At 71.6% G+C, this 57,193-nt stretch carries 52 protein-coding genes (1 of these 52 only partly in view); 27 read left to right on the top strand and 25 right to left on the bottom strand.

The features are described from left to right. Window positions 1-268: 268 nt before the first annotated feature. The 5 genes from KBX71_RS14525 to pdhA form a co-directional block, all read right to left on the bottom strand. On the bottom strand, window positions 269-3,103 hold the full coding sequence (locus tag KBX71_RS14525) for a hypothetical protein (protein ID WP_210818397.1): 2,835 nt from the start codon (window positions 3,101-3,103) through the stop codon (window positions 269-271). 344 nt (window positions 3,104-3,447) lie between these two features. Further along, window positions 3,448-3,585 (bottom strand): hypothetical protein, encoded by a 138-nt coding sequence (locus KBX71_RS14520; protein ID WP_167492909.1) that lies wholly within the window; start codon window positions 3,583-3,585, stop codon window positions 3,448-3,450. A 217-nt stretch (window positions 3,586-3,802) separates the two neighbouring features. Continuing rightward, a complete protein-coding gene (locus KBX71_RS14515; RefSeq protein ID WP_210818396.1) occupies window positions 3,803-5,242 on the bottom strand; it encodes a dihydrolipoamide acetyltransferase family protein in 1,440 nt (479 codons plus the stop codon). After that, window positions 5,239-6,228 (bottom strand): alpha-ketoacid dehydrogenase subunit beta, encoded by a 990-nt coding sequence (locus KBX71_RS14510; protein WP_210818395.1) that lies wholly within the window; start codon window positions 6,226-6,228, stop codon window positions 5,239-5,241. Before KBX71_RS14510 ends, KBX71_RS14515 begins: the two co-directional genes overlap by 4 nt. After that, complete coding sequence (gene pdhA, locus KBX71_RS14505; protein WP_210818394.1) at window positions 6,228-7,403, bottom strand: pyruvate dehydrogenase (acetyl-transferring) E1 component subunit alpha; 1,176 nt, start codon at window positions 7,401-7,403, stop codon at window positions 6,228-6,230. Before pdhA ends, KBX71_RS14510 begins: the two co-directional genes overlap by 1 nt. Window positions 7,404-7,925: 522 nt before the next feature. On the opposite strand from pdhA, the gene KBX71_RS14500 reads away from it, so the two are divergent. Then, window positions 7,926-8,816 carry a hypothetical protein gene (locus KBX71_RS14500; RefSeq protein WP_210818393.1) on the top strand — a complete coding sequence of 297 codons (891 nt, stop codon included), beginning with the start codon at window positions 7,926-7,928 and terminating at the stop codon, window positions 8,814-8,816. 65 nt (window positions 8,817-8,881) lie between these two features. Then, window positions 8,882-9,505 (top strand): phosphatase PAP2 family protein, encoded by a 624-nt coding sequence (locus KBX71_RS14495; protein WP_210818392.1) that lies wholly within the window; start codon window positions 8,882-8,884, stop codon window positions 9,503-9,505. Between the two features lie 89 nt (window positions 9,506-9,594). Here KBX71_RS14495 and KBX71_RS14490 read toward each other — a convergent pair whose 3' ends face one another. Genes KBX71_RS14490 through KBX71_RS14480 form a run of 3 tightly spaced genes read right to left on the bottom strand, consistent with a single transcriptional unit; the run spans window position 9,595 to window position 14,378 of the window. Further along, window positions 9,595-10,818 (bottom strand): hypothetical protein, encoded by a 1,224-nt coding sequence (locus KBX71_RS14490; protein WP_210818391.1) that lies wholly within the window; start codon window positions 10,816-10,818, stop codon window positions 9,595-9,597. 57 nt (window positions 10,819-10,875) lie between these two features. After that, on the bottom strand, window positions 10,876-12,561 hold the full coding sequence (locus KBX71_RS14485; RefSeq protein ID WP_210818390.1) for a GTPase: 1,686 nt from the start codon (window positions 12,559-12,561) through the stop codon (window positions 10,876-10,878). Continuing rightward, on the bottom strand, window positions 12,558-14,378 hold the full coding sequence (locus KBX71_RS14480; protein ID WP_210818389.1) for a GTPase domain-containing protein: 1,821 nt from the start codon (window positions 14,376-14,378) through the stop codon (window positions 12,558-12,560). The genes KBX71_RS14485 and KBX71_RS14480 overlap by 4 nt, the downstream gene beginning before the upstream one ends. Before the next feature lie 220 nt (window positions 14,379-14,598). Here KBX71_RS14480 and dnaK point away from each other — a divergent pair, with 220 nt between their 5' ends. The 5 genes from dnaK (at window position 14,599) to KBX71_RS14455 (ending at window position 19,362) form a co-directional block, all read left to right on the top strand. Further along, window positions 14,599-16,467, top strand: a complete 1,869-nt coding sequence (gene dnaK / locus KBX71_RS14475; RefSeq protein ID WP_210818388.1) for a molecular chaperone DnaK — start codon at window positions 14,599-14,601, stop codon at window positions 16,465-16,467. Between the two features lie 48 nt (window positions 16,468-16,515). Then, entirely contained in the window at window positions 16,516-17,271 is a 756-nt protein-coding gene (grpE, locus tag KBX71_RS14470; RefSeq protein ID WP_210818387.1) for a nucleotide exchange factor GrpE, read from the top strand. An 88-nt stretch (window positions 17,272-17,359) separates the two neighbouring features. Next, complete coding sequence (dnaJ, locus tag KBX71_RS14465; protein ID WP_210818386.1) at window positions 17,360-18,541, top strand: molecular chaperone DnaJ; 1,182 nt, start codon at window positions 17,360-17,362, stop codon at window positions 18,539-18,541. Window positions 18,542-18,571: 30 nt separating this feature from the next. Continuing rightward, complete coding sequence (locus KBX71_RS14460) at window positions 18,572-19,012, top strand: heat shock protein transcriptional repressor HspR (protein ID WP_124815960.1); 441 nt, start codon at window positions 18,572-18,574, stop codon at window positions 19,010-19,012. A 137-nt stretch (window positions 19,013-19,149) separates the two neighbouring features. Next, entirely contained in the window at window positions 19,150-19,362 is a 213-nt protein-coding gene (locus KBX71_RS14455) for a hypothetical protein (protein ID WP_210818385.1), read from the top strand. Window positions 19,363-19,721: 359 nt separating this feature from the next. Here the strand turns inward: KBX71_RS14455 and KBX71_RS14450 are convergent, their stop codons facing one another. From KBX71_RS14450 to KBX71_RS14440, 3 genes are all read right to left on the bottom strand, one after another. Further along, a complete protein-coding gene (locus KBX71_RS14450) occupies window positions 19,722-20,153 on the bottom strand; it encodes a hypothetical protein (RefSeq protein WP_030332093.1) in 432 nt (143 codons plus the stop codon). Window positions 20,154-20,545: 392 nt separating this feature from the next. Further along, on the bottom strand, window positions 20,546-21,760 hold the full coding sequence (locus tag KBX71_RS14445; protein WP_210818384.1) for a cation:proton antiporter: 1,215 nt from the start codon (window positions 21,758-21,760) through the stop codon (window positions 20,546-20,548). A 5-nt stretch (window positions 21,761-21,765) separates the two neighbouring features. Continuing rightward, window positions 21,766-22,266 carry a cation:proton antiporter regulatory subunit gene (locus tag KBX71_RS14440; protein ID WP_030332098.1) on the bottom strand — a complete coding sequence of 167 codons (501 nt, stop codon included), beginning with the start codon at window positions 22,264-22,266 and terminating at the stop codon, window positions 21,766-21,768. A gap of 30 nt (window positions 22,267-22,296) precedes the next feature. On the opposite strand from KBX71_RS14440, the gene KBX71_RS14435 reads away from it, so the two are divergent. Next, window positions 22,297-23,388: a hypothetical protein gene (locus KBX71_RS14435; protein ID WP_210818383.1), complete on the top strand. Its 1,092-nt coding sequence runs from the start codon at window positions 22,297-22,299 to the stop codon at window positions 23,386-23,388. A gap of 188 nt (window positions 23,389-23,576) precedes the next feature. Here the strand turns inward: KBX71_RS14435 and KBX71_RS14430 are convergent, their stop codons facing one another. Then, a complete protein-coding gene (locus KBX71_RS14430; protein WP_210818382.1) occupies window positions 23,577-24,713 on the bottom strand; it encodes an epoxide hydrolase family protein in 1,137 nt (378 codons plus the stop codon). An 85-nt stretch (window positions 24,714-24,798) separates the two neighbouring features. Between KBX71_RS14430 and KBX71_RS14425 the strand changes: the two genes are divergently transcribed. The 9 genes from KBX71_RS14425 (at window position 24,799) to KBX71_RS14385 (ending at window position 32,907) form a co-directional block, all read left to right on the top strand. Next, window positions 24,799-25,443: a TetR/AcrR family transcriptional regulator gene (locus tag KBX71_RS14425; protein WP_210818381.1), complete on the top strand. Its 645-nt coding sequence runs from the start codon at window positions 24,799-24,801 to the stop codon at window positions 25,441-25,443. 85 nt (window positions 25,444-25,528) lie between these two features. Then, window positions 25,529-28,120 (top strand): ATP-dependent chaperone ClpB, encoded by a 2,592-nt coding sequence (clpB, locus tag KBX71_RS14420; RefSeq protein ID WP_210818380.1) that lies wholly within the window; start codon window positions 25,529-25,531, stop codon window positions 28,118-28,120. Between the two features lie 110 nt (window positions 28,121-28,230). Next, window positions 28,231-28,611, top strand: coding sequence for a hypothetical protein (locus KBX71_RS14415; protein WP_210818379.1), 381 nt, complete (start codon window positions 28,231-28,233; stop codon window positions 28,609-28,611). Between the two features lie 121 nt (window positions 28,612-28,732). Next, window positions 28,733-29,353, top strand: coding sequence for a DUF4178 domain-containing protein (locus KBX71_RS14410; protein WP_374102600.1), 621 nt, complete (start codon window positions 28,733-28,735; stop codon window positions 29,351-29,353). Window positions 29,354-29,446: 93 nt separating this feature from the next. Continuing rightward, entirely contained in the window at window positions 29,447-30,214 is a 768-nt protein-coding gene (locus tag KBX71_RS14405; protein ID WP_210818378.1) for a hypothetical protein, read from the top strand. 72 nt (window positions 30,215-30,286) lie between these two features. Continuing rightward, window positions 30,287-30,943: a hypothetical protein gene (locus KBX71_RS14400; protein WP_210818377.1), complete on the top strand. Its 657-nt coding sequence runs from the start codon at window positions 30,287-30,289 to the stop codon at window positions 30,941-30,943. 10 nt (window positions 30,944-30,953) lie between these two features. Continuing rightward, entirely contained in the window at window positions 30,954-31,763 is an 810-nt protein-coding gene (locus tag KBX71_RS14395; RefSeq protein WP_210818376.1) for an SDR family oxidoreductase, read from the top strand. Between the two features lie 169 nt (window positions 31,764-31,932). After that, a complete protein-coding gene (gene pyrE / locus KBX71_RS14390; RefSeq protein ID WP_112586136.1) occupies window positions 31,933-32,472 on the top strand; it encodes an orotate phosphoribosyltransferase in 540 nt (179 codons plus the stop codon). A 57-nt stretch (window positions 32,473-32,529) separates the two neighbouring features. Beyond that, entirely contained in the window at window positions 32,530-32,907 is a 378-nt protein-coding gene (locus KBX71_RS14385) for a helix-turn-helix transcriptional regulator (protein ID WP_030332125.1), read from the top strand. Between the two features lie 164 nt (window positions 32,908-33,071). Here the strand turns inward: KBX71_RS14385 and KBX71_RS14380 are convergent, their stop codons facing one another. Together KBX71_RS14380 and KBX71_RS14375 are read right to left on the bottom strand one after the other, a co-directional pair. Continuing rightward, window positions 33,072-33,893 carry a DedA family protein gene (locus KBX71_RS14380; RefSeq protein WP_210818375.1) on the bottom strand — a complete coding sequence of 274 codons (822 nt, stop codon included), beginning with the start codon at window positions 33,891-33,893 and terminating at the stop codon, window positions 33,072-33,074. Window positions 33,894-34,021: 128 nt separating this feature from the next. Then, entirely contained in the window at window positions 34,022-35,584 is a 1,563-nt protein-coding gene (locus tag KBX71_RS14375; protein WP_210818374.1) for an LPXTG cell wall anchor domain-containing protein, read from the bottom strand. A gap of 181 nt (window positions 35,585-35,765) precedes the next feature. Between KBX71_RS14375 and KBX71_RS14370 the strand changes: the two genes are divergently transcribed. Next, window positions 35,766-36,002 carry a sigma factor gene (locus KBX71_RS14370; protein ID WP_307847071.1) on the top strand — a complete coding sequence of 79 codons (237 nt, stop codon included), beginning with the start codon at window positions 35,766-35,768 and terminating at the stop codon, window positions 36,000-36,002. Window positions 36,003-36,072: 70 nt separating this feature from the next. Here KBX71_RS14370 and KBX71_RS14365 read toward each other — a convergent pair whose 3' ends face one another. Then, on the bottom strand, window positions 36,073-37,647 hold the full coding sequence (locus tag KBX71_RS14365; protein ID WP_210818373.1) for an LPXTG cell wall anchor domain-containing protein: 1,575 nt from the start codon (window positions 37,645-37,647) through the stop codon (window positions 36,073-36,075). 52 nt (window positions 37,648-37,699) lie between these two features. Continuing rightward, complete coding sequence (locus tag KBX71_RS14360; RefSeq protein WP_124819040.1) at window positions 37,700-37,912, bottom strand: hypothetical protein; 213 nt, start codon at window positions 37,910-37,912, stop codon at window positions 37,700-37,702. A gap of 124 nt (window positions 37,913-38,036) precedes the next feature. Between KBX71_RS14360 and KBX71_RS14355 the strand changes: the two genes are divergently transcribed. Together KBX71_RS14355 and fbaA are read left to right on the top strand one after the other, a co-directional pair. Beyond that, window positions 38,037-38,420, top strand: coding sequence for a phage holin family protein (locus tag KBX71_RS14355; RefSeq protein WP_030491363.1), 384 nt, complete (start codon window positions 38,037-38,039; stop codon window positions 38,418-38,420). A gap of 135 nt (window positions 38,421-38,555) precedes the next feature. After that, window positions 38,556-39,581 carry a class II fructose-bisphosphate aldolase gene (gene fbaA, locus KBX71_RS14350; RefSeq protein ID WP_210818372.1) on the top strand — a complete coding sequence of 342 codons (1,026 nt, stop codon included), beginning with the start codon at window positions 38,556-38,558 and terminating at the stop codon, window positions 39,579-39,581. Between the two features lie 57 nt (window positions 39,582-39,638). Here the strand turns inward: fbaA and KBX71_RS14345 are convergent, their stop codons facing one another. Then, a complete protein-coding gene (locus KBX71_RS14345) occupies window positions 39,639-40,832 on the bottom strand; it encodes an LOG family protein (RefSeq protein WP_210818371.1) in 1,194 nt (397 codons plus the stop codon). 249 nt (window positions 40,833-41,081) lie between these two features. Between KBX71_RS14345 and KBX71_RS14340 the strand changes: the two genes are divergently transcribed. Next, window positions 41,082-41,510: a DUF3151 domain-containing protein gene (locus tag KBX71_RS14340; protein WP_124819034.1), complete on the top strand. Its 429-nt coding sequence runs from the start codon at window positions 41,082-41,084 to the stop codon at window positions 41,508-41,510. A 45-nt stretch (window positions 41,511-41,555) separates the two neighbouring features. Here KBX71_RS14340 and KBX71_RS14335 read toward each other — a convergent pair whose 3' ends face one another. Both KBX71_RS14335 and KBX71_RS14330 read right to left on the bottom strand, forming a co-directional pair. Then, entirely contained in the window at window positions 41,556-43,967 is a 2,412-nt protein-coding gene (locus KBX71_RS14335; RefSeq protein ID WP_210818370.1) for a chromosome partitioning protein, read from the bottom strand. Between the two features lie 91 nt (window positions 43,968-44,058). Further along, window positions 44,059-45,102: a diacylglycerol kinase family protein gene (locus KBX71_RS14330; RefSeq protein ID WP_210818369.1), complete on the bottom strand. Its 1,044-nt coding sequence runs from the start codon at window positions 45,100-45,102 to the stop codon at window positions 44,059-44,061. Window positions 45,103-45,226: 124 nt separating this feature from the next. Between KBX71_RS14330 and KBX71_RS14325 the strand changes: the two genes are divergently transcribed. The 3 genes from KBX71_RS14325 to purD all read left to right on the top strand — a co-directional run bounded on the left by KBX71_RS14325 (window position 45,227) and on the right by purD (window position 48,942). Beyond that, the gene (locus KBX71_RS14325) at window positions 45,227-46,516 is read left to right on the top strand and encodes an adenylosuccinate synthase (RefSeq protein ID WP_196928843.1); all 1,290 of its coding nucleotides are present in this window, start codon (window positions 45,227-45,229) and stop codon (window positions 46,514-46,516) included. Window positions 46,517-46,681: 165 nt separating this feature from the next. After that, the gene (locus KBX71_RS14320; protein WP_307847070.1) at window positions 46,682-47,608 is read left to right on the top strand and encodes a type IV toxin-antitoxin system AbiEi family antitoxin domain-containing protein; all 927 of its coding nucleotides are present in this window, start codon (window positions 46,682-46,684) and stop codon (window positions 47,606-47,608) included. 83 nt (window positions 47,609-47,691) lie between these two features. Next, window positions 47,692-48,942 carry a phosphoribosylamine--glycine ligase gene (gene purD / locus KBX71_RS14315; RefSeq protein ID WP_210818368.1) on the top strand — a complete coding sequence of 417 codons (1,251 nt, stop codon included), beginning with the start codon at window positions 47,692-47,694 and terminating at the stop codon, window positions 48,940-48,942. On the opposite strand, the gene KBX71_RS14310 is transcribed toward purD, so the two are convergent. The 4 genes from KBX71_RS14310 to KBX71_RS14295 all read right to left on the bottom strand — a co-directional run bounded on the left by KBX71_RS14310 (window position 48,939) and on the right by KBX71_RS14295 (window position 53,565). Next, complete coding sequence (locus KBX71_RS14310) at window positions 48,939-50,009, bottom strand: acyltransferase family protein (RefSeq protein WP_210818367.1); 1,071 nt, start codon at window positions 50,007-50,009, stop codon at window positions 48,939-48,941. The genes purD and KBX71_RS14310 overlap by 4 nt on opposite strands. A 130-nt stretch (window positions 50,010-50,139) precedes the next feature. After that, window positions 50,140-51,702, bottom strand: a complete 1,563-nt coding sequence (locus KBX71_RS14305; protein ID WP_210818366.1) for an AMP-binding protein — start codon at window positions 51,700-51,702, stop codon at window positions 50,140-50,142. A gap of 194 nt (window positions 51,703-51,896) precedes the next feature. Further along, window positions 51,897-53,111, bottom strand: a complete 1,215-nt coding sequence (locus KBX71_RS14300) for an acyl-CoA dehydrogenase family protein (RefSeq protein ID WP_210818365.1) — start codon at window positions 53,109-53,111, stop codon at window positions 51,897-51,899. 1 nt (window position 53,112) lies between these two features. After that, window positions 53,113-53,565, bottom strand: a complete 453-nt coding sequence (locus KBX71_RS14295; RefSeq protein WP_124815440.1) for an SCP2 sterol-binding domain-containing protein — start codon at window positions 53,563-53,565, stop codon at window positions 53,113-53,115. Window positions 53,566-53,633: 68 nt separating this feature from the next. Between KBX71_RS14295 and KBX71_RS14290 the strand changes: the two genes are divergently transcribed. Then, the gene (locus tag KBX71_RS14290; protein WP_124815438.1) at window positions 53,634-54,272 is read left to right on the top strand and encodes a TetR/AcrR family transcriptional regulator; all 639 of its coding nucleotides are present in this window, start codon (window positions 53,634-53,636) and stop codon (window positions 54,270-54,272) included. Here KBX71_RS14290 and KBX71_RS14285 read toward each other — a convergent pair. Further along, window positions 54,247-54,936 carry a VTT domain-containing protein gene (locus KBX71_RS14285; RefSeq protein WP_247683446.1) on the bottom strand — a complete coding sequence of 230 codons (690 nt, stop codon included), beginning with the start codon at window positions 54,934-54,936 and terminating at the stop codon, window positions 54,247-54,249. The genes KBX71_RS14290 and KBX71_RS14285 overlap by 26 nt on opposite strands. Before the next feature lie 170 nt (window positions 54,937-55,106). Here KBX71_RS14285 and KBX71_RS34275 point away from each other — a divergent pair, with 170 nt between their 5' ends. Together KBX71_RS34275 and KBX71_RS14275 are read left to right on the top strand one after the other, a co-directional pair. Continuing rightward, window positions 55,107-56,258, top strand: a complete 1,152-nt coding sequence (locus KBX71_RS34275; protein ID WP_210818363.1) for a sensor histidine kinase — start codon at window positions 55,107-55,109, stop codon at window positions 56,256-56,258. Beyond that, window positions 56,255-56,896 (top strand): response regulator transcription factor, encoded by a 642-nt coding sequence (locus KBX71_RS14275; protein ID WP_210818362.1) that lies wholly within the window; start codon window positions 56,255-56,257, stop codon window positions 56,894-56,896. The genes KBX71_RS34275 and KBX71_RS14275 overlap by 4 nt, the downstream gene beginning before the upstream one ends. Window positions 56,897-56,902: 6 nt before the next feature. Here KBX71_RS14275 and KBX71_RS14270 read toward each other — a convergent pair whose 3' ends face one another. Then, on the bottom strand, window positions 56,903-57,193 hold the 3' end of the coding sequence (locus KBX71_RS14270) for a DedA family protein (RefSeq protein ID WP_210818361.1). The gene runs 345 nt beyond the window's last position; 291 of the gene's 636 nt are visible here — the last part of the coding sequence; the start codon falls outside the window, past its right edge — the gene reads right to left on this strand; the stop codon is at window positions 56,903-56,905.

Genomic DNA, 57,193 nt, shown 5'->3' with positions numbered 1-57,193 from the left:
AAGGCCAACTGCTCCGCCGGAGTCGCGCCCGGGGAAGCGGCCGACGTGACTTGCCATACGCATCGACGAGCCAGTTTGACGTTGCTCGGGGTCGGTCGTGGCGATCGTTGGCAGCTCAGCAGTGCAGTGCTCGGCGTGTCGGGTTGCTCAGCTGCCAACGATCAAGGGGTCGAGTCACGACAACCGGATTGTGCCCGAGACGCCGACACCACCTGCGGGTACGACGACGGCGGAGCCACGGTTGCCCGTGACCCCGCCGTCGGTGGAGCTACTTCGTGGCCGGCTTCAGGCAGAGCACCCGGTTGGTGCCCCCGCCCGGCAGCACCACGTGGGGCTGCGTCGGGTCGGCGCACTTCTCCTTGGCGTCCACCTTCGAGACGATCGTGAACGCGCTCGCCTCGCCGCAGTCCGCCGCAGTGGCGCCGCCCTGCCCGGACTGCTTCACGCAGGTGCCGACCGCCGGGTCGAAGGCCGGGGTGTCGTCCCCGCCGACCTTGCCGAGCAGCAGCAGCAGGCCGAGCGGCACCGCCAGGATGAGCACCGCGGCGATCAGCACCGCGGCCAGCACCCGGCCGTTGCGTACCTTCGGCGTCGGTGGCTCCACCTTTGGCTCGTCGGCGGCCGGCTTGAACGAGTCGAACCGGCCCTGGTCGGCCTGGCCGGTCTCCTGGCCCCAGGACGGCGCGGACTGTGGCGGTGGCGGGAATGACGGCGGGAAGGCGCCGCCCGGCGCCGGTTCGGTCGCCGGACCGCCGAAGCCCGGGCCGCCGAAGTCCGGCCCGCTGGAGCCCGGGCCGCCGAAGTCCGGCCCGCTGGAGCCCGGGCCGCCGAAGTCCGGCCCGCTGGAGCCCGGGCCGCTGGAGCCCGGCCCGCCGAAGTTCGGCGCACCGAAGGTCGGCGTCCCGTTCACCGTGCCAGCGGCAGGCGACGCCGGGCCGCCGAACTGGTCCGCCGGCGGCTCGGCACCGGCGTGCGGCCGAGTGCCGTTCACCGGCCTGTTGTTGCCCGGGGCGTCGACGAAGGACGGCACACCGGGCGGGAACGCCGGTGGCGCCGCCGGGGCCTCGTTGAAGGCGTTCGGTGGGGGCTGCCGGTCGTCGAAGCGCGGATCGGCCGGAGACTCGCCGCCCCAGCCGGGCCCGATCTGCCGCTGCGCGTCGTTCTGCCAGTCGGGGGCGATCTGCCGCTGCCCCTCGCTCTGCCAGTCGGGCGTGGCCTGCCGTGGTGCGTCGTTCTGCCACTCGGGAGCACCCTGGCGGTCCGCGCCCGGGTCGCCCTGGAACGCCTCCGGCTCCGGCTCGGCCTCCGGCTCCGGTCGAGCCGGGCGGCCGTACACCCGGGGTTGCGGTGTTGCCGTGCCGGTCGGTCGGATGGCCTGGTCGGTCGGGGGCATCACCCGGCTGGCCAGCGGCACCGAAGCGCTCGCCGTGGCCCGGGCCGCCGCGCCGGCTGCCGACTCGGCGTCCGACACCGGGACGACCGCGCGGCCCGCTCCGGACTCCGGAGAGGTACGCGGGGCAGGAACCACCGCGCCGCTCGCTGAGACGTCCTCGGGGCGGCCACCGTACTGCGCGGCGGCGTCCGGGGTCTCCCGCTCGGCGTAGGCGGGCTGCTCGGGGATCGGAGCGAACTGGGCCTGGGGCGCGTAGTCGGCCGGCGGGGCGGCGGCCAGGCTGGCGCCCGGGACGCGCTGCTCCTGCGGAGGCAGCGGTACCGCGTTCGCCGGTGAGATGCCCGGCGCGGGCCCGGGCTGGTAGACCGGTGCCTCGTCGCCCCGGTCCGCCTCCCAGCCGCCACGGGACTGCGCGGAAGCTTCGGCCTCGGCGCGACCCCACACCTCACCGGGCGCCCACGGCTCGACCTCCGCCACGCCGCCGGAGTTGCCCTGTGCGGCGTTGTCCTGGCTGGCGGCCCAGTTGGGCGCGCCGCCGCTGGTGGGCACGCTGGCGCTGGCACGGGCGGGGAGGTTGCTCGGCTCCGCGGGGGTCCACCCCGTTTGCTCCGGCCGCTCGGTCGGCTGCTCAGGTTGGGAGAGCACCCAGTCGGGCTGCTGTGGGCGGCCCTCGGCGGCGCCCCAGGCGGCCGGCTGAGCGGGCTGGTCCTGCCGCGCGGGCTGGTCCTGCCGTGCGTCGCTGCCGTCGTTCCACCCTGCGGGCTGCGCCTGCTGCTGCGCGGCCCACCCGCCGGAGTTGGCCGGGTCGTCCTGTGCGGGCCAGGTCGTCGTCGGAGCCGGGACCTGGGCAGCGCCACGGGCGGCGTTCGGCGGGGCGGCCTGACCCCAGCCCGGGGCGGACTGCTCGGTCGCTTCGGCGGCCTGACCCCAGCCGGGGGCGGGCTGCTCGGTTGCTTCGGCGGGCTGGCCCCAGGCCGGTGGCGACTGCTCCGCCGGAGTCCACACCGGCTGGTCGTCCCGGGCACCGCCGGCGGGCCAGCCGCTGTTGCCAGCGCCCTGGTCCTGCTGAGCGCCACCGGACCAGCCGGCGGCCTGCGGTGCGTCGGACTGCGCAGACTCTGCCCCGCGCCAGTCAGCGGCGGGAGGGTTGGCCTGCGCCGCGCCGCCCCAGCCGTTGGCCGGGTCCTCCTGGGCTGGCCAGGCGGCGGTGGCGGGGGGAACCTGCGCGGCGCCCCGCGCGGCCGGCTGCACCTGCACCCAGTCGGGCTGCTCAGCGGGGGTGTTCGGGGTCCAGGCCGGCGCGGGTGAGGTCTGCTCGGCGGGCGTCCAGCCCTGTTGCTGGGCGGCCCAGGGGTCGGGCTGCGCCGGAGCGGACGCGCCATCGTTGCCGGGCCACCCGCCGGGCTGCTGCTGCGGCGGCTCGCTCGCGCCACCGCCCGCGGCCCAGGCGGGCTGCGCCGGGTCGTTGGGCTGCGGAGCAGCGGCGGCGCCCCAGGCGGGGGCCGGTGGCTGCTCCGGCTGGGTCGCCCATGCCGGCGCCGACGGGTTGGGCCGCGTCGGGGGCGGGGGTGCCCAGCCCAGGTCGGGACCGGCGGCGTTCTGGCCGTTGTCCGGCTGCGCCGGGCGGTCGCCGTACGGCGCCGGTCCGCCGGCGCCCGGTGACACCTCGTCCGGCTCTTGGCCGGGGCGGTGCGGGCCCTCGGACGTCATGGGTGCGCCTCCTCCATCACATGTCGGCTCGCCGGTGCCGATCGGTCTCCTCGGCATGGCTGCCGGCGTCACCGGCGTACCGCTGCGCCGGCTCCCCGCACGGTATCGGGTGGTGGCACGACACGTCCAAGGAGCACTGGCCGTCACTCACCGTCGCCGGTTGGTGTCGAGCAGCTTCTGTCGGTTCGGTCTCTGCCGGGTCGGCGGGCGGCGACCGAAGCCCACCGTACCGGGCGCTGCGGCAGGGCGGAATCCCGGTGGTGGGTGGCTGGGAAACGCCGACGGCCCACCCGGTGGGCCGGGTGGGCCGTCGATCTGGAGGAGATGCGGAATGTCGTGGGGCGTCAGCTCATGTGACGCTGGGCGATGGCGAGGATCTCCTCGCGAACCGCCGGCGAGTTCGCCGAGCGCAGCGCGTGCTCGATGGCACGGGCGCGGCGGGTGGCGTCGCGGTGGTTGCGGATTCGCTCGATCATGCTCATTGGTGGGTCCCCCTGGCTATTCGGTTGTCAGCCCCTGATGTGTCTATTCAACAGCAGAAGCCGGGGAACTTCCATCGATTATTAGGTGAGTTGAGACACCTGCCTAACAATCGAAGGTCAACAGGCCGTCTGACCGATGGTTCCGTCGCCCAACGGACACGGCCGGTGTGCCGGGCGTTAACCCGTGGCACACCGGCCGTGGCTGGCGTTGCGAAGATCAGGTCCAGGCGAGCAGCGCCGCCTCCGGATCCGTGAGGAAGTCGCCGACGTCCCGCAGGAACTTCGACCCCAGCTCACCGTCGATGATCCGGTGATCGAAGCTCAGCCCCAGCGTGGTGACCTGGCGAACCTTGACCTTGCCCTTGTGCACCCAGGGCATCTCCCGCACCGCACCGAAGGCCAGGATCGCGGACTCGCCCGGCGGCAGGATCGGTGTGCCGGTGTCCACCCCGAACACGCCGACGTTGGTGATGGTCAGGGTGCCGCCGGACATGGCCGCCGGGGAGGTGCGACCGGACTTCGCCGTCTGCACCAGGTCGGTCAGCGCGTCCGCCAACTCCCGCAGCGAGAGTCGGCCGGCGTCCTTGACGTTCGGCACGATCAGACCGCGCTCGGTGGCCGCCGCGATGCCGAGGTTGACATACTCCTTGACCACGATCTCGTCGCCCGCCCAGGTCGAATTGACCATCGGGTGCCGTTGCACCGCCAGCAGGACCGCCTTCGCCACCAGCAGCAGCGGCGAGACCCGTACGTCGCGCCACTCCCTGCGGCCGCGCAGCCGGTCCAGTGCCTTCATCGCCCGGGTCACGTCGACGGTCAGGAACTCCGTCACGTGCGGGGCGGTGAACGCCGAACGGGACATGTTCTCGGCGGTGAGCTTGCGGACGCCCTTGACCGGAATGCGCTGCTCCCGGTCCGCTCCGAAGCTGGGCGCGGTCGCCGCAGCGATCGGCTCGGCAACCACAACTGTCGCGCCGTTCGCCGCCTGCTGCACGTCCTCCCGGGTGATCGAGCCGAGCGGCCCCGACCCGGTCAGCGTGCCGAGGTCGACCCCGAGATCCTTGGCGAGCTTGCGCACCGGCGGCTTGGCCAACACGCCGCCGCTCGTCCCACCGCGTCGATCATGGACCTGTGGTGCCGGAATCGTGGGGGTGGCGGGGGTCGCCACGGCCTGCGCGGGGACCTCGCCCTTGCGGGGACGGCGCTTCGCGGCGGTCGTACGCGGGCCGTAGCCGACCAGCACCGCCGTCCGGCCACCAGGGGCCGCACCGCCGATCAGGCCGGGCTCGACCATGCCCTCGGCCGGTGCCACCTCCACCGCCGCCAGCGAGGCCGCCGACGGGGTGGGCAGGTCACCGCTGGGCGTGGCAGTGGTCGACGGCGTCTCCAGCGGGCCAGCTCCCGGGTCGGTGTCGATCGCGATGATCGGCGTACCGACCTCGACAGTGGTGCCCTCCGGGTGGTGGATCGCCTGCACCTGCCCGGCCCACTTCGCCGGGATCTCCACGGCCGCCTTCGCCGTCTCCACCTCGACGATCGGCTGGTTCAGCTCGATGGTGTCGCCGACCTTGACCAGCCAGGCCAGGATCTCGCCCTCGGTCAGCCCCTCGCCCAGGTCGGGCAGGTTGAACGTCTTGATCCGGGACATGTCGCTCACCAGCCGAAGGTGCGGTCGACGGCGTCGAGCACCCGATCGAGGTCGGGCAGGAACTCCTCCTCCACCCGGGCGGCCGGGTAGGGGATGTCGAAGCCGGTCACCCGCAGCACGGGCGACTCCAGGGAGTAGAAGCACTCCTCGGTGATCCGGGCGGCCAACTCGGCGCCGAGGCCGATGTTGGACGGCGCCTCGTGCACCACGACCGCGCGGCCGGTGCGCTTCACCGACTCGTACGCCGCGGTCAGGTCCAGCGGCGAGAGCGAGCGCAGGTCGATGACCTCCAGCTCCCGGCCGTCCTCCGCGGCGGCGGTCGCCGCCTCCAGGCACGTCCGCACCATCGGGCCGTAGGCCAGCACGGTGGCGTCGCTGCCGGGCCGCACGACCCGGGCCGAGTGCAGGGGGTACGCGTCGGACAGCGGCGCGTCCAGGTCGACCTGGCCCTTCTCCCAGTAGCGCCGCTTGGGCTCCAGGAAGACGATCGGATCGTCCGAGGCGATGGCCTGCTGGATCATCACGTACGCGTCCTGCGGGTTGGAGCAGGTCACCACCTTCAGGCCGGCGGTGTGCGCGAAGTACGCCTCCGGCGACTCGGAGTGGTGCTCGACCGCGCCGATGCCGCCGCCGAACGGGATCCGGATCACCATGGGGATGCTGAGCCGGCCGCCCGAGCGGTAGTGCATCTTCGCCACCTGCGACACGATCTGGTCGTACGCGGGGTAGACGAAGCCGTCGAACTGGATCTCGCAGACCGGTCGGTAGCCGCGGATGGCCAGACCGACAGCCGTGCCGATGATGCCGGACTCGGCCAACGGGGTGTCGATGACCCGCTGGTCGCCGAAGTCCTTCTGCAGACCGTCGGTGATCCGGAAGACGCCGCCGAGCTTGCCGACGTCCTCGCCCATGATGATGACCTTGGGGTCGTTCTCGAGGGCGCGGCGCAGACCGGTGTTGAGGGCCTTGCCGATGGTGAGCGTCTCCGTGGCCATCAGTGGGCGCTCCCTTCGAACGACTCCATGTAGCGGCTGAACTTCGCGCGCTGCTCGTCGAGCAGCGGAGACCCGTTGGGGTAGACGTGGTCGAACATCGTCACCGGCGCCGGGTCGGGCATGGCGAGCACCCGCTCGCGCAGGTGCACCGACTCGCGGCGGGCCTGCTCGTCGATCTCGGCGAAGAAGTCCGCGTCGGCGATCTTCTGCTTCTCCAGGAAGACCTTGACCCGGGCGATCGGGTCCTTGGCCTGCCACGCCTCGACCTCGCTCGCGATGCGGTAGCGGGTCGGGTCGTCGGAGGTGGTGTGCGCGCCCATCCGGTAGGTGTACGCCTCGATCAGGCTCGGCCCCTGTCCGAGGCGGGCGTTGTCCAGCGCGGTGCGGGTGACCGCGTACGTGGCGAGCACGTCGTTGCCGTCCACCCGTACGCCGGGGAAGCCGAAGCCGGCGGCCCGCTGGTAGAGCGGGACCCGGGTCTGCCGCTCCAGCGGCTCGGAGATCGCGTACTGGTTGTTCTGGCAGAAGAAGACAAGCGGCGCGTTGAACACGCTGGCCCAGACGAACGCCTCGTTCACGTCGCCCTGGCTGGTGGCGCCGTCGCCGAAGTAGGCGATCGCGGCCTCACCGTCGTCGGTGCCGGTCTTGCCGTCGATGGTGATGCCCATCGCGTAGCCGGTCGCGTGCAGGGTCTGCGCGCCGATGACGATCGTGTACATGTTGAACTTGAACTCGTTCGGGTCCCAGCCGCCCTGGTCGACGCCGCGGAACAGGCCGAGCGGCATGATCGGGTCGATGCCCCGGCAGTAGAGGACGCCGTGTTCCCGGTAGGTCGGGAAGGCCATGTCCTGGGTACGCAGCGCCCGCCCGGAGCCGACCTGGGCGGCTTCCTGGCCGAGCAGGCTGGCCCAGAGGCCCAGCTCGCCCTGGCGCTGGAGAGCTGTCGCCTCGGCGTCCAACTTCCGGACCAGCACCAGGTCGCGGTAGAGACCGCGGTACTCCTCGTCGGTGAAGTCGACGCGGTACTCGGTGCCGTCCGGCCCGGTGGCGCTGTCGATCCGCTCGCCTTCGGGAGTGAGTAGCTGCACCAGCGCGGGGTCGCCGGCCGCGCCCTTCCTGGAGCGGGGTGTGGCCCGCCTGCTGCGGGTGGTGCCCCCGGGGTCGCCCTTTGCCATCGGTCTCTCCCTGTCGTGTCTGCGTCGGCACCGGGGGGTCACCCGGCCGCGCAACTCGTGCGCCTGCCCGGCTGCTGCCGGGCCGGTTCCTGGCGGCCGCGCCTAGCCCCGGTGGGGGTTGCCGCACGGCGTGAACCGGGTTCTGGCCGAACCCGGATCGGGAGCGCCGGCGTTCAACCGCGCCTGCCGCGAGGGTGCGCGGAGGTCACGGCTGCGTTGCCGTCGTGCTCCATATTCGCAGAGCAGGTGAGCGCGCCCACAGTACGCCTGCCCCCGCGTTCCGACCGCCACCGCTTTGACGCCGTTTGTCGCCATCACGCCGGCCTACGTTTCCCATGCGTTGCGGCACGATTCGTCACCGTTCGGCCAGCATCGCGTGTCGACACGCGGTGGAGGTTGGCTGACGCAGGGTGACTGCGCGAGGCTGGTTCCCGCAGGATCGCGCCTATCAGGTTATTTGTCGGGTTCTTGCCCCGGCGGCGTTCATCCATGTCTCCGACGGTCGACGACAAGGGGTGTGCGGTGTACGAGCCAGGTGACGGTCCCGGCACACCAGCGCTTGGTCGGCACCGGTCGGTCGGCGGCTACCGCCGGATGGTCGGCGTTCACCGTGCCCCCGGCGCCGGTGGCCCCACCCGCGGGTACCTGCTCACCGTCGCGCTACTGGCCGGCACCGCGTCGATGCCCATCCTCGCCGCGATCAGCGCGGGCTCGGCCACCCCGGGCAGCACCGCCCTGCCGGACAGCAGCACCCCGTTCATGCCGACCCCGTCCGTCGGTCCGGTGGTGATCCCGCTGCCGACGACCAGCCAACCGCCGCTTCCGCCGCTCGGCACGCCCAGCGTCGGACCGACCGGCGGCTGGCTGCCCGCCGCCCCGCGGCGTCCACTGCCGGGGCCCGCCGCGGCCGATGCCGGGCCGGCCCTGCCGACGACCGCCCCGGCGGTGGCGCCGAAACCCACGCGGAGCACCTCTCCGCCCGTACCCCCGCCCGGCGCTCCGCCGCCGCCGAACGACCCCGACCCGACCGACCCGCCGGACCCGGATCCGACCGACCCGACCGACCCGACCGACCCGACCGACCCGACCGATCCGCCGGACCCGGATCCCACCGACCCGGATCCGACCGGCTCGGCCGACCCCGATCCGACCCTGAGCCCGACGCTGGACCCGACGCCGACGCTGGACCCGACACTGGACCCGACACCTACGCCGACCGACGACGCGACCGCGACCGCCGTGCCGACCAGCACCCGGTCCGTGCCGGCCCCCACACCCACACCGCCCGCGGTACCGACCCGCCGGCCCAGCCCGGCGATCCCGTCGCCGTCGGCCGTCGCCCCGACGCCCAGCGTCAGCCCGGCGCCGCTGGCCGGACCGACGCACCTCGCGGTGTCGCCGACGGTACGGTGACGAGCAGACGCGGCCCGTCCGGTGCCGGCGGTGTTCGGCGGTAGGCGCGTACCGGAGGGGGTGGCGTGGGCGGCGGTGCGGAACTCCGCCCGGTCACCACCCGACCCGGCCCGGGGTTGCGGATCGCCAGGCTGGTCACCGAGGTGACCGCACCGGCGGTGCTCGTGTCGCTGCTGATCCTCACCGTGAGCTGGCACAGCGCGAGCCGCCCCGGTCAGGGCCTCGCCTGGGGTCTGCTCGCCACCCTCTTCGTCACCGGCATCCCGCTCGCCTACATCGTCGGCGGGGTACGCCGTGGCCGGCTCACCGACCACCACGTCGGCCGCCGGGAGCAGCGCCGGGCGCCGCTGCTGGTCGGCCTCGGTTCGGTCGCGGCGGGGCTCGCCCTGCTCGCCGTGTTCGGCGCGCCCCGCCCGGTGCTGGCGCTGGCGGTGGCCGGGCTGGTCGGCCTCGTCGTCGCCGTGTCGGTCAGCCACTGGTGGAAGATGTCGATCCACTCGGCGGTGGCCGCCGGCACGCTCGTCATCCTGATGCTGACCTTCGGGACGCGGCTGGTCGTCGCGGCACCGCTGCTGGCGGTGGTCGGCTGGTCCCGGGTACGGCTGAGGGACCACACGATGGCCCAGGTGCTGGCCGGAGGTGCCCTCGGCGCCCTGATCGCCGCTGTGGTCTTCGGCCCGCTGCGCTAGGGCGACCCGGGGCGGCGCTGCGCCTTACCGGGGCGGGCCGTGCCGGCTGGCCGGGCGGGCGGCGCGGAGCCGCCCACCCTCGGACGCCGTCAGGCGCCGTCGTCGGCGAGGCGGTGCCGGTTCGCCTCGATCCAGGCGTCCAGCGCGGCCGGGTCGTCCGGATCCACCCCGTCGGCCATCAGTTGCGCCACGGCAGCGGTGGCCGCGCTGCGCCGCTCACCTGTCGAGTAGAGACGGGCGAACTCCGGCACCATCTCCTCGATCGCCTCGTCGGTGCGCGCCGCCGCCGCCTCGGGCAGCCCGCGCTGGCGCGACGCGTACCGTGCCCAGGCCCGCAGCACCCGCGGCAGCATCGCCGCGTCGTCCATGTCCAGCACGGCCCGGCGGTGCACCCAGTCGAGCAGGAAGAGCCCGGACACCGCAGGGCTCCAGCGCATCGGGTCGGCGTCCGGGAAGCTCGCCGAGTGGTCCAGCAGCAGGCTCAGGCAGAAGTGCAGCGAGGCCAACTCGGGGCCGTCGACGGCGTCCAGCCCGAAGCGGGCGGCCTCCGGCGCGGCGAGGAACTGCCGGACCAGGTCGGTGCGCTCGGCCGCGGAGAGCGGCTCGACCTCCGCCGGAACGGTCGGGTCGGCCGCGGTGGGCAGCATCGCCAGCCGGGCACCGACCAACGCCCGGTCGGTGGCGAGCGACCCCTCGCCGGGCAACTCGCCCAGGTCGTCGGTGACCGCCAGATGGCGGGCCACCTCGCCCCGGAACCGGGCTGGATCCTCGGTACGGAACCAGGTCAACTCGTCGTCGGCGCACATCTGCCGGACCTGGTCCAGGATCCGTTCGGCCGGCCCGCCCACGAAGATGTCCTTGGTGATGCCGATGTTGTGGTCCACCAGGGCCACCAGTGCGTGCTCCGAGCCACCGGACTCGTCGTCGTAGGCGAAGGTCGCGAGGTAGGAGGTCTGATCGCCGTACACGTCGCCGTACGCCCAGGTGCCGGTGAGGTGCACCCGGCCGAGCTGGGTCGTCCAGGTGGGCGCCTGGCTGCCCGGACGCACCCGCTCGGCGCCCTCGGCGGTCGGGACGAGCGTGGCGAAGACCTGCCGGATGGTGGTCGCCGCCGCGACTCTGCGACGGGTGGTGGCGGCGAGGAAACCGGTGACGAACTCCCGTACGGCGGTGTCGCGGTCGGTTTCCGCGATCGCGTAGACACTGCCCAGCAGGGCGCTGCCGAGCATTTCGGCGTCGAGGGCGGACTCCAGCTTGGTCACGTCGCGTGCGGCGTGCAGCACCGCGTCGTAGGGGGTCTGAGGCGTGGCCATGCTCCGACCCTACGCCGCTGTGGGCGTACTCAGAGCGGTAGCGGGCCGTGCGGAGCGTCAGCGGCGTGCGGCGTCCCGCAGCGCGTCGCGTGCCTGCGCGTACGAGCCGAGCACGATCCGTACCGGTGCCAGCACGTACTCGTCGCCCACCTGGGCGACCCGTGCCGTCAGCCGCTGTTCGGCGCGGGCCCGGACCCGCCGGGCGGCCCAGCGCACCACCGGACGGGTCAGCGCCGCCACCAGCAGGCCGGCCAGCAGGCCGCCGAGCAGCAGCACTGTCGGCAGCGGCACCTGACCGAGCATCGGGTTGTCCAGCGCGGGCAGGCCGAGCGCCCGCAGCGCGTAGCCGAGCACCAGCCAGCCCAGCCCGACCACGGCGGCGAGGGTGACCAACCACTGCGCACCGCCGACGATCCGCCACCACAGCGGTCGACGGTCGAGGCCGAGGTCGGTGCCGGCGATCGTGCGGTCCAGGGCGTCCGGCAGGTCGCCGAGGCGGGACCGGGCGGCGGAGGTCACCGCGCCGGGCCAGGCGGCGGGCAGGTCGGCGGCGGCCCGGTCGGCCACCGCGCGGATGGCGAGGCCGAGCGCCGAGCGCTGGGCGGCCGTCGGGTCCGGTACCGAGGTGGCCGCGACCAGGCTCTCCGCCGGGTCGGCCTGGTCACCGGTCGGGCCGGGCAGGTGCAGCCGACGCAGCGGGTCGGGTCGCAACCGCCGCCACCCTCGGACCACGGGCCAGCCGGTGGCCGCGCCGGCCCGGTGCCGGTACGCCCGCTCCACGGCCTCGGTCACCGCGGGCACCCCGGCCGCCCCGGCCAACGCCCGGTTCAGCCCGTTGATGGCGGTGTCGTCCGGGCCCCCGGCCGGCCGGGCCGAGCCGACCAGCTCGTCCAGACCGGCGACGACCGTGTCGACGTCACCCGCGAGCCGGCGTAACGCGGCCTGCCGCTCGGCGACCGTGCGCTCCAGGGCGCTGCGCAGCCCGACCATCCCGGCCGGATCGACGGCGGTGGTGGCCAGCAGGGGCACACCGGTCAGCCCGTCCGTGTCGAGCAACCGACGCAGGTCGTCCATGACCCGGGGCACCTCGGCCGGCGGCAGCCGGTCGGCCTGGTTGAGCACGACAAGTGTGACGTCGCGGTGCCTGTGGAACTCGCGCAGGTAGCTGTCGTGGATGACCCGGTCGGCGTACTTCTGCGGGTCGACCACCCAGACCACCTGGTCGACGAGGCCGAGGAGGCGGTCCACCTCAAGTCGGTGAGATCGCTGCACCGAGTCGAAGTCGGGCAGATCGAGCAGGATCAGCCCGTGCAGGGCCGTCTCGTCGTCCGCGTCCAGGGCGCTCTCCCGGACGAAGCGGTGTCGGGGCAGTACGCCGATCCAGTCGAGCAGATGGTTGGCGCCCTCCAACGGCCCCCACACGCAGGCGTGGGTGACGCCGGTGGTCGGCCGGCGGACCCCGACCGGCGAGAGTTCCAGCTGGGCCAACGCGTTGAAGAGGCTGGACTTTCCGCTGCCCGTGGCGCCGGCCAGGGCGACCACCGTGTGGTCCCGGGACAGCGCGAGCCGGGTGCCGGCCCGCTCGACAAGTGTGTGCGCGGGCACCAGGTCGGCGTCCGGCAGCAGACCGTCCACGGCGGTCAGGAACCGGCGTACCGCGTCGAGCCGGGCGATCAGCGCGTCGGCGTCGACCCGCTGGTCCCCGCGGAACACCTCGCGTACCCGGCCGGCGATGTTGCTCACCGGTGACCCTCCTCGTCGCCGGCGGACAGCCCGCTGCGATGCCGGGCCAGCTCGACCCGGCCGGCGGCCCGGCGCAGCCCGTCGCCGGCGTCCGTGGCGGGGCGCGCGTCGGCGGTGCGGCTCAGGAAGCGGTCGGCCTCCGCGTCGAGCAGCGTCCGCACCCGGTCCAGCAGGTCGGCGCGGGCCTTGGCGGCGAGGGTACGCACCGCCTGGTCACCGAAGATCGCCTGGAGGACGGCCTGCGCGGCGACAGTGGTGCCGGCCCCGGTGGCCAACTCCAGCCCGGTCGGGATGAACGCGGTGGAGGCGAAGACGGCGATCATCACGGCCAGCCCTGTGGCGTTCACCGCGTACGCGGCGGTGCGGGCCACGAACCGCTTGTCCCCGCCCTCGACCCGAACCAGTTCCAGCACTCCGCGCTGCCAGTCCCGGACCATGCGCTCGGCGCGCTCGGGCAGGTCGTCGCTCGGGTGGGCGAGCGCCGGATCGAGCAGCCCGGTGCCCGCCGGGTGCGCCTTCCACCCGGTGTACGCGGATTCGGCGGCCTCCGAGGCCACCCCGCGCAGCAGTGTCACCAGCTGGGACTCGATGGCGTTGCGCAACTCGACGGCGGGTGCCGGCCGGCCGGTGACGGCGGCCACGACCCGGTCCCGTAGGCGGCCGATCCGTGCCTCCAGCGTGCGGAACAGCTCGCCGGTGCCGACGAACTCCTGCCAGCGGGCGAGCACCTCACCTCGGAGCAGGCGGCCGTCCTGAAGCCCCTGCTCGACGGTGCGTTCGGCCCCCCGGTACGCGGCCAGGACCCGTTCGTCCAGCCCGTCGGCGGCGGCGAGCTGCTCGTCGGCGGCGTCGGCCAGATCCTCCACGGCGGGGTGTAGTGCGGCCAGCGCCCCGTCGAGGGTCTGGCGGACCACCGCCGCCCGCGCGTCCACGTCGGCGGCCAACCGGGCGAACCAGTCGGCCAGCGGCGCGGTGACTCCCTCGGGTAGCAGCCCCTGGCCGTCGACCCAGGTTTCGGGCAACACGAACAGCGGCGCCCGGCCGAGATCCTGCTCGGCGAGCATCTCGGTCAGGTGCGCGGCGATCTCGTCGATGGCCTCGGCGGGCACCCGGTCCAGCACCATGGCGATCACCGCGCCTCGCGCGCGGGCACTGCGCAGCAGCTCCCAGGGCACCGCGTCGGCGTACCGGGCGGCGGTGGTGACGAAGAGCCACAGATCGGCGGCGGCCAGCAGTTGGGTGGCGAGCGCCCGGTTGGCGTCGACGACCGAGTCGATGTCGGGCGCGTCGAGGAAGGCCAGCCCGGCGGGCAGGGCCGGTGCGGTGACGAGGTGCAGGGCGCGCGGATCGTCGCTCGGCTCGGTGGTGCGGGTCAGCCCGGGCAGGAGGTCACCCTGCCGGAACCAGGCCGCGTCGGACGGGTTGCACACCAGCACCGGGGAGCGGGTGGTCGGCCGGAGCACGCCGGCGGCGCTGACCCGTGCCTTGACCAGGCTGTTGACCAGGGTCGACTTGCCCGCGCCGGTGGAGCCGCCGACCACCACGAGCAGTGGGGCGTCGAGTCGGGCGAGTCGGGGCAGCAGGTAGTCGTCGAGCTGGTCGGTGAGGGCAGTCGCGGTCTGCCGGGCGGAGCTGGCAGAGGGCAGCGCGAGGGGATACCGGGTCGCGCCGATCGCCTCCCGGAGGCCCGACAGTGCGCCGGGGAGGCCGTCGTCCCCGGTGGTGGCGGGCGGCTCCTCCGCGGCGTCCGGCGGGTCGGTGCGGGCTGCGACGGCGGGCGCACCGGAACGGGTGGCGGGATCGCCGTGCGTCGTCACCGCTAAAGCGTGCCCGACCGATGCAAGGGAAGACAACCGGACGGTAATAACGGGTGGGTTGCGTCGGGGTGACTCAAGTCAACTTGACGATTGGCCAACGCGTGGCACTATTGAGTCAAGTTCACTCAACTTGTGGTGGGGCCCGCTGCGGGCGGTGCTCGCCAGCAGCCCACGGGCGACGCCCGTCACCTGCACAACCTTACGAAGCGAGGAAGCGAAGATGGCACGTGCGGTCGGTATCGACCTCGGCACGACGAACTCCTGCGTCAGCGTTCTCGAGGGCGGTGAGCCCACCGTCATCGCCAACGCTGAGGGGTCGCGGACGACTCCGTCGATCGTCGCGTTCGCCCGCAACGGCGAGGTGCTCGTCGGCGAGGTCGCCAAGCGTCAAGCGGTGACCAACCCGGACCGGACGATCCGGTCGGTCAAGCGCGAGGTCGGCACGAACTGGTCCGTCGACATCGACGGCAAGAAGTACACCCCGCAGGAGATCTCGGCCCGGACGCTGATGAAGCTCAAGCGGGACGCTGAGGCGTACCTGGGCGAGCAGATCACCGACGCGGTGATCACCGTCCCGGCCTACTTCAACGACAGCCAGCGCCAGGCCACCAAGGAGGCCGGTGAGATCGCCGGCTTCAACGTGCTGCGGATCGTCAACGAGCCGACCGCGGCCGCCCTGGCGTACGGGCTGGACAAGGGCTCCAAGGAGCAGACCGTCCTGGTCTTCGACCTCGGCGGCGGCACCTTCGACGTGTCGCTGCTGGAGTTGGCCGAGGGCGTCGTCGAGGTCAAGTCGACGAGCGGTGACAACCAGCTCGGTGGCGACGACTGGGACCAGCGGATCATCGACCACCTGGTCAAGACGTTCCGCGGTGAGCACGGCATCGACCTGTCTCAGGACAAGATGGCCCTCCAGCGGCTCCGCGAGGCAGCCGAGAAGGCCAAGATCGAGCTGTCCGCCGCCACCACCACCAACATCAACCTGCCGTACATCACCGCCGGCGCGGCCGGCCCGCTGCACCTCGACGTGACGCTCAGCCGCGCCGAGTTCCAGCGGATGACGCAGGACCTGCTGGACCGTTGCAAGGGCCCGTTCGAGCAGGCCGTGAAGGACGCCGGGATCAAGATCTCCGACGTCGAGCACGTCATCCTGGTCGGCGGTTCGACCCGGATGCCCGCCGTGACGGACCTGGTCAAGCAGCTCACCGGTCGTGACCCCAACAAGGGCGTCAACCCGGACGAGGTGGTCGCCGTCGGCGCCGCCCTCCAGGCCGGTGTGCTCAAGGGTGAGGTCAAGGACGTTCTGCTGCTCGACGTGACCCCGCTCAGCCTGGGCATCGAGACCAAGGGCGGCATCTTCACCAAGCTGATCGAGCGCAACACCACCATCCCGACCAAGCGTTCCGAGGTCTTCACCACGGCGGACGACAACCAGCCGTCGGTGCTGATCCAGGTGTTCCAGGGTGAGCGGGAGATCGCGGCCTACAACAAGAAGCTCGGCACCTTCGAGCTGACCGGCCTCCCGCCGGCGCCGCGCGGCGTGCCGCAGATCGAGGTCGCCTTCGACATCGACGCCAACGGCATCGTCAACGTGCACGCCAAGGACCTGGGCACCGGCAAGGAACAGAAGATGACGATCACCGGTGGCTCCTCGCTGCCGAAGGACGACATCGAGCGGATGCGCCGGGACGCCGAGGAGCACGCGGAGGAGGACAAGCGCCGCCGCGACGACGCCGAGACCCGCAACGTGGCCGAGGCGCTCCAGTGGCAGACCGAGAAGTTCCTCGCCGAGAGCGGCGACAAGCTGCCCAGCGAGAACCGCGAGCAGCTCAACGAGGCGCTCGGCGAGCTGCGTGGCGCCCTCGGCGGTCAGGACATCGAGAAGATCAAGTCTGCGCACGAGAAGCTGGCGCAGGTCTCCCAGCAGGCCGGCTCGCTGCTCTACTCGCAGCAGGCCGAGCAGGGTCAGCAGCCGGGTGGCGAGTCCGGCCCGGGTGCGACCGGCGCGACCGGTGCGACCGGCCCGCAGGCCGGCGGCGCCGACGACGTGGTCGACGCGGAAATCGTGGACGAGGACGGCAAGAAGTGACCGTCGGCCTCCGACACCTGTCCACCGCGAAGGGGATGAGGTAGCCGTATGACGCAGAAGCCACGAGCCGCCGACCCGGACGACACCGGGTCGACGCCGGGTGGCTCCGCGACCACGGAGCCGACCGGCGACGGGGAACGGGTCGTCATCCGCAACAACCGCAAGCTCGTCGACACCGCCGAGCCGGAGGGGACCGCCGCCGACGCGGAGACCGGTGTGCCGGCCGAGGGTCTGGTCGAGGACGCCGAGGTCGTGGTCGACGAGATCGAGGTCGAGGTCAACTCCACCGACGGGCCGGAGCCGTCCGGTCCGCCGGTGGTGGACGCCCCGGCGCAGCCGGTGGACGGCGGCGGCACGGGCACCTCGCTCGGCGCCGAGCTGGAGGCGCTCCGGGCCGAGCTCGACGAGCGGACCAGGGACCTGCAACGGGTGTCTGCGGAGTACGCCAACTACCGCAAGCGGGTCGACCGTGACCGCAGCCTCGTGCAGGAGCAGGCGACCGGCTCGGTGCTGGCCGCGCTGCTGCCGATCCTGGACGACCTGGACCGGGCCCGGGAGCATGGCGACCTGGTCGGGCCGTTCGGCACGGTGGCGGAACAGCTCACCACCGCGCTGGGCAAGTTCGGCCTGAACGCCTTCGGCGAGCAGGGCGACCCGTTCGACCCGACCCGGCACGAGGCGGTCGCGCACCAGACCTCGGCCGACGTCAGCGAGCCGACCTGCGTGCAGGTCATGCGACGCGGCTACCAGCTCGGTGAGCGGCTGCTGCGCCCCGCGCTGGTAGCGGTCGCGGATCCGGAATAGTGCCAGACAGTGACCGGGTCGTCCCGCCCACCGCGCAGCAGCGGTGGGCGGGACGGCCGGGCCACCAGGGTCGGAAGGAGGTGGACCGGTGAGTTCGAAGGACTGGATCGAGAAGGACTTCTACGCCGTGCTCGGCGTGGACAAGGCCGCCTCCGCGGATGACGTCAAGAAGGCGTACCGCAAGGTGGCCCGGGAATCGCACCCGGACCACAACCCGGGCGACCCGAAGGCCGAGGAGCGGTTCAAGGCCGCGTCCGAGGCGTACAACGTGCTGTCGGACAGCGGCCGCCGTCGCGAGTACGACGAGATGCGTTCCCTCTTCGGCTCGGGCGCGTTCCGGCGTAACGCCCGGGGTGGAGGTCAGCCGGGCGGCGTGCCGTTCGACGTCTCCGACATGTTCGGCGGCGCCGGAGGTGGCGATCGTCGCTTCGGAGGCGCCGGCTTCCAGGACCTGTTCAGCTCGATCTTCAGCGGTGGTCAGGCCGGTGGGCAGGCCGCGCCGCGCGGCCCGGCCCGTGGCCGGGACGTGGAGACCGAGGTGGCGCTGGACTTCGGCGACGCGGTGCGCGGGGTGACGCTGCCCCTGACCCTGCGCGCGCCGGGAGTCTGTGACACCTGCCACGGCAACGGGGCCAAGCCCGGCACCCAGCCGCGTACCTGCCCGGTCTGTCATGGTGCCGGCGTGACCACCCGCGACCAGGGGTCGTTCAGTTTCTCCGAGCCGTGCCGCAACTGCCAGGGCGTCGGCACAGTGGTCGAGGAGAAGTGCCCGGAGTGCCACGGCAGCGGCGGTGTCACAAAGACCCGCACGATGAACGTGCGCTTCCCGGCCGGGGTGGCCGACGGTCAACGCATCCGGCTGGCCGGGCGCGGCGAGCCGGGCGAGCGCGGTGGCCCGGCTGGTGACCTGTTCGTGCAGGTCAAGGTTCGGCCGGACGAGCTGTTTGGGCGTACCGGAGACGACCTGACGCTCTCCGTGCCGGTCACCTTCGCGGAGGCCGTGCTCGGCACGGACCTGCGGGTGCCCACGCTCGACGGCGCGGTGACCCTGCGCGTTCCGCCGGGGACGCCGAGCGGGCGGGTCCTGCGGGCCCGCGGCAAGGGTGTGGTCCGCCGTGACGGGCAGGCCGGTGACCTGCTGGTCACACTGGACGTGGTGGTGCCGGCCCGGTTGTCGGACGAGGCGCGCACGGCGCTGGAGTCGTTCGCCGAGCAGACCCCGCCGGCGGCCCGGGAACATCTCGACGCACGGGTGCGTCGAGTCAGTTAGTCCGGTGGAATGGACGCGGAGGTGAGCGGGATGTCGGGCGAGTTCCTCGGTTCGGGCGACCCTGCCTACGAGGCCAAGGTGCTGATGATCTCGGTAGCGGCACGGATGGCGGGGATGCACCCACAGACCCTGCGTCAGTACGACCGACTGGGGCTGGTGCAGCCCGGCCGAGCCGCTGGTGGCGGGCGTCGCTACAGCGTCCGCGACGTGGTGCTGCTGCGCGAGGTGCAGCGGCTCAGCCAGGACGACGGGATCAACCTGGCCGGCGTCAAGCGGATCATCGGGCTGGAGCGGTTGCTGGATCAGGCGCAGCAGCGGGTCGCCCGGCTGGAGGCGGAGCTGGACGCCGCGTACCGCCGGGTGGCTGAACTGGAGTCGCTGGCCCGCTTCCCGGGCCGGGATCTGGTGCCGACAAACCGTACGTCCACCGCCCTGGTGGTGTGGCGCCCCCGCCGCACACCCGATCGCTGACCTGCCCCTCACCCGCATCTGTCTTCTCGGCCCGGACCGCGCTGGATTCCCCGGCGCGGTCCGGGCCGCTTCGGTTAGCCTGTCGATAAGGGTCCAATCGGCTTAATACGGACCTACCGGCATGGCGAGGGGGAGCGATGGCGGAGCCGGCGAAGAAGATGGCCCAGCAGACGGAGGACCGGTTGGAGAACCTGGCCGAAACCGTCCGCGAGAAGTTCGACAAGGTGACCGAGGGGACCTACCGGGACCGGATCATCGCCGGTCGGTTCGCCGAGGACGGCGACAACGCCGGCGAACGGGACCACGCGGGTGACCGGGGCCGAGGCGAGACGGAACACAAGCAGGACTGACCGGTGACCGACGTGCGGGCCGGGACCCACGGGGGGTCCCGGCCCGTTCGCCGCAGCGGGGGTCGCGGCCCGTTCGCTGTCGGAGGTGCGGGCCGGACGCTGGGACGCCGCCCTCGGCTCGGGGTGGGTGTCCGGCCGAAGGTAGGTCCTTTCGAGCTGAATCGTTTACGACATCACGCCAGAGCTCTGCCCCGACCCAACTCGACCGGCCGCGACCTCGACCGGCCGCGACTGACCGCCCGATCCGGGCTGACCGATCCTGGGCGGGCCGGGCGTGAATCGTTCGCGACATCAGCTCCAAAGGGCCGCAAACAGCAACAGCACCCAGCCAACGCCGGCGAGGGAGCCGCCTGGCCGTTTCAGCCGAGGCGGCGGTTTTCGCGCACCAGGCCGCCTTCGCACCAGTCCCGGTAGACGAAGAGATCCGGTCGGGCCAACAGCACGCGGCCGTTGTGCGCCCAGATCTTCATCAACTCGTCGCCGTCCCGCTCGGCCTGTTCGACGAGTTTGCGGAAGCGGCGCTTGGGGTGGGCGCGGAAGTTCGTCCGGATGCCGTCGGCCGCGTAGATGTAGAGGCAGTGCAGCGCGAAACGTCGGGCCGGGCAGGTCGGATCCATGGCCAACTCGAAGAGCGTCAACACCAGTCGGTCACCGGAGACCAGCAGGTCCCAGTCGGGTGGCATCGAGGCCAACGGCACCGAATCGGGCTTGTACGCCCACGCTCGCAACTCCGCCGGAGTCGGATCGACGGGGTTGGCGAAGCCGTGGAAAGTCGACTCCTGCACGCTCACCGGCCAACCTTCCGCTCTCGCCCGCGTCTGGCAACGCTGCCTGCGGACCGTGGCTGCTGGGGCGAAACGGTAACCCGCCCACGGTTGCTGCGGTAGTCCCCGCGGGGAGCAATTCCGCAACCGTTGGCATGGGTGGGTCCACTACATCGACAGCGCGGCCGATGATGCTCCTGTGACAATCCATGTTCGACGGTTCCAGCGGGGTGCCGAGGCCCAGTTCGTCATGGGGCTGGAGTGGCTTTTCGCCCCGCCCGGTCGCCGTCCCGTGGATTGGGACCGCGACCGGGCAGTCGAGCGGACCGCGCAATTGCTGGCCCACGAAGACGATCGAGGATCTCCGCTTCTACCTTCGCGAGGGTGCGACCCACGCAGCCGCAGCGTTCAGGTGGAGCTCAGTGCAATGAGTCGACGACCGGGGTCGACTCCCGCCGCTGGGCCGCCGCGCGGGTGCGCAGCCACCGCTTGAACCACGGGAAGTCCGGCAGCCGGGCCAGGATCGGCCCGGTCACCACGGTGATCAGGACGTACGTCGCGGCCAGCGCCGCCAACCGCGGCTCGACGCTCCCGGCGGCCACCGCGAGCCCGGCGATGACGATGGAGAACTCACCTCGGGGCACGAGTGCCAGGCCGGCCCGCCATCGACCGGGTTCCGCGATGCCGACCCGGCGGGCGGCGAGGTAGCCGGTGAGCGTCTTCGTCGCCATGGTGACCACGGCCAGGGCGAGTGCCGGCAGCAGCACCGGCGGAATGTCCTGCGGGTCGGTGACCAGGCCGAAGAAGACGAAGAACACCGCGGCGAACAGGTCCCGCAGGGGCGAGAGCAACTCGGTGGCGTGGTGCGCCACCGGGCCGGAGAGGGCGATGCCGACCAGGAACGCGCCGACCGCCGCCGACACCTGGAGCGACGCGGCGAGGCCCGCGATCAGCAACGTCAGACCGAGTACGCCGAGCAGCAGCGCCTCCGGGTCCTTCGCGGACAGGGCGGACGAGATCAGGTGGCCGTACCGGATGGCGACCACCAGCACGATCAGCACCGTGCCCACCGCGACGGTGAGCGCGATCCCGCCGCCGAGCAGGCCGGTGCCGGCCAGTACGGCGGTGACGAGCGGCAGGTAGAGGGCCATCGCCAGGTCCTCGATGACCAGCACCGAGAGGATCACCGGGGTTTCCCGGTTACCGAGCCGGCCCAGGTCGGCGAGGACCTTGGCGATCACCCCGGAGGAGGAGACCCAGGTGATGCCGCCGAGTACCAGGGCGGCGACCCAGTCCCAACCGAGCAGCAGGGCAAACCCCGCGCCGGGGAGCGCGTTGAGGACGCCGTCGATCAGCCCTGCCGGTGCCGCCGAGCGCAGGTTGCCGACGAGCTCGTTGGCCGAGTACTCCAGGCCGAGCATCACCAGCAGGAGGATCACGCCGATCTCGGCGCCGACTGCGAAGAACTCCTCGCTGGCGTCCAGCGGCAGCAGCCCGCCGTGCCCGAACGCGAGCCCGGCGAGCAGGTAGAGGGGAATGGGCGAGAGGCCGAAGCGTCGGCTGAGCCGGCTGAGGAGCCCGAGCAACAGCAGCAGCGCACCGACTTCGATGAGCAGCGTGGTGAAATCGTGCATCCGCCTCAGCCGTCCGGGTCACTGTCGGCGAGGATGGCGGACACGCCGTCGAGACCCCTACGGGTCCCGACAACGACCACCACATCGCCGGCCGCGAAGCGGAAGGAGGGGAGTGGCGAAACGATCACTTCGCCTTCACGCAGCACTGCCACGATGGAGGCGCTGGTGCGGGTACGCGCCTTGGTGTCGCCGAGCTTCCGGTTGACGTACGGGGACCCGGCCGTGATGGCGATCTGCTCGGTGAGCAGACCGGCGGCCTGCTCGCGGAGCCCCGAGAGCTGGCCGAGCATCAGCGACGCGCCGAGGATGTCGGCCAGAGCCTCGGCCTCGTCGTCGGTCAGCGGAATGTCCGACTGGCAGGCGTCGGGGTCGTCGGGGTCGTAGAGCACGAGATCACGGCGGCCATTGCGGTGGGAGACGACGCCCAGGCGGCGTCCGGACTCCGTCACCAGATCGTGACGTACCCCGATCCCGGGTAAGGCGGTCTGCTCGACTCGTACTCGCACCCGGGCAAGACTACTGCTTCGGAGACACAGATGATCGGACGGACATCAGGTCGGGCGGTGCTGCTGCTCGTACCCCTGTTGGCTGGATGTTCGATCGGCGACGTCCGCCGGAAGCCGCCGACCCCGTCGTCCCGAGCGGCCGTCACCACGCCGTCTCCGTCGGCCGCCGTCGCAGAGGTACGCCGCGTCCGGGTCGCCGTTCCACAGCGGTACGACCCTCCGTACGTCGAGTTCGTCGACGCCGAACACGGCTATGCCCTCTTCGCCAACTGCGGCGAGCCGCCGCCCGGCGACGACTGTCCGGCGCGACTGTTCGCCACCGACGACGGCGGACGGTCCTGGCGGGAGTTGCGACATCCCCACCCGGCGGCAGAGAACCACCAGCTCTACGCCGCGCCGGGGGTTCTGACGTTGTTGAGTGAGCCGCACGGTTGGTGGACCTCGACCGACGGTGGCGCCTCGTTCACGCACAGCCTGGACGGGCCGCCGCCGCAGTGGGTCGGCGCGCAGAGTCGATTCCAGTTGATCGAGGGCAGTGGTCAGGTCGGCGAGTGGGACGGCCAGCGGCTGCGCCCGCTGGCCGCGCAGCCGCGCGTACCCGGATTGAGCACTGTCGACGCGGGCGACGGCCTGCTGGTGGTCGCGGCTGGATCGGAGGACGGGAAGTCGTATGCGGCGGTCTCGTTCGACCGAGGGCGGAGCTGGCAGCAGACCCCGGTGCCGGCTCCCAACGGGCACGTCGGTGTGCTGCGGGCCGTGGTCGAGCGGGACGGGACGGCGTGGCTGGTCGGGGAGCGACCAGACCGCAGGTCCTTTCCGGCGCTGTGGCGACTGCGCCGAGGGTGGGATCCGATCCGCGCCGAGGGGCATCCGCCCCATATCCAATCGGTCGCGCCGATCGGTGGCGGGCTGCTCGCGGTGACCAGCTCGGCGGGAACGGGCACGGCCACGGTCGGGGACGGTCGTTACACCGAGCTGCCCTGGCCGATCGGCCCCGACCGCAGCCTGTCCGTGCTGACCGACGGCACGATCGTGGCCGCCGGCGGGGACGGTGACATCCTGCTCGGCGTCGGCTGGGTGGCCGACCGCCACTGGACGAAGATCATCCTCGACATCTCCTGACGCCCCCACCGACGATCCGGTTACTTGATCTACTTCTCGGCCACGTACGTGCCTTTGCCTTGGTGGCCCTCGATCAAGCCCTCGGCCTGCAGGATCAACCGCGCCGGGCGCTGCGCGCCGGGAGTCGGGGCTGGACGCGCCGGTGCCCGCCCCGGCAGTGCGGGTGCGGGCACCTGGGCACGCCGAGGTCAGCGGAGGCTGGCGAAGAACTCGCGGATGTCGGCGACCAGCACGTCGGTGGCCTGGTGGGCCGCGTAGTGGCCGCCGACGTCGCCACGGCCTTCGACGTCCGTCTCGTACGCCGTCCACCGGACGATGTTCGCGTGGTCCCGCTCGGCGAAGCGGCGGATGGACTGGAAGTCGCCGGGGAACATGGCCAGCGCGGTCGGAGCGGTGGTCGGCTCGGTCGGCGGTTCGCCGGCGTGCGCGTCCTCCCAGTAGAACCGGATCGCCGAGGCGGCCGTGCCGGTGAACCAGTAGAGCGCCACGTTGGCCAGGATGAAATCGAGGTCCAGGCTCTCGTCGAAGAGTTGGGCGTTCCAGGCGAGCAGCCCCACCGGCGAGTCGGCCAGCGCGAACGCCAGGGTCTGCGGTTGCTGACTGTGCACCTGGTTGAAGGAGAACTTGTTCTCGTAGAACCACTGGAGGTGCCCGAGCGCCGCCTGGTCGGCCTCGGAGAGCCCGGCGAACTCGGCGGGGTCGCCCGAGGGGAACGAGAAGAGCTGGGTGACGTGTACGCCGACCACCCGCTCCGGAGCGATCCGGCCCAGCTCTGGCGCGATCATCGAGCCGGCGTCGTTGCCGACAGCGCCGTAGCTGTCGTACCCCAGGCGGTTCATCAGCTCGGCCCAGGCGCGGGCGGTGCGGAACCGGTTCCAGCCGGCGCTGCGGGTCGGGCCGGAGAACCCGAAGCCGGGCAGCGACGGGATGACCACGTGGAAGGCCGGCGCGTCCGGGTCGGTCGGCTCGGTGAGCGGGGTGATCACGTCGAGGTATTCCAGCATCGAACCGGGCCAGCCGTGGGTGAGCACCAGCGCGGTGGCGTCCGGCCGGGACGACCGGACGTGCAGGAAGTGGATCCGCTCGCCGTCGATCTCGGTGACGAACTGCGGGTGGGCGTTCAGGCGGGCCTCGACGGCGCGCCAGTCGAACTCGCCCCGCCACCGGTCGACGAGGGCGCGAACCCGGTCGGTGCCCATCCCGTACGAGTCGCCGGTGCCGGGCAGGTCGGCGGGCCAGACGGTGCGGCCCAGTCGGTCGGCCAGGTCGTCGAGGGCGGTCTGCGGGATCTCGACGCGGAACGGGCGGATCGCGGTGTCGCTCATGCCGGAACTCCTTCGGAACGGAATGTTTCGTTCTGCAATCACCATAGCAGACCGGAACGATCCGTTCCACTGCTAGGCTGGGGGCATGTCAACGACTTCCGGCAAGACGCTTGGCGGTCGCCGCGCCCAGGCCGCCCGCAACGACGAGGTCATCCTCGAAGCCGCCCGCGCCGTCTTCCTCGACGACCCGAAGGCGCCGATCGCCGCCGTCGCCGAACGGGCGGGCGTGGGCATCAGCGCGCTCTATCGGCGGTACGCGGGCAAGGAGGACCTGCTGCGCCAGCTCTGCCACGACGGGTTGCGCCGGTACGTCGCGGAGGCCGAGGCCGCCCTCACCGAGCCGGACGACTGGGCCGCGTTCACCGGCTTCCTGGCCCGGGTGGTCGACGCGGACGTGCACTCGCTCACCGTCCACCTGGCCGGCACCTTCACTCCGACCGAGGAGATGGGTCGGGACGCGAGGCGCGCCGGCGAGTTGGCCACCGCCCTGGTCGACAGGGCCCACGCCAGCGGGCGGCTGCGCTCCGACGCGGTCGTACACGATCTGGGTTTGTTGTTGGAGGCGTGCGCCGCGGTCCGCGTACCCGATCCAGAGCGGACCCGCCAACTGCGCCGCCGGCAGCTCGCGGTCCTGCTGGCCGGCCTGTCGTCGGTGCCGGACGCGGATCCTTTGCCCGGCCCGCCCCCGGCGGCCGGCGAGTTCGACTGGCGGTGGCGACGCCGGGAGTGATGGGCGTCACGCGCTAAGGTTGAGCGGAATACGCTCAACTCTGGTTGTGTCCAATCCAATGGACAACGCCGATCCGGGGGAGCCCATGAACACCGAAAGACTCACCACCAAGAGCCGCGAGACCATCACGGGCGCTGTCGCGCTGGCAAACCAGCGCGGTCACGCCACCGTGGAACCCTGGCACCTGCTCCTGTCACTCCTGGACACCGACGGCTCGACCGCCACCGGTCTGCTGCGCGCCGTCGGGGCCGACCCGACCGAGCTGCGCCAGGCCGCCCAGCGTGCTGTCGACAACCTGCCGGCCGCACGCGGTTCCAGCATCGCCGAGCCGACGTTGGCTCGGGAGTTCGTCAACGCCATTGGCGCCGCCGAGCAGATCGCCCGGCCGTTGGGCGACGAGTACACCTCCACCGAGCACCTGCTCGCCGGTCTGGCCCGGGTGGGCGGGGCGGTGTCCGGCTCGCTGAAGACCGTCGGTGCGACCGAGGAGGCCCTGGTCGCGGCCTTCCCGACAGTTCGTGGTGGGGACCGCCGGGTCACCACCGCCGACCCCGAGCAGACCTACCAGGCCCTGACCAAGTACGGCGTCGACCTCACCGCCAGCGCCCGGGACGGCAAGATCGACCCGGTCATCGGCCGGGACTCCGAGATCCGTCGGGTCATCCAGGTGCTCTCCCGGCGTACCAAGAACAACCCGGTGCTGATCGGCGAGCCCGGCGTCGGCAAGACCGCGATCGTCGAGGGCCTCGCCCAGCGGATCGTCACCGGCGACGTGCCCGAGTCACTGCGCGACAAGAAGCTGATTTCGCTGGACCTTGGCGCGATGGTCGCCGGCGCGCAGTACCGGGGCCAGTTCGAGGAGCGGCTGAAGTCCGTCCTGGAGGAGATCAAGAACTCCAACGGGCAGGTCATCACGTTCCTCGACGAACTGCACACAGTCGTCGGGGCCGGCAAGGGCGAGGGCTCGATGGACGCCGGCAACATGCTCAAGCCGATGCTGGCCCGCGGTGAGCTGCGAATGGTGGGCGCCACCACGCTGGACGAGTACCGCGAGCACATCGAGAAGGACCCGGCGCTGGAGCGTCGTTTCCAGCCGGTGCTGGTCGGCGAGCCGACCATCGAGGACACCATCGGCATCCTGCGTGGGCTCAAGGAGCGCTACGAGGTGCACCACGGCGTACGGATCACCGACGCCGCGCTGGTCGCCGCCGCGACCCTGTCCGACCGTTACATCACCGACCGGTTCCTGCCGGACAAGGCGATCGACCTGGTCGACGAGTCCGCGTCCCGCCTCCGGATGGAGATCGACTCCCGCCCGGTCGAGGTGGACGAGATCGAGCGGGCGGTCCGCCGGCTGGAGATCGAGGAGATGGCCCTGGCCAAGGAGCCGGACGCCGCCTCGGCCGAGCGGTTGGAGCGACTCCGTAAGGAGTTGGCCGACAAGCGCGAACAGCTCACAGTGCTCTCCGAGCGCTGGCAGACGGAGAAGAGTCACATCACCAAGCTCTCCACTGCCAAGGAGGAGTTGGAGCGCCTCGGCGGCGAGGCCGAGCGGGCCGAGCGGGACGGCGAGTTGGAGCGCGCCGCCGAGCTGCGCTACGGCCGGATCCCCGCCCTGAAGGTCGAGCTGAAGCAGGCCGCGGAGGAGTTGGCCCAGCTCCAGGCCGATGGCGCGATGCTCAAGGAGGAGGTCGGCGCGGACGACATCGCCGCGGTCGTCGCCGCCTGGACCGGCATCCCCGCAGGTCGACTGCTGGAGGGTGAGACGGCCAAGCTGCTGCGGATGGAGGAGTCGCTGGGCGGCCGCGTGGTCGGCCAGCCCGAAGCGGTCGGCGCGGTCTCCGACGCGGTACGCCGTGCCCGGGCCGGTATCGCCGACCCCGATCGCCCGACCGGCAGCTTCCTCTTCCTCGGCCCCACCGGCGTCGGCAAGACGGAGTTGGCCAAGGCCCTCGCCGAATTCCTCTTCGACGACGAGCGGGCCATGGTCCGAATCGACATGAGCGAGTACGGCGAGAAGCACTCGGTCGCTCGCCTGGTGGGTGCGCCGCCCGGCTACGTCGGCTACAACGAGGGTGGTCAGCTCACCGAGGCGGTGCGCCGACGGCCGTACTCGGTGGTGTTGCTGGACGAGGTGGAGAAGGCCCACCCGGACGTCTTCGACGTGCTGCTCCAGGTGCTCGACGACGGCCGGCTCACCGACGGCCAGGGTCGTACGGTGGACTTCCGCAACGCGATCCTGATCCTCACGTCCAACCTCGGGTCGTCGATGATCAGCGACCTGACGCTCGCCGACGAGCAGCGCCGGGAGGGCGTGCTGGCCGTGGTCCGGTCGCACTTCAAGCCGGAGTTCCTCAACCGGCTGGACGACATCGTGGTCTTTGCCTCGCTGCGCGGGGACGACCTGCGCTCCATCGTCGACATCCAGTTGGACCGGCTGCGAAACCGTCTTGCGGACCGTCGATTGGCACTGGACGTCACCGAGTCCGCCCGGGACTGGCTCGCCGAGCACGGCTACGACCCGATCTACGGCGCCCGCCCGCTCCGTCGCCTGGTCCAGACCGCAATCGGAGACCAGTTGGCGAAGGCCCTCCTGTCCGGCCAGATCCGCGACGGCGAAACGGTAAAGGTAGACCGAACCCCCAACATCAAAACCCTCTCGGTAACCTCCGCCTAAACCCGCCTCCTGCGTTGATCATGAAGTTATTGCCCGGGATCGTGGCGTGTCGGGACAATAACTTCATGATCAACGGGGTCGAAGTGGGGTGGGCGGGGAAAGAGTTGGGCATGTTCGGGATTGGGAAGAAGTGGGAGCGGGAACTTGGTGCGGCCGTCGACACATTGGTGGCGGCTGACACGCTCGCGTTCGGAGGAGTCGGCATCGCCGGGACTCTGCTGCCGGTGACGGAGGCGTACGAGCGGGTGTCGGCCGCTCTCGACGACCACCCCGAGGAGGTACGCCGCCAGCTTGACCGGGTGCTGGCCGACGGCACACCCGCCGGCAGGGCGTACGCGGCCACGCTGCTGGAGCGCGTCGACCCGGCGGCGGCCCGAGCGGCCTGGACGTCCCTGCGGGACGACCCGAGCGAGTTCACCACCTTCGTCGGCTGCGTGATGGACCGGGAAACCCTGGGCACCTACGCCAGTCGCCGGCTCGCCGCAGCCTGAGCCGTGCACACCGGGCGACGTCGCCGGTGCCATCGGTAGTTGAGCTGTCGGTCACGGTACGGGTCCCGAGGGTGCCGAAGGTTGTTACCGTCTGCGCCGACGAACCTGGGGAGGTAGTCGGGTGGACGTGCTGGTGATGTGCCTGGTGGCGGCGCTTGCCGTACTCGTGGTGGTCGTGGTCCTGATCGTCGCGCGGGCCCGCCGACGGGCGACGGCCGGGCCCGGCGGCCTGCCACCGACCGGACGGTCCGCGCGTGGTGGCGCGGCGGAGTCGCCGCGCGGCGGCCCGCTCCGCCTGACGCCGGGCGACCGCGTGCGGATCCGCGAGCGGGAGTACGCGGTGAGCGCCACGATCCGCCTGGTCGAGGGCGACTGGAGCTGGGTGCAGCACCTGCTCGACGACGACTCCGGCATTCGCCACCGGCTCTCCGTGGAGGACGGCCCCGAACTCGAGCTGGTGCTCTGGACCGCCGAACCGGGCGCCACCGTGACTCCCGGCGCCCCGACCATCGAACTCGGCGGCCGGCGCTACACCTGGGCCGAGACCGGGCAGGCGCGTTACACAGCCACCGGAGAGACCGACCTGCCGTCGACCGGCACCATGCGCTACCACGACTACCAGTCCGGGGGCGCCGCACGACTCTCCTTCGAGGCGTACGGCGAAGAGGGTTGGCGGGTCGCCCGCGGTGACCTGCTCGACCCCGCCGACCTGACGATCCGCCCCACGCCCGAGGCCCGCTGAGCCGGACCGGAAGGGGCGCGCCGGGCTCGTCACGGCATGCCGAACCGGCCGGTTGTCGATACGGTGTGGGCGCGATCTTAGGGAAGGAGAATCGTGGTCGATTCCCAGAGCACGCCGGCCCGTCAGCGGCCATCCATCGTGTCGATTTCCAGCTACCTGCTTTTCCTGTTCGTGGCACTTCAGGTGATCAGTCTGATCATCACGCTCAGCACCTTCGGTAAGACGCGAGACGCGCTTCGTGAGGCGTACGCGGGCAGCACCACCGACGGCGACCAGGTGGCCAGCGTCTTCGCCGTCATCGGCATCGGCGGGAGCGTCGTCCTGCTGCTGCTCGCGGTCGTGCTGGGCGTGCTGGCCCTGTTCAACAACCAGGGCCGCAACGGCGCCCGGATCACCACCTGGATCGTCGGCGGCATCATGGTCTGCTGTGTGGGCGGTGGCCTGCTCAGCAACGCGGCCGGCGGTTTCAACACCGGTGGCGGGAACACCGGCGACGGGCCGAGCACCGAGGAGATCCAGCGCCGGCTGGAGGAGGCCCTGCCCTCCTGGGTCACCCCGGTCAGCCTTGTGCTCGGCGTGCTCAGCCTGATCGCGCTGATCACGGCGCTGGTGCTGCTGGCGCTGCCGAAGGCGAACCCGTTCTTCCGCAAGCAGACCGCGGGCTGGGAGCCGCCGACGCCGGGTGCCAGCTACCCGGGCCACCCGCAGGCGCCGGGTCAGCCCGGCTACCCGCAGGCATCCGCTGAGCCGGGTTATCCGTCGAGTGGGGAGCCGAGCTACCCGCCGCCGCCCGCCGGGGACCGCCCGGACGACACACCGCCCACGGACCGGCCCGGGTCAACCCCGCCGTCGACGAGTTGACGGCTCGATAAGCACGACGCAGACGATCCCTCCGAGTAGGTTGCAACCCGACGCCTACCGGAGGGATTCGTCGTGTCGTACCCCCAATCGGCACCGGCCCGCCGGCCCGCCGCCGTCCTGTCGGCCGCGGCCGTGCTGTTGGTGATGGCGGTCGCCGCGCTCGCGTACGCAGTGGTCGACCTGGTGGTGCTGGGCGGAACTGTCGACGCGTTCCGCTCCGCCGCCCGCGACACCTCGGCGAGCGCGGAGCAGATCGACGACGTGGTGACTCTGCTCCGCGCCTCCGCGGTGCTGACGGCGGTGGTGGCGGCGCTCTCCGCGCTGCTGCTCGCCGGCCTGGCTCTCGGGCTGCTGACCGGTCGCAACGGCGTCCGGGTGGCGACCTGGGTGGTCAGCGGGCTCGGCCTGCTCGCTGGCTGTTGCAGCGTGGCGGTGGTCGTCGGTGAGCGGGCCGCGCCGCTGCAACTGGGCTCCGGCGAGGAGGCTCTCGCCGAGTTGCTGGGCCTGATCGGCGATGCGTACCCGTCCTGGTGGATCCCGCTCAACGCCGGGCTTTCCGTCGCACAGGGGCTCGGTTACCTTGTAGTAGCTACGCTGCTGGCGCTGCCGGCGGCGAACATCTGGTTCGGCCGTCACCGCTCGACGGCGCCAACCGCACCGCCCGGGTTCACGCCCGCCCCGCACCAGCCCCCGTCGGCGCCACCCGCGCCCCCGTACCCGCCCAGGTGAGGACCGCACCGTGACGCTCGACCCCACGACTGCCGAGCGCCGAGCCCTGATCACCGGGGCCACCGCCGGCATCGGCGCGGCGTTCACCCGGCGGCTGGCCGCCGACGGCTGGCACCTGGTGCTGGTTGCCCGCGACGCGGCGCGGCTGACCGAGCTGGCCACCGAGCTGGGTGCCGCGTTCGGCCGCGAGGTGGAGACGATCTCGGCGGATCTGTCCACCGACGACGGCTGTGCCACCGTGGAGCAGCGACTCGCCGATGGCAGCCCGGTGCATCTGCTGGTCAACAATGCGGGCATCAGCCTGAACAAACCGTTCCTGCGTTCCACGGCGGAGGACGAGGCGCGACTGTTGCGGCTCAACGTGCACGCAGTCATGCGGCTCACCCTGGCTGCACTACGACCGATGACTGAACGGCGAAATGGGGCAGTGATAAATGTCTCTTCGGTCGCCGGGTTCGGTACGGCGATGCCCGGATCGACGTACTCGGCCAGCAAGGCGTGGGTCACCAACTTCAGTGAGTCGGTCGGCCAGTCGGCGCGGCCGTTCGGCGTTCAGGTGATGGCGCTCTGCCCCGGTTACACCCGCACGGAATTCCACCAGCGGGCCGGCATCAACATGTCCAAGACGCCTGAGTGGCTGTGGCTGCGGGCCGAGGACGTGGTGGACGAAGCCCTGCGTGACCTGCGCAAAGGCAAGATGGTCAGCATCCCGGCGTGGAAGTACAAGGTGGTCGTCGCCGGCATGCGACACGCGCCGCGACGGCTGCTCCAGGCGGTCGCGCGGGACACCCGCGGCCGGATCGGTCGCGACGAGCGCTGAGCCTCGACCGGCCCGTCGACCCCGAGCGGGCGGTGGGACGGCGCTGGCGCGCCGTTGTCGGCCCAGTTGCTGAGCGTAGTCGAACATCGCCAGTCATTGGTTCCTCTCGGGGCTGATCAGGGTGGACCCCACACGCGACGTTCAGAGTTGCGCAGTAATCTCTATCGCCATGGGGGACCACGACGACCTGCGTAAATTCATTACCGACCTGGCTGTGGTCCACGGACGGGTCGTGCTCTCGTCGGGGCGCGAGGCAGACTGGTACGTGGATCTGCGGCGCGTCACGCTCCATCACCGGGCCGCTCCTCTGGTCGGCCGGGTGTTGCTCGACCTCACCGCCGACTGGGAGTTCGACGCCGTCGGGGGCCTCACCTTGGGCGCGGACCCTGTCGCGCTCTCGATGCTGCACGCCGCCGCTCCGACCGGCCGGGCCCTGGACGCCTTTGTGGTGCGCAAGGCGGGCAAGGCCCACGGTCTTCAGCGGCGGATCGAGGGACCGGAGGTGGCCGGCCGACGTGTGTTGGCAGTGGAGGACACCTCCACGACGGGCGGAAGTGTTTTGACCGCTGTCGAGGCACTTCGCGAGGCCGGGGCGGAAGTCGTGGGCGTGGTGGTTATTGTTGATCGAGGCGCCGGCGACGCGGTGCGAGCCGCCGGATTGCCGTACCGGGCGGCCTATACGTTGGCTGACCTCGGCCTTGTGGCGTAAAAGTCTGCCGATTCGGATCTGCTGATATGCAGGCGGATCGATGCTGCTGGTGGAAGGATGGAATACGTGGGAACTGCGTTGGCCGAAATGACTATGCCTCAGATCTCGCCGCTAAACGGCGAGCCGATCGAACGTGCCGATGCCGAGCGTCTCGCCGGGGTCCTCAAGGCCCTTGCTGATCCTGCTCGGTTGCGGCTGCTCAGCCTGATCCAGTCGGCCCCCGAGGGCGAGGCGTGCGTCTGTGACCTGACGGCGCCGCTCGGCCTCTCTCAGCCGACGGTCAGTCATCACCTGCGTATCCTCACCGAGGCCGGCTTGTTGCAGCGGGAGAAGCGCGGTGTCTGGGCGTACTACAGCCTGGTCCCGAGTGCGATCGCGACGATCGCCGACCTGCTGACCCCGCCGCGTAAGCGAGCCACCAAGAAGGCCCGCTGACGTAGGCACTACACGCCGTCCCGAGCCGGGGCGGCGTCCGGTGGCGAGCCAGGGGTGGCGCCACCGGTGGTTGACACCTGCTCGTCCCCGGTCGCACCACCGGAGGCCGGGTTCGACATGCCGACGGCCGACCCCCGCACCAGGGGGCCGGCCGTCGTCGTACCTCAACGGTCCTGACCGTGCTCCGGGCGCTGGTTGCCGTGCTGGTGCCGGTCGTGGTCGAACGCCTCGCGGGCCGCCTCCACCGCGCCAGCGGCACTGGCCGCCGCGACCACCGCGACCGCCTCGCCGCGCTTACGAGCCCGCCGGTCGCGAAGGAACTCGAAGAAGATCGGCAGCACCGAGATCAGAATGATCAGGGCCACCACCGGCAGGATGTAGTGGTCGATCTTGTCGCCGATGGCCTGGTAGATCTGCTCGGCCAGCAGGTAGCCGATCAGCAGGATGCCGTCCACCCAGAGCACCGCGCCGACGATGTTCCAGAGCAGGAACTGCTTGGCCGGCATGCCGAGCGCGCCCGCGACCGGGTTGAGGAACGTCCGGACGATCGGAATGAAGCGCGCCAGCACGACGGCCTTCGCCGGGCCGAACTTCTGGAAGTAGTACTCGGCCTTCTCCACGTACTCCTTCTTGAAGAGCCGGGAATTCGGCCGCTCGAACATCGGCCGGCCGTACCGCGCGCCGAGCCAGTGCCCCAACTGCGCGCCGATGATCGCGCAGATCGGCCCACCGATCAGCAGGCCGGCAAGGGACAGGCGGGTGCCGTCGCCGAAGATCGCGTCCGCCACCGGTGACGAGGCGACCCCGGCGAGGAACAGCAGTGAGTCACCCGGGAAGAAGAAGCCCACCAGCAGGCCGGTCTCGGCGAAGAGGATCACCCACACGCCGATCAGCCCGAAGGTCTGCAACAGATCCTTGGGATCGAGCGGGTTCAGTGCGACGCTCTCCACGAGAGCGCGGGTCTTCTCAGCTGTGTCCACGGCCACAAAGGGTACCGAAGCCCAGGGCCCGGGCCGCGCCGGACCGGCCCGTCACCACCCGCCCGCGCCGTGGGGACCAACGACGGTGCCCCGCCGACCGTGGTGGTCGACGGGGCACCTGTGGTGCGGGTGGATCAGGCGACGAAGCGGGTCCGGCGGCGCTTGGCCACCAGGTAGCCGCCGACGCCCGCGGCGAGCAGCAGCGCGCCGAGGCCGGCGATCAGGCCGGTGGACTGACCGGTGATCGGCAGTGAGCCGCCGTCACCGTCACCGTTGTCGTCGCCTCCGCCTCCGCCGTTGCCGCCATCCGGGGAGGTCGGGTTGATGACGATCTTCGCGGTGTCGTTGCTCTTGTTCGGGTCACCGGTCAGCGAGGTGGTGATGGCACCCGCCGCGTCCGGGACGACCTTGTCGATCCGGAGCAGGAACGAGTACGAGGTGTCGTCGTCCTTCCAGCTCTCAAGGACCTGGCAGGCGTACTCCTTGGCACCCGGCTCGCCCCATGGCGCGGTCCACGGGTCCCACTCCTCCTCAGGCGCGAACGGCACGCAGTCGAAGGGAGCCTCGACCACAGTCGTGTCGGCCGGAACGGACACCCGGACGGGCAGATCCTCGAGCCGGAGACCCGGCGTCCCCTGGCCCAGGTACTCGAGCGTGGCCGGCCCCAGGTTGGTGAAGCTCGGCTCGACGGTGACCTCGTCGCCCTTCTTGCCACTCGCGGTCGCGCCCTTGGTCGAAAGGTCCGCGTGGTTGTCACCGGTGACCCGGACGGTTCCGATGGTGGTGTCGTTCGATTGGTCCAGGTCGGTCTGCGGCACCCGCGCACTCTTCACGGACTGCTCGACCAGACGAAGCTGCTCGCCCTTGCCGGGCTTGACGTCCAGGAACCAGTCCTTGAAAGCCAACTCCCAGTCGTCCGTGGTCCACCAGTCCAGCACGACCGGGAAGCTGGCACCCGTGCGTGCCTCCGGGGCGACCTTGATGGGCAGGTTCCCGGAGAGCTTGTACGCCTTGTTCGGCTCGATCTTGGTGTCGAACTTGCAGAAGGAGGCCATGCCCCACTCGTCTGACTTGCAGTTCGAGAAGTCCCCGCCGTAGGCGGCGAGGTACTCGGCCTGGATGACGAGGACAGCGCCATCGACCGGGGTCTCACCGGCGTTGCGAACGGCGGCCGGCAGGCCGGCGGTGCCACCCGGAGCGCCGCTACCCTCGGTGGTCGGGTCGCTCGCCAGGTCGACGCCTTCGGCGATGGTGACGGCGGACGTCGCCTTGGCGGTCTTGCCGCCGGCGGTGATGCTGATCGCCAGGGAGCCCTTCTGCCCTGGCTTCGCGTCGTCCTTGGCCGTGACCATGTAGTCGAACCAGGGCGACTGGCCCTCCTCGACGTCGGTCTCGCAGTGCAGCTTGGTTGGGGAAACGTCGCAGGTCCAGCCCCACGCCGGCTCCACCGTGGCAATGCCGGCGACCGCGGACAGGTCGACGTCCACGGAGGTCCGACCGAACGTCAGTTCGGACTCCGTATCAGTCGGCTGAGCGTAGACGTAGCCGTAGTCGGTGTGACCGGGCGCGACGAGCAGATCGTGCGTGGCGATTTCGAAAGGAGCCTCGGCGGCGACGGCCGGGCTGGCGGAGGCGGCGACGAACGCGCCTGCTACGCCCAGACCGGCGAGCCAACGCCGGGTGGAATGGGTGAGCATGAGGGGGATTCCTCCAGTTGGGGGATCAGGTGGAGCCCGTGGATCTTAAGGAACCGCTAAGGCTGACGGCAGCCCTCAGAGCCGCACCTCCGGGAAGACGAACCGAAAGGTTGATCAGCGTCACCGCAATGTTCGATCGGTCCGCTCCCGTCATCTGAGGCAGGAGTCCCCGGGAGGTGCAGTGACGTACGAGGAGTTCGCGGACATGCGGCTGGCCCCGCTGCTGCGGTATGCGGTGATGCTGACCGGCGATCCGCACCAGGCTCAGGATCTGGTCCAGGAAGCCATGGTCCGGGTCCAGCTCAACTGGCGTCGGGTCGCCCGGGCTGACTCACCCGAGCGTTACGTACGCCGGATGCTCACCAACCTGGCGCAGTGGGTGGCGCAGCACCCGGGCCAGGTCAACCCCGTCCGGTGATCGGGGGGCATTCACGTCGGCGCCCGCCGCCCGGGTACGGGACGGCGGGGCGCCGGGCGAGCGGGATCGGTCAGGCGACGAAGCGGGAGGTTCGGCGTCGGGCGAGCAGGCAGCCGCCGACACCGGCGACGAGCAGCAGGGCGCCGATGCCGGCGATCAGGTTGGTGGGGGCGCCGGTGATGGGCAGCGAACCACCTCCACCGCCACCGTCGCCATCACCATCACCGTCGCCTTGGCCGCCGTCGCCCTGGGTCGCGTTGACCACGATGGTGGTCCCGTCGTTTGCCGGCTTGATGTCGTCATGGAAGCCCTCGCCGCCGGGGCACTCGCACGGCGCGTTGACCCGCACCGCGCCCCGGGCGTTGGGGGTGACCTTGTCGATGCGCAGCCGGAACTTCATGCTGTAGGTCTGCCCGGCCACCAGGAGCATCTCCGAGGCGCACAGGTACGTGCGGGTGGTGTCCTGCCGCAACCAGCAGTTGTCCGGGACCTCGACGGCGGTGGTGCCCGGCGGTAGCTCGACGTCGGTGTGGGTGGCGGCCTCGAAGTCTCCGTTCGTTCCGTCGAGCGTCGCCGGGCCGTTGTTCCGGAAGCCGACGGTCGCCGTGACGACCGCGCCGGCCGGGCCCTTGAGCGTGGCGCCGATCGCCGCGAGGTCGGTGCCGTTCTTGCCGGTGGCCTTGATGATCCAGCCGGTGTGGTCGTAGCCCGGGCCGACATCGGTCTGGTCCGTCTGCCGCGCCCTGGCGGGTGCCTCGGCCAGAGTCAGTTTCGGGCCGCTGCCGGCGGTGGCCGCCCGTGCGCCGGCGGCCGCCCGCACCCGGGTCAGGTCCTCGAAGTCGGCAGTGGTCATGAACTGGGCGTAGCCAGAGTGATTGGCCGGCGCGTAGGTGTCCTTGACGAATTCGAGGTTCAGCTTGGCGGCGAGCCCGGTGCCCACCGGGATGTCCTCGTCGAACTGGCAGGAGACCAGGTGGTCGCCGGAGTAGCGGCAGTTGCTGAACCGGTCCTTGGTCCGGATCGAGTAGGGGAGGTCGAAGACCGCGACGAAGCCGGTGACGGTCTTGTCACCGGCATTGGCCACGACCAGCGGCACGGTGAACTTCCCACCCGGCTTGGCGGAGAGGATGGTGAATGGCCCACCGGCCAGGTCGACCCCCTCACCGACCCGGACGCGTGAGGTGTAGCTGCCGCGCCGCCCGCCGGCCGCCTGGAAGCTGATGGAGACGTCCCCGGAGTCGCCGAGCCGCGCATCTTCGGTGAGGCCGAGGTGCACCCGCTTGGCCCCGTTGCGGTAGATCCCGCTGCCGAGCGGCGGCATCTCGTACAGGGTGACATCGGAGGGCTCCGTGCAGACGAGAACGTCCGGCTCCGGCGCGGTGCACTCCTGGCCGTCGGCGGGAGTCACGGTGAGCTTCTTGGCCAGGGAACGGTAGTCGTACCGCACGGAGACGTCGGTGAGGACCGTCGGCTCGTCGGCGTACAGCAACAGGCCGCGGATCGTCGCCTCCGCCCCGATGGCCAGGGTGCTGTCCTGGAAGTAGGGCTCGACTGTGGGTGCGGCGACGGCGGGGGTGGCGGAGACGGCGATCAACGCGCCGACGGCGCCGAGCCCGGTCAGCCAGCGGAGCGAGTGCTTGAGCATGGGGATCCTCCCGTGGGGGTACAGGTGGCGCTCGTCCGACTCCGCGGCGGAATCAGCGGTAGTCGTCCTCGTCCCCGGTGACCACCCGGGCCTGCTCCATCGCGTCCCAGTCGTCGACCTCCAGGCCGCGGTGCGGCTCACTGTCGACGTCGGCCGGGCCGGCGACAGTGGCCTGCTCGACCGCGTCCGCCGGATCAGCCTCCGGGTCGCGTTCGTTGGGCGCGAGGTGGTCGCCGGGGGTGAAGTCCTCGTCGGGCTGACCCATCGTCCCTCCCGGGGGTTTCGGGGCACGGTTCCCACCCACCGTACGGGTTGGGTCGGCGCGCCGCCCGGAAGCGGAGTAGGCGGAATCAGCCCTCGGCGACGTGACCCGGTGCCAGGATGGTGCCGTGGGCTTCCTCATCAGACTGGCGATCACCGCTGTCGCGTTGTGGATAACCACGCTGATCGTGCCCGGGGTGGACGTGCACGGCCGCTCGGGTGGCAACACCGTCCTCACCCTGATCGTGGTGGCGCTGATCTTCGGCGTGATCAACGCGGTGCTCAAACCGGTGATCCGGGTTGTCGGCTGCGTGTTCTACCTACTGACACTGGGGCTGTTCGCGCTGGTGGTCAACGCGTTGCTGTTCCTGCTCACCGACCGGATCGCCCGCGGGCTCGACCTGCCGTTCCAGGTGGACGGATTCTGGCCGGCGTTCTGGGGAGCCATCGTGATGACCGTGGTGACCTGGTTGATCAGCGTCATCGTGCCGGACAACCTGGACCGCCGGTGAACGGCTAGCACAAGGGTCGGTTGTTCCGGCGCACCTCACCTACGGGATACTTCCGGGTGGAGGACAGCGCGGTCCGGCGCACAAATGAAAACAGCGGCCAGCACGGCCGAGAGTGGTAAGTAAGGAGCGCATCACATGCCCATCGCTTCCCCCGAGGCTTACGCGGAGATGCTGGACCGCGCCAAGGCCGGCCGGTACGCGTACCCCGCGATCAACGTGACCTCCTCCCAGACGCTGAACGCGGCGCTCAAGGGCTTCGCCGACGCGGAGAGCGACGGCATCATCCAGGTCTCCACCGGTGGCGCCGAATACCTCTCCGGCCCCTCGATCAAGGACATGGTCACCGGTGCGGTGGCGTTCGCCGCGTACGCGCACGAGGTGGCGAAGAAATACTCGGTCAACGTCGCCCTGCACACCGACCACTGCCCGAAGGACAAGCTGGACAAGTTCGTCCGTCCGCTGATGGGCATCTCGCAGGAGCGGGTGAAGCGCGGCGAGGAGCCGCTGTACCAGTCGCACATGTGGGACGGCTCGGCCGTGCCGGTCGCGGAGAACCTGCAGATCGCCTCGCAGCTGCTCGACGAGGCCGCCAAGGCCAAGATCGTCCTTGAGATCGAGGTCGGCGTCGTCGGTGGCGAGGAGGACGGCGTCGAGAACGCCATCAACGACAAGCTCTACACCACCACCGATGACGGTCTGGCCATGGTCGAGGCGCTCGGCCTCGGCGAGAAGGGCCGCTACATGGCGGCGCTGACCTTCGGCAACGTGCACGGCGTCTACAAGCCGGGCAACGTCAAGCTGCGTCCGGAGATCCTCAAGCAGATCCAGGACGCCGTCGGCGCCAAGTACAGCAAGGACAAGCCGCTCAGCCTGGTCTTCCACGGCGGCTCCGGCTCCCTGCTGAGCGAGATCCGCGAGGCTCTGGACTACGGCGTGGTGAAGATGAACATCGACACCGACACCCAGTACGCCTTCACCCGCCCCGTCGCGGACCACATGCTCCGCAACTACGACGGCGTGCTGAAGATCGACGGCGAGGTCGGCAACAAGAAGCTGTACGACCCGCGCGCGTGGGGCAAGGCCGCCGAGGCCGGCCTGGCCGCCCGGGTCGTCCAGGCGTGCGAGGACCTGCGCTCGACCGGCACCACGATGACCAAGTAACGACGTACCACCGACGGCCGGCTCCCCACCCGGGGGCCGGCCGTCGTCGTCAGGTCGTCAGGTCGTCAGCAGGCGTACGGCCTCGCGGACGTCGTCGGTGAGGTGGATCGTCGACGACAGGTCGCCGAACGGGGACGCGGCCAGCAGCGGGCGCAACAGCGCCTCCACCGGCAGCTCCACGGTCCAGTAGGCGCGGTCCAGGAAGATGTACGCCCCACTGGCGCCGTCGGTGCCGTAGTAGGTCTTCGTGGCCGCCTGGAACACCTCCTGCACCGTGCCCGCCCGCCCCGGCGCGAAGACGATGCCGCCTCGGGCGAGGCGCAGGATGGTGTCCTCCCGGATCGCGTTCGAGAAGTACTTCGCGATCCGCCCGGCGAACAGGTTCGCCGGCTCGTGCCCGTACAGCCAGGTCGGAATGGCCAGACCACCCGCACGCGCCCAGCCCTGGTCGTCGCCGCGTTGCCGGGGCACCCCCGCGTACCGCTGCCGGACCGTCAGCGCCGCGGCCGTGTACCTGTGGTGGTCGGTGAAGTCGGGGGCGGTGGCCAGCAGGTCGATCGCCGCCGTCACGTCGGTCGCCGGCCGGTCCGCCAGGTAGGCGCCGAGGTTCGCGGCCTCCATCACCCCGGGGCCACCGCCGGTCACCACCAGCCGGTCGGCCCGCGCCAGCTCCCAACCCAGCACGGCCGCCATCCGGTACGCGGGACTGCCCCGTCGCACCGCGTGACCGCCCATGATGCCCACCACCGACTGCGGCCCGTACGCGGCCAGCCAGACCCGGGTGGCGTCGGCCAACGCGTTGTCCACGCCGTGGTCGTGCAGCCGCTGACCCAGCGCCTCCTTGACGTCCGGCAGCGCGCCGCCGTGCGCCCGGTAGTGGTCGTACACCCGGGTGTCGTACATCCCGGTGAACCCGCCCTCGGCGAACCCGGCGGCCAGCTCGTCGGGGGTGTAGAGGTGCGTCGGCTGGGTCGGGTACGGCAGCCCGGAGAACGGCGGCACCACGTTCGCACCGCGCCGGACCAGGTCGGCGCCCACGTCCCGGGACGCGAACCGGCAACCGACGAAGAGGGTGCCGGCGACGTCGACGCCGGTCAGGTCGGGCACCGGCGCGAGGTCGAGCCGCAGGCCCTGCACGGTCAGCCCGGTCAGCCGACCGGTGGCCAACTGTTGATCGAACTCGGCCCGGGTCTGGATCTCACCGGCGTGCAGGTGCGGCTCGATGACGTCCGCGGGAGGTGGGGTCGGCACCGGGCCATCCTGCCCCTCCGCCGGGGCCGGCCAAACCTCGGGCCGGGGGTGGAACCGACAGGAGCCCGGTGGTCGTGGCCACCGGGCTCCTGCATAACCGGTTCCTGGGGAGGCTCCGGACCATTAGTTGTAGTGGAAAACACCAGGCGGCGGCATAGGCCGCAGGCGTGACCAACTCCTCAGCCGTTCAGCGGAACACGTCGGCCGACCCGCTCGCGTGTCGCACTGTCCAGCGGGTTGAATGGGGCGATGCAGAACCTTTTGCCAGAGCCACCGGCCACCCGCCTGCCCGTGAACGACGAGGCCGACGCCGCCCTGGCCGCCGCCGACGAGGCCGGCACCGACGAGGCGTACGCCAACGTGGCGGCCGGCTTCCCGACCTACAGCGCGGCCTGGGCGGAGCTCGCGGCGCGGGCGTTCGCGCAGGGCCAGGTGGTGGCGGCGTACGCGTACGCCCGCACCGGCTACCACCGGGGCCTCGACCAGTTGCGCCGCAGCGGGTGGAAGGGGCACGGCCCGGTGCCGTGGTCACACGAGCCCAACCGGGGCTTCCTCCGCTGCCTGTACGTGCTGACCCGCGCTGCTGACGAGATCGGCGAGGCCGACGAGGCGGCCCGCTGCGCCCAGTTCCTGCGCGACTGCGACCCGGAAGCGGCGGACGCGCTGGCGAGCAACTGACCCCGCCCCGGCGGCCGGCCCCGGATCGGGCCGGCCGTCGGCGGGTTACAACCCTTCGGCGACCGCGGCGGCGATCTTCAGCCAGGCGTCGCGGGTGGCCGAGGAGAGCCCGCCGTACCGGATTGGCTCGCCACTGTCGATGAGCCGCTCGTACGGGGCCAGCAGCACCGCCCGGGTGCGGGCCGCGAAGTGCTCCTGGATGGCCGGCAGGTCGATCTCCTTGCGGGACGGCGGCATCGACACCACAGTCACGGCCTGCCGAACCAGCCGTTGCCGGCCGCTCTGCTCCAGGTGGTCGAGCATCCGGGCGGCGGTCTCGGCGGAGTCGTTACGGGCCGACATGGTGACCACCAACTGGTCGGTGGCGTCCATCGACGCCTGCCAGTTCTGCGCCCGGACGTTGTTCCCGGTGTCCACGAAGATCAACTTGTAGAACCGGCTGACCACCTCGCGGATCTCGGCGAACGCGGCAGCGGTCAACATCTCGCCACCGGTGGCCGACTCGTCCGAGGCCAGGACGTCGAACATCCCCTCGCCCTGCGAACGGACGTACTGCGACAGGTCGCCGACCCGCCCGTGCGCACCCTGGAACTGCCCGAGGTCACGCAGCATGTCCCGCACCGTGCGGGAGTGGAAGTCCTGTTGCGCGCGCATCCCCAGGGTGCCCTGGGTTTCGTTGTTGTCCCAGGCCAGCACGTAACCGCCGCGCTTCTGACCGAACGTCATCGCGAGCAGCAGGATGGCCACCGTCTTACCGGCGCCGCCCTTCGGGTTGACCACTGTCACCTGCCGCAGGCCGCCGAAGTTGCGGCGCACCATCTCGATGTCCCGCTTGAGCTCCTGCTCGTGCCGCCCCGGAGAGAGCCGGAGCAGGCCCATCCTGTTGACCACCGCGCGTACGCCCATTGTCGCCACCGGGTCCGCGGGTCGAACCTGGCGGCGTCGGGCGAAGTCCTCGGCGGTCGGCGCGGCGGTTTCCTCAGGTGTCCAGCTCGCATCCGGGTACGCGGGGGCATCCGGGTACGCGGGGGCATCCGGGTACGCGGGGGCCGGCACCCGGGTCACCCCGTCCGCCTCCAGGTACGGCTGTCCGGGCGTGCCGCCGGGCGAGCCCTGCTGCCAGGGCGGTGGGTACCAACCCGGTGAGGGCGGAAACGGGCCAGGTGGTGGGGTCGGTGGCACGGCCTGCGGCGGAACCTGCTGCGGCGCGGGAGGGCCGGGCGGCGGGTTGCTGAACTGCGTCAGGTCGGGCGGCGGCGGAATCTGCGCCGGGCCGACCTGGCCGGGGATGGCCGGAGCGAACGGCTGCCCGGTGTGTGCCTGTGCGGGACCGACGTGCGGGACGACGGGCGGCGGAGGCGGAATCGGAGGCGTCGCGTTGGCCTCGTCCTGAGCGGGCGTGGCTCCAGCCGGGCGTTGCGGCGGATACGCCCACGGCGACTCGGCAATCGGCCGCGCCGGCCCGTCGGCGGACCCGTCCTCACCAGGCCCGCCGGCCTGTGGCACCGGTCCGCCAACCGGCGGCACGGGTCCGCCGGGCTGTGGTGCCGGCCCACCAGCGTGCGGTGCCGGCCCACCAGCGTGCGGTGCCGGACCGGCCGCCGCAGGGCCCGCGGCCGAGGAGTCCGCCGGCGCGGAGCCGGCGGCCGGCGGGCTGTCGGTGGCGCTCGGGCTGGCGGCGGACGCGGTGGCGGCCGGGATGGGCCGGTCGGTGGCTGCGGCCGTGGTGGGGTGGCCGGCGGCTGCCGCTGCGGCGGGGCGGTCGGCTGCGGTGGCGCGGTCGGCTGCGGTGGGGCGGTCCAGGGTGAACGGCAGGTCCAGGTCGACGCCGCCCGGGGTGATCGGCGCGGCGGTCGGACCCCGGTCGCCGGGCTGCGCCTGCACCCCTTCGCCGGCCCTGCCGGCCGCGTCGGGCGCGTCGCTCGCGACGGGTCGGCCGTCCCTCGGCGCGGAGGTGATGTTCGGTGTCGCAGCGGCAACGGGGATGCCGGTGCCAGTTGGCCCCCCGTTGCTCCCGGGGCCGGTTGCCGGCGGCGTCGGCTGCGCACCTGCCGCTGGCGGAGCGGGCGGCGGTGACACAGCGGCCGGGTCGGTCGGTGGTGGCCAACTCGGCTGCGCCGGTGCCCAACCCGACCCGGTGCCGGACGGGCCACTGGGCCCCCACCCCCCGGGTGCCGGGACGGCGCCGGTGAGCGACGGGTAGTCCGACGGCGAGGGCGGCGACTGGGCCGCGGCGCCGGGCTGGCCGGGGACCGGCGGTCGCCCGATCGGAGGCGCGGCCACCGGTGGCGTGACCGGCGGCGCGACCGACGACGGCCCACCCCGCTGCTCGGCAACCGCAGCCCAGGGCGGCACCGCGCCCCGGTCGCCCGGATCCGGCGGCCAGAGTGGTTCGACGTCCCGTTCCGGCACCGGCTGCTGGCCGGGCACCTGCGCCCGGTCGGCGTTCTCGTCCATTACGGCCCTCCCCAGTCCTCCTGCGAGGATAGGCCCATTCGCCCAGCAGGGCCGATCGGCGCAGGCAGGTCGGCCGGTCGCGCGGTCGAGGTCAGATCGACCAGACCGCCCAGGCCCCCGGCTCGATCCACCAGGAACGCTTGCGGGTCAGCTCACCCTCGACACCGTCGTCGAGGTACGGCACCTTGCCCTCCCTGGGCAGCACCGACACCGCCCGCCCACGGGCCCGCCGAACTTCGAGGCGTACCCGCTTGCGCCCCCACGCCGAGCGGACGACCACCGGCACGGCCACCGCTACCTCGACCTCGCCGTCGGCCGGGTCCGGCGCGGTCAGCAGCGTCACGTCGTCGAGCGTCGCGTACCCGCCGGCGTTGCCGACCGCGCAGGCCAGCAGCGGTTCCGCGCCGTCGCTGAGAATCGTGTCGTCGACCTCCACCCGGGCGCGCCAGTGCAGCGGGCGGCCGGCGTCGTCGGCGGCGCCGAGGAGCGCGCCGTCCAGGGTCACCGAGCCGCCGTCGTTGCGCAGCAGGTCCAGCCGGCGTGGTGTGCCGTCCAGCACCGCGGCGGCCACCGCCGCCGGGTCGCGGGGCAGCCCGAGCTGCGCGGCCAGGTCCCGGTGGGTGCCGGCACGAGCCGGATCGAGCGGGAGCACGGCCACCGGAGGCAGGTCGGGCAGGGTCCGGTTGCCGGGCAGGTCCGTCGGGCGCTTGCTCGGCGCCGGGGCGTACCGCTTGACCAGCCGGCGCAGCACGGCGCGTAACTGCCCGTCGCTGGCCGTGGCGATGACCAGCCGGGTCTTGCTGTCCGGGTCCGGCCAGGTGAGGCCGTCCGGGCGGGGCGGGCCGTCGAGTCGGGCCAACACCGCGTCGATCTCTGCATCGGAACGGGCGGTGACCGTCTCCACCCGGGCCCCCCGGGCGTTCAGCGCATCGGCGCAGGCCAGCACCGGCACCCGTGGCCGCTCCGTCGGGCACTGCTCGGTGTCGGTCTGGCCGGCGCTGGTCTGGCCGGTGTCGGTCTGGCTCGTCGGCGCGGTGTCGGCCCCGGTCGCACCACCGCAGCAGGCCCCGCCGCTGCCACAGCCCCCGGGAGCGTCCCGCTCCGAACCGAGGGTGAGCAGCACCACGTCGTACACCGAAGGAGCCTCCTGCCTCTCGACGCGACCCCTGCCGGCCACGCCGTCACTACTTGTTAACCTGACACCCCGGGCTCGCCGAGCGGTCGCCACCTGGCACCCGAGCCTTCTGGAGGCGGAAAAGATGCCAGCGATCGTGCTGCTCGGCGCTCAGTGGGGCGACGAGGGCAAGGGCAAGGTTACCGACCTGCTGGGTGAGCGGGTCGACTACGTCGTGCGCTACTCCGGCGGCAACAACGCCGGGCACACGGTGATCACCCCGGACGGTCAGAAGTACGCGCTGCACCTGATGCCGTCCGGCGCGCTCTCACCGGACGCGATGATCGTCATCGGCAACGGTGTGGTGGTCGACCCGAAGGTGCTGCTCGCCGAGATCGACGGTCTGGCCGAGCGCGGCGTCGACGTGTCCCGGCTGCGGATCTCCGGTGACGCGCACCTGATCATGCCGCACCACCGGGCGCTGGACCGGGTCATCGAGCGCTACCTCGGCTCGTCCCGGATCGGCACCACCGGCCGCGGCATCGGCCCGGCCTACGGCGACAAGGTCGCCCGGATCGGCATCCGCCTCCAGGACCTGCTCGACCCGGGCATCCTGCGCAAGAAGCTGGAACTCGCGCTGCGCGAGAAGAACCAGATCCTGTTCAAGGTCTACAACCGCAAGGCAATCGACCTCGAGGCGACAGTCGAGGAGTACCTGGAGTACGCGGAGCGGCTCAAGCCGTACATCGCGGAGACCCGGGCGATGCTCTGGGACGCCCTGGACCGGGGCGAGACGGTGCTGCTGGAGGGCGCCCAGGCCACCATGCTCGACATGGACCACGGCACCTACCCCTTCGTGACCTCGTCCAACCCGACCGCCGGTGGCGCCTGCGTGGGCGCGGGCATCCCGCCGACCGCGATCAACAAGGTCATCGCGGTGAGCAAGGCGTACACCACCCGGGTCGGTGCCGGGCCGTTCCCGACCGAGCTGTTCGACGCCAACGGTGACCACCTGCGCAAGATCGGCGCGGAGTACGGCACCACCACCGGGCGGGAACGCCGGTGCGGGTGGTTCGACGCTGTCGTCGCCCGGTACGCCTGCCGCCTCAACGGCGTCACCGACCTGGTCATCACCAAGCTGGACGTGCTCACCGGCCTGCCCAAGGTGCCGATCTGCGTCGGTTACGAGATCAACGGCGTCCGGGTCGACGACATGCCGATGAGTCAGACGGACTTCCACCACGCCAAGCCGGTCTTCGAGGAACTCGACGGCTGGTGGGAGGACATCACCAAGGCCCGCACCCTCGACGACCTCCCGGAGAACGCCCGCCGCTACATCGCGAGGGTCGAAGAACTCTGCAACACCAGGGTGAGCGTCGTAGGCGTAGGCCCAGGCCGAGAAGAAAACGTCCACCTACACCCCCTCCTCCCCTAATCCCGCACCGCCGTAACCCCGCTGCGTTGATCATGAGGTTGACGGGCTATTCGATCTATAAGAGTCCCGTTAACCTCATGATCACCGCGGCGGCGGCGGACGTCGTTGTCCACAGGGTTATCCACAGGGCTGGTGGTTGATCGGTGGAGCGGTCAGCGTGGGCTTGTGGATCGCGCAGACCTTGTTCGCTCGATTGCGGCCGCCCAGGATGAGCTGATCACCCGAGCGCAGGCGCTGAGAGCCGGATTTAGCCGGCATGACATCGATCACCTGGTGGCGGTGGGTCGTTGGCGGCCACTTGCTCGAGCGGTCTATCTGACGCACGGCCGGCACGGTGAAGCACCTGCTCGTCGGTGTCGCATTCGCGCTGCCGTGCTGTCGCTGGGCCCGGAGGCTCATGCGGTGTTCGGCACCGCGGCTGAGTTGTACGGCATCGCCGGACTGCCTCGTCGGGACGAGATCCATGTGGCGCTGCCGGGCAGGGCGGCAAGGCTGGCGCGGGTGGCGGATCCCGCGATCGTGCTGCACCAGCTCGAACACCCTCGGGGCGCGGTGGTGCAGGTGAACGGGATCGCGGCGACCGAACCACGGCTGACCGTCTCCGAAATCATCCTGCGGGAGCGCCGGTACGCAGCGGTCGCAGTGCTCGATTCCGCCCTCAATCGGGGGCTCCTCACGCCCGATTGCCTATCAACCATTCCGGCGCTGATTCGAGGTCGACGCGGTGCGGTCGCAGCACGCGGTTACCTCGCTGAGGCGGATGGCAGGGCGCAGTCGCCACTGGAAACCCGCTCTCGGCTTCGATGCGTTGACGGGGGAGTTCCGCCGGACACGCTGCAGGTGGAAGTGCGCGACGACGACGGCTGTCTGCTCGGCATCGGTGACCTGGGTTGGCGCGGCGCAAGGCTGATCGCCGAAGCGGACGGCCGAGACGCGCACGGCACCCTGGAGGCCGCCTATGCCGACCGCCGTCGCCAGAACCGCCTGGTCAACGCCGGCTGGACCATCCTCCGTTTCACCTGGCAGGACACCCTCCGCCCCGACTACATCCCCCACACGGTCCGCGCTGCCCTACATACCCGTCGATCATGAGGTTGACGGGCCAGTGGATCACCAGATGCCCCGCCAACCTCATGATCAACCGGGCTTGGGCGGGGGACAGTAGGATCTCGGGCGTGCGGGTTCTTTTGGTTGGTGGTGGTGGGCGGGAGCATGCGCTTGCGCTTGGGCTGGTTGGCGATTCGGGGGTTTCCGCGCTCGTTGCGGCGCCGGGTAACCCGGGGATCGCTGGCGTGGCTGAGCTGCGCGCGGTGACTCCGACAGATCCGGCCGCGGTGGCGGAGTTGGCCGTGGAGATGGCGGCGGACCTGGTGGTGATCGGGCCCGAGGCGCCGTTGGTCGCCGGGGTCGCCGATGCCGTACGCGCCAAGGGCATCGCCGTGTTCGGTCCGTCCGGCGCTGCCGCTCAGCTGGAGGGTTCCAAGGCGTTCGCCAAGGACGTGATGACCGCCGCCGGCGTGCCGACCGCCCGGGCGTACGTCTGCACGGATGAGCAGAGCACCGCTCGGGCGCTGGACGAGTTCGGCGCGCCGTACGTGGTGAAGGACGACGGGCTGGCCGCCGGCAAGGGCGTGGTGGTGACCGACGACCGGGCCGCCGCGCTGGCACACGCGGGCGAGTGTGGACGTGTCGTGGTCGAGGAGTTCCTCGACGGCCCGGAGGTCAGCCTTTTCGTGGTCACCGACGGCGAGGCGGCGCTGCCGTTGTTGCCGGCTCAGGATTTCAAGCGGCTCGGCGACGGCGACAGCGGGCCGAACACGGGCGGTATGGGGGCGTACGCGCCGCTGGCCTGGACCCCGTCCGGCCTGGTCGACGATGTCATGCGCGATGTGGTCCACCCGACGCTCGCGGAGATGCGTCGCCGGGGCACCCCGTTCGCCGGCCTGCTCTACGTCGGGCTCGCGATCACGGCCGCCGGCCCACGGGTGATCGAGTTCAACGCGCGCTTCGGTGACCCGGAGACCCAGGTGGTGCTCGCGTTGCTGGAGACCCCGCTGGGTGGGTTGCTGCACGCGGCGGCCACCGGCACGTTGGCCGAGCACCCGCCGCTGCGGTGGCGGGACGGCAGCGCCGTGACAGTGGTGCTCGCCTCGCCTGGTTATCCGGCCGCGCCGCGCACCGGCGACGTGATCACCGGCGCGGACGGTCCGGGCATCATCCACGCGGGCACCGCCCGCCGGGCCAGCGACGGCGCATTGCTCTCCGCCGGCGGCCGGGTCCTCTGCGGTACGGCCACCGGCTCCGACCTGGCCGCCGCACGGGATGCCGCGTACGCGCTGGTGGACGGGGTGGAGCTGGCCGGCTCGCAGCACCGCACCGACATCGCCGCCGCCGCGATCGATGGTCGGATCACCATTCCGTCCTAGGCGCGTACCGCCACCGCTGGCTGTCCCGAGGGGTTCTTCCGGAGTAGCCAGCCGACCGGCGGGCTGACCAGCGGACGCAGCGCCCACACCACCGGCCGGCTGGTGGTGATCCAGACCACCGCGACCACCACGGCGACAAGTGCCAGCAGTGCCGGGATGCTGTCGACTCGTCTGTCGAGTGTGGACCACGCGAAGGCCAGGACGGCGAACCCGTGCAGCAGGTACGGGTACATGGAGTTGGCGCCCCAGCCCGTGAGGAACGTCTGGCGGCGCGGTGCCAGCATCATGATCGCCCAGGTCATCGCCAACGCGACGGCCATCAGTCCGAGCCGGATCAGGACGCCGTCGGTCAGGTCCACCCCGATGCGCTGGTAGGTGCTGTTCCAGTACACCCAGAGGTTCGACAGGCGCGAACCGACCAGGTAGGCGATCGGCACGGCAGCGATGAGCACGGCGACCGCGGCGAGCCGCACCCGGGTGGACGGGCCGTACGCCAGCCTGCCGCGTCCGAGCCAGACGCCGAGGACGAAGAAGGGCAGCATTCCGGCCACCCGGTTCAACGACAGGGCGTCGCTGAGGACAGTGGACGTTCCGGCGAGAAGAGAGACCCCGATCGCGATCACGGCAGCTCCGCGAAGCTGAGCGAACAGCGGGGTGAGCATCCGCCAGATGAGCAGGGCGGGCAGGAACCACAGGTGGTAGACCGGGGTCAGGAACTGGTTCATCGTCCAGTTCACGGGCCGGTCCATCGCCGTGTAGAAGCCCATGTAGAGCAGTTGGAAGACCACGTACGGAGCGAGCAGGTCACGCACCAGCGACGCCGCCCGGCGCCCGGTGAGCTCGGTTGCCGAGAGCATCCCGGACAGCATCGCGAAGGCCGGCATGTGGCACAGGTAGATCAGCGTGTAAATCGTTCGGCCACCCGGCGAGGAGCCGACCGTCTGACCCACTGTGTGGCCGAGCACGACCAGGAGGATCAGGAGCCCTTTGACGTTGTCGATGTACGGGTCGCGGGTGGCCGGTGCGACTGCGACGTCGCTGCTCTCGGGCCGCACCAGGGTTGTCACCCGGCAAGGCTGCCGGGCCGCCGATATTCGATCTAGTAGAAGTGAACAGGATCACAAAACCTGGAATCGACGGCGCGACCACCGGCCGATCCGCAGTCGGGCGGGCTGCCGGGACATTCCGGCGGTTGGGTCAGCCGTAGTAGCGGCGGAGTTCTCGGGTGAGCACCTTGCCGGTGGCGTTGCGGGGCAGGTACTTCACGAAGATGACGTCCCGGGGGACGCTGAACCGGGCCAGGAAGTGCCGGACGTACTCGCGTACCGCCTCGGGGTCGAGGGTCTCCCCGGGGTGCAGGGCGAGGAACGCGGACAGGCGCTGGCCGTACTCGGGGTCGGGCACGCCGATCACGGCCGCCTCGCGGACCTGCGGCAGTTGCGCGAGGAGGTCCTCCACCTCGGACGGGAAGACGTTCTCGCCACCGGAGACGATCATGTCGTCGGCCCGGCCGTCGACGAAGAGCAACCCGTCGGCGTTGAGCCGGCCGAGGTCGCCGGTGTCGAGCAGACCGTCGTGGGTTTCCCGGCTGGCACCTGAGGTGTAGCCCTCGAAGAGCATCTCGTTGCCGACGAAGATCCGCCCGACCCGTCCCTCCGGCACGGGCTGGCCGTCGTCGTCGAGCATCTCCAGGCGGGTGCCGTGCGGTGGACGGCCAGCGGTGGTGGGTGCCTGACGCAGGTCCTGTGGGCCGGCGATGGAGGCCCAGGAGACCTCGGTGGATCCGTAGAGGTTGTAGAGGACGTCTCCGTAGATGTCCATGAATTTGGGGGCCAGCCCGCCGGGCAGGGCGGAGCCGCTGACCGCGACGACAGTGAGCGGAGGGCGCGGGTCCGGCGGGGGCACCTCCAACAGCCGCTGCACCATCACTGGGACGGCGAAGAGCGCGTCGCATCGGTGCTCGGTCAGGGCGGCGAGGGTGGCGGCCGGGTCGAAGCGGCGGTGCAGCACGATTGTGGCCCGCAGGGCCAGGCAGACCTGGAGGGCGGCGAATCCCCAGGTGTGGAAGATCGGCGCGGCGATCATCACCCGGTCCCGGGCGTGCAGGGGGATGCGGTCGATGATGGACACCAGCGGGCCGAAGCCGCTGGGGGTGGGCCGGCGAGCGCCCTTGGGCGTACCGGTGGTGCCGGAGGTGAGCACGATGATCCGGCCGTCGCGCTCGGGCGGGTGCAGGTCGCCCGGCAGTGCCCCGGCCACCAACTCCTCGCGGGCGCGTTCGTCGAGTCGGGGCAGTTCGGCGGGGAGGCCGAGGACCCGCTCGGCGAACTCGTCGTCGTGCACGAGGAGTCGCAGCCGCTGCTCCGAGGCGACGGTGCCCAGTTGGGCGGCGCTGAGCCCGGTGTTGACCAGCACCGCGTCGACGCCGAGCAGGGTGGCGGCGACGATCGTCTCGATCAGTCCGTGGTGGTTGCGGCAGAGCACGCCGATCCGGTCGCCGGCCTGTACGCCGAGCCCGGCCCGCATCGAGCGGGCCATCCGTTCGGCCCGGTCGAGCAGGTCGTGGTAGGTCAGCTCGACGCCGTTCTCGTCGATGATGGCTGTGCGGCCGGGGTCCCGGGCGGCTGCCTGGCGTAGCTCGCCTGCCAGGCTCCACCCCCACGTCCGCAACGCGTTGAGCTGCGAGGCGACCCGGATCGGGCTGCCGGGGGTGAGCAGTCCGCGACGGGTCAGCGTGGCGACGATGAACGGCAGGTCCATGCCGCAGACCTCCTCGGGGTGGTGCGCGGACGGGCAGTGGGTCCCCCGTCCAGCAGGGCGTCTTTCCTTGATCATGCACTGGGCGCGGCGGAGGGCACAGTTCGCGTCCGCGCGGGGTGACGAAGACGGCACAGATCGTGGAATCCGGGCCGACGTCGGCCCGACCCCTGGAGGAGGGGCCGGGCCGACGTCGGTCAGCGGATCTGCATCCCGGAGATCGCGCGGGAGATGACAAGTCGCTGGATCTCGGAGGTGCCCTCGAAGATGGTGTAGATCTTGGCGTCCCGGTACCAGCGCTCGACCGGGTGGTCACGCAGGAAGCCGGCCCCGCCGAGCAGCTGCACCGCCTTCTCGGTGACCGACACGGCCACCTCGCCGGCCTTGAGCTTGGACATCGACCCCTCGCCGCCGGTGAACGGGCGGTTGTTGCGGCCCATCCACGACGCCCGCCAGACCAGCAGCCGCGCCGCGTCGATCTCCATCCGCATGTCGGCCAGCGCGAACGCGACTGCCTGGTTCTGGATGATCGGGCGTCCGAACTGGACCCGGTCCTTCGCGTAGTCCAGCGCGTACTCGTAGGCGGCCCGGGCCACGCCGAGCGCCTGGGCGCCGACAGTGGGTCGGGACAGCTCGAAGGTGCGCATCGCGGCCTGCCCGGTGGCCCGCTGCCCGGAGCGCGCCCGGTCGAGGCGTTCCAGCAGGGCGTCCCGTCCGCCGAGCAGGCAGCGGCCGGGTACGCGTACCCCGTCGAGGAAGACGTCGGCGGTGTGGGACGCACGGAGGCCGAGTTTGCGCAGCTTGCGGGTGGCAGCCAGGCCGGGGGTGCCCGGCGGTACGACGAACGCCGCCTGGCCCCGGGAGCCGAGCGCGGGGTCGACGGAGGCGGTGACGACGTGCACCCCGGCGATTCCGCCGTTTGTGGCGTACGCCTTCTGGCCGGTGAGCACCCACTCGTCGGTGGCCTCGTCGTAGACGGCCCGGGTGCGCATCGCGCCGACGTCGGAGCCGGCTTCCGGCTCGCTGGTGCAGAAGGCGGCGACGGCCGGCGAGTCGACGTCGCCGAAGCACTGCGGCACCCACTCGACCATCTGGTCGGGGGTGCCGGTGCCGTAGATGGCGGCGACGGCGAGCGAGGTGCCGAAGATGCTCAGGCCGATGCCGGCGTCACCCCAGAAGAGTTCCTCGCTGGCGATCGGCAGCGAGAGCCCGGTCGGGTCGGCCCAGCAGGTGGCGAGGAACTCGAAGCCGTAGAGGCCGACCTTGGCGGCTTCCTGGATCACCGGCCACGGCGTGTCCTCGCGCTCGTCCCACTCGGCGGCGGCTGGGCGCACGACCTCGGCGGCGAAGCCGTGCACCCAGTCGCGTAGATCCCGCTGTTCCTCGTTCAGGTCGAGCGAGAACTCGGCCATGTCAGGCCTTGGGGATGTCGAACAGGTTGGCGATGTTGGCGGCGAGGCCGAGGTCGCCCTTCGCCTTCAACTTGCCGGTCATGAACATCATCACCGGGTTGGCGCCACCGGAGACGATCTTCAGGAACTCGACAGGGCCCATGGTGAGGCTCAGCTTCGGGTCGTGCTGCGGGGTCTCGTTCACGACGCACGTGCCGTCGGCGATGACCACCTCGTAGGTGTCGCTGCCACCGTCGGGGCGCCCGGTGATGATCCAGTGGATGACCGCGTTCGTGGAACCGGCCCGGTCCGCGCGGAACAGCGACGGCATCCGGCCGAACACCTCACCGAGGACCTTGCCGCGCAGGTCGCCGGACATCACCTGGGCGATCTTGTCGTCCGGGGTGGACTTGACCAGCTGGGCGAACTCCTTGGGGCCCACGTTGGCGAAGGTGGCCGGGTCGAAGTCAGTCATCAGGTGCGCCTTCCGGAAGATATGGCTACTCGCGCGTAACCCTACGCACGAGTAGGTATGCTCGCAAGGTGTCCAGCGTCCCCGCCTTCAAGCGCCTGCCGCGCGCCGTCCGCGAGCAGCAGATGCTCGACGCGGCCGTCAAGGTCTTCTCCCGGCGCGGCTTCCACGCCGCCAGCATGGACGAGATCGCCGAGGACGCCGGCATCTCCAAACCCATGGTGTACGCGTACCTCGGCACCAAGGAGGAGCTCTTCGTCGCCTGCCTGCATCGGGAGGGCACCCGGATGATGCAGGCCATCGCCGGGGCGGCGGCCCCCGACCTGCCGGCCGACGAGCGGCTCTGGCGTGGGCTGAGGGCGTTCTTCGGCTTCGTGGGCGCCCACCGGGACGGCTGGGCGGTGCTCTACCGGCAGGCCCGGGGCGAGCAGCCGTTCGCCGGCGAACTGGCCACCATGCGGGCGCGGCTGGTCGAGGTGGTCGCCGGGATGCTCGACCACGCGCTGCGTGCCGAGGGCCGCGAGATCGCCGCCATCGACCTGGAGGTCGTCGCGTACGCCCTGGTCGGCGCGACCGAGTCGCTGGCCGACTGGCTCGCGGACCACCCGGAGGCCGACCCGGAGAAGACGGCCACCCGGATGATGAACGTGGCCTGGCTCGGTGCCGCCCAACTCCTGCACGGCGTCACCTGGCGTCCACCTGCCGACTGACGGCCCCGGCGGAGACAGCGTCGCTGCCCGGCTCGCCGGCCCGCGCCGCGCCCGGCTCGCCGGCCCGCGCTGCCCGGCGGCGGTTGCGGAGCCAGCGGACCACCTCGACGACGACCGTCACGGTCAGGGCGAGGCCCAGACCCAGCAGGAGACCGCGCAGCGGGTCCTGCTCGAAGGCCAATCCGCCGACGTAGCCGACCAGCGCCGAGTAGAGCCCCCAGGAGCTGGCGGCCAGCGCGTCGAAGGCCAGGAAGCGTCGCCGGGGATAGCGGATCGCACCCATGGTGAGGGTGACAGCGGTCCGGCCGCCCGGGATGTAGCGGGCCACGGTGAGGATCAGACCACCCCGGGTGGCGATGCCCCGACGGGCCCGGTCGATGGCGGCTCGGCGTCGACCGTCGGGCGGCAGCCGGTCGAGCAGCCGCGTGCCACCACCCCGCCCGATGGCGTACGAGATGTGGTCGCCGGCCAGCGCCCCGGCGGCGGCCACCAGGATCACCGCCGGCAGGTACGGCGCTCCGGAGGCCGCGAACACCCCCGCGGTGATCACCGCCGTCTCGCTCGGCACCACCGGGAAGAAGCCGTCGAGCACCGCGATCGCGAAGATCGCCAGGTACACCCAGGGCGAGGACATCGTGTCGTGCAACAGGTCGAGCAGATCCATGATCCCGATGCTGGTCGGGGCGGCGACTCCCGACATCGGCCAGTGGTCAGGTGGGCGCCACTACTTAGGTAGCGGCCGTCCCCGAGGGCGGGTAGGGGTCTTCCCCCACCGCGCCCCGGTCCGCCTGCGCACGGCGGCGCGACAGGTGCCTGAGGCCCTACGCTCGCTGCGTGGCCTCCAGCGCCGTCGCTCTCCGGCAGGTCGTCCAGCGGTACGGCCCGATGCTGCTCGCCGTCGTCGTCGCCGCGGCCGTCTGGGCCAGCGCGGCCGGTGACCTCGGGGTCCGCTCGCCCCTGCCGGGCGCGGTCGTGCTGCTGATCGTGTTGGGCTCGGCGTGGGCCGCCGGCACGGTTCGCACCCGTCTTTGGCCGTTGTTCCTGGCCGCGGCGGTCGGTTGGTTGGTGCTCGCCGCGGCGGCCGCCGGGGTGTTGGCCTCGTACCAGGCGGGTCTGCGGCTGCGCGGTCGCCAACTCGCCGGCTACCTCGCCGGGGCGGCGCTGGTGCTGGGCGGCGGGGTGCTGGTCGGGCTGGCGGTGGGTGGCGTACGCCGGATCACCACCGCCGCCACCGGCAACGTGCTGCTGCTCGCCGCCTGCCTGGTCGGGCTCCCGTTGGTCTTCGGCCTCTGGGTGCGGGCCCGTCAGGACACGCTCGCCGCTCTGCGGGACCGGGCCGAGCGGCTGGAACGCGAACAGGAGGCCCGCGCCGACCGGGTCCGTGCCGAGGAGCGGACCCGGATCGCCCGGGAGATGCACGACGTGGTGGCGCACCGGGTCTCGCTGATGGTGGTGCATGCCGGGGCGCTGGAGGTGACCGCCGTGGACCCGACGACCGTGGAGGCCGCCGCGTTGATCCGGACGACCGGCCGGCAGGCGCTCACCGACCTGCGTGAGGTGCTGGGTGTGCTGCGCCAGGCCGGTCCGGCCGTGACGCCGGAGCGAGGGCTCGACACGTTGGACGAGTTGATCGGGGAGTCCCGTGCCGCCGGGCTGCGGGTGTCCCGGCGGGACGAGGGCGTGCCGACGGCACTACCCGCGACGCTGGGGCGTACCGCGTACCGGGTGGTCCGTGAGGCGCTGACAAACGTGCGCAAGCACGCGGCCGACGCCGAGACGACAGTCTGCCTGCGCTACCTGCCGGACGGTCTGGAGGTGCTGGTCCGCAACGGCCCGTCCGAGGGCGGGTCGACGCTGCCCGGTGCCGGGCAGGGGCTGCTCGGGCTGCGTGAGCGGGTGGAGTTGCTCGGCGGTCGGTTGGAGGCCACTCCGGTGGACGGCGGCTTCCTGGTCCGGGCCCTGATCCCGCTGGCGGGTGTGGCGTGATCCGGGTGGTGGTGGTCGACGACGAGCAGTTGGTCCGTGCCGGGCTGCGGCTGATCCTCGAGGCGGCGGAGGACATCACTGTCGTCGGTGAGGCGGCGGACGGCGCCGGCGCGCTGGAGCAGGCCCAGCGGTTACGCCCCGACGTGGTGCTGCTCGACGTGCGGATGCCGGGCGTCGACGGGCTGACCATCGCGCCCGTGGTGGTCGCCGCCGGCCCGAAGGTGATCATGTTGACCACCTTCGACCTCGACGAGTACGTGCACCGGGCGTTGCGGGCCGGCGCGGTCGGCTTTCTGCTCAAGGACACCCCGCCCCGCGAGTTGGCCGCCGCCGTTCGTACGGTGGCCGCCGGTAACGCGATGCTCGCCCCGACTGTGACGCGGCGCCTGATCAGCTCGTTCGCCGAGCGTGGTCCGGCGCGCCGGGACGCGGCCCGTGCCCGGCTCGCGCCGCTGACCGAGCGGGAGCTGGCGATCGTCCGGGAGGTGGCGCGCGGGCACGGCAACGCGGAGATCGGCCGGCGGTTGACGATGAGCGAGGCCACCGTCAAGGCACACGTCAGCCGGGCGCTGGCGAAACTCCACGCTGGCAACCGGGTGCAGTTGGCCATCCTGGTGTACGACGCCGACCTGCTGTGACGGCTGTCAGGTCGATCCGCCCGGTCGGTCGCGGGCGGCGGCGCGGCGGTGCACCAGGCGGCGCAGCCGGCGGACGCCCTCGATGCCCAGCGTGACGAGCACCGAGAGGCCGAGCCCGGCGAGGACGCCCTTGACGGGGTGGCGCTCGAAGGCCAGCCCACCGAAGTAGCCGAGCAGTCCGCAGTACAGGGCCCAGGTGACTGCCGCGATCGCGTCGTAGAACAGGAACGGCCGGCGGGGATACCGCACCGCGCCCATGGTGAGGGTGACGGCCGTCCGCCCGCCCGGCAGGTACCG

Source organism: Micromonospora sp. D93 (assembly GCF_018070365.1).
In the GTDB taxonomy this organism is placed as follows: Bacteria; Actinomycetota; Actinomycetes; order Mycobacteriales; family Micromonosporaceae; genus Micromonospora; species Micromonospora ureilytica.
Note: the sequence above shows the minus strand (reverse complement) of the source record. Positions and strands in the feature narration are given on the sequence as shown.

Coding starts and splice junctions, on each gene's coding strand:
- KBX71_RS14285 (WP_247683446.1), bottom strand. CDS start 54,936: ATGGATCTGCTCGACCTGTTGCACGACACGATGTCCTCGCCCTGGGTG.
- KBX71_RS14460 (WP_124815960.1), top strand. CDS start 18,572: ATGTCGGGCGAGTTCCTCGGTTCGGGCGACCCTGCCTACGAGGCCAAG.
- KBX71_RS14365 (WP_210818373.1), bottom strand. CDS start 37,647: ATGCTCAAGCACTCGCTCCGCTGGCTGACCGGGCTCGGCGCCGTCGGC.
- KBX71_RS14340 (WP_124819034.1), top strand. CDS start 41,082: ATGCAGAACCTTTTGCCAGAGCCACCGGCCACCCGCCTGCCCGTGAAC.
- KBX71_RS14335 (WP_210818370.1), bottom strand. CDS start 43,967: ATGGACGAGAACGCCGACCGGGCGCAGGTGCCCGGCCAGCAGCCGGTG.
- grpE (WP_210818387.1), top strand. CDS start 16,516: ATGACGCAGAAGCCACGAGCCGCCGACCCGGACGACACCGGGTCGACG.
- KBX71_RS14300 (WP_210818365.1), bottom strand. CDS start 53,111: ATGGCCGAGTTCTCGCTCGACCTGAACGAGGAACAGCGGGATCTACGC.
- KBX71_RS14295 (WP_124815440.1), bottom strand. CDS start 53,565: ATGACTGACTTCGACCCGGCCACCTTCGCCAACGTGGGCCCCAAGGAG.
- KBX71_RS14375 (WP_210818374.1), bottom strand. CDS start 35,584: ATGCTCACCCATTCCACCCGGCGTTGGCTCGCCGGTCTGGGCGTAGCA.
- KBX71_RS14305 (WP_210818366.1), bottom strand. CDS start 51,702: ATGGACCTGCCGTTCATCGTCGCCACGCTGACCCGTCGCGGACTGCTC.
- KBX71_RS14490 (WP_210818391.1), bottom strand. CDS start 10,818: ATGGCCACGCCTCAGACCCCCTACGACGCGGTGCTGCACGCCGCACGC.
- KBX71_RS14455 (WP_210818385.1), top strand. CDS start 19,150: ATGGCGGAGCCGGCGAAGAAGATGGCCCAGCAGACGGAGGACCGGTTG.
- pyrE (WP_112586136.1), top strand. CDS start 31,933: ATGGGGGACCACGACGACCTGCGTAAATTCATTACCGACCTGGCTGTG.
- KBX71_RS14430 (WP_210818382.1), bottom strand. CDS start 24,713: ATGAGCGACACCGCGATCCGCCCGTTCCGCGTCGAGATCCCGCAGACC.
- KBX71_RS14435 (WP_210818383.1), top strand. CDS start 22,297: ATGATCGGACGGACATCAGGTCGGGCGGTGCTGCTGCTCGTACCCCTG.
- KBX71_RS14385 (WP_030332125.1), top strand. CDS start 32,530: ATGGAATACGTGGGAACTGCGTTGGCCGAAATGACTATGCCTCAGATC.
- pdhA (WP_210818394.1), bottom strand. CDS start 7,403: ATGGCAAAGGGCGACCCCGGGGGCACCACCCGCAGCAGGCGGGCCACA.
- KBX71_RS14445 (WP_210818384.1), bottom strand. CDS start 21,760: ATGCACGATTTCACCACGCTGCTCATCGAAGTCGGTGCGCTGCTGCTG.
- KBX71_RS14520 (WP_167492909.1), bottom strand. CDS start 3,585: ATGAGCATGATCGAGCGAATCCGCAACCACCGCGACGCCACCCGCCGC.
- KBX71_RS14360 (WP_124819040.1), bottom strand. CDS start 37,912: ATGGGTCAGCCCGACGAGGACTTCACCCCCGGCGACCACCTCGCGCCC.
- KBX71_RS14525 (WP_210818397.1), bottom strand. CDS start 3,103: ATGACGTCCGAGGGCCCGCACCGCCCCGGCCAAGAGCCGGACGAGGTG.
- clpB (WP_210818380.1), top strand. CDS start 25,529: ATGAACACCGAAAGACTCACCACCAAGAGCCGCGAGACCATCACGGGC.
- fbaA (WP_210818372.1), top strand. CDS start 38,556: ATGCCCATCGCTTCCCCCGAGGCTTACGCGGAGATGCTGGACCGCGCC.
- KBX71_RS14325 (WP_196928843.1), top strand. CDS start 45,227: ATGCCAGCGATCGTGCTGCTCGGCGCTCAGTGGGGCGACGAGGGCAAG.
- KBX71_RS14425 (WP_210818381.1), top strand. CDS start 24,799: ATGTCAACGACTTCCGGCAAGACGCTTGGCGGTCGCCGCGCCCAGGCC.
- KBX71_RS14510 (WP_210818395.1), bottom strand. CDS start 6,228: ATGGCCACGGAGACGCTCACCATCGGCAAGGCCCTCAACACCGGTCTG.
- dnaK (WP_210818388.1), top strand. CDS start 14,599: ATGGCACGTGCGGTCGGTATCGACCTCGGCACGACGAACTCCTGCGTC.
- KBX71_RS14415 (WP_210818379.1), top strand. CDS start 28,231: ATGTTCGGGATTGGGAAGAAGTGGGAGCGGGAACTTGGTGCGGCCGTC.